We start from the raw sequence: 57,671 nt of genomic DNA on the forward strand, positions 1-57,671 counted from the left end.
CAGCTCGGTTTCCATGATGATGCCCAGACGCGGGCGCACATGGTCGAGAAAACGCCCCGCCGCCCATGGCAGATCGTAAGGCAGGTAGCAATGCTGGACGCGCGGCTCATCGGCGAACAGGGCGCGAATGCGTTCTGAGCCGGTGGGGGTCATGCAGGTGAGGGTGACCGGCAAGTCCGGATACGCCTTGAGCAAGGCGCGCACCATGGGCGCCGCGGCGATGCTCTCGCCGACCGAGACGGCATGCACCCATATGCCGCCCTGGCGCATGGCCGGCAGGTTGCGGGCAAAGCGCTCACCGATACGCTGGCCATAGGCCGGCGCCTTGCGCGCACGCAGGTACAGGCGCAGCGCAACCAGCGGCAGGCCCAGGTGAAACAGCAGGGTATAGAGTGATCTGTTCATGGCGGCGAAGTTTACCCGATCGCGCGCAGGTGCACTGCAAAGCGCTCGGCCAGCCATTGCGCGGCCGGGCCCAGCGGCTCGTCCCGGCGCCAGGCCAGTTCGACGACCAATGCCGGTGGCCGCCATTGAGTGGCCAGTTCGACCATGTGCGCCTGGTAGGTGGGGTACTGCACCACATGCCTCGGCAGCCAAGCCCAGCCCAGGCCACGCATCAGCAACTCGGCCATGGCGTAGAAGCTGTCGGCACGCCACACCTGCGGGCTGATGGCCTCACCGCCCGGGTAGCCGCTTTGCTGCGGGGTAATCAGCAACTGGCGATGACGGGCCAACTGCTGGCGGGTGACGTGCCGCTGGCGCGCCAGCGGGTGGTCGACCGCACATACCGTGACCATCTCCACACTGCCCAGGGTCCGCCGCTCAAGTGATGAGGGGATGCTTTCATGGTGAAAGAACAGGCCCAGGTCGGCACGCCGCTCCGCCAGTTTGCGGGCGACATCGCCTTGGGCCCCGCTGGCCAGTTGCACCTCCAGGTACGGATAACGGCGGGCCAGTTCGTCGAGGCTGTCGATGACCGGCTGGTAAGGCATCGCCTCGTCCTGGGCCACCCGCAGTAACGCTTCCTGCCCGCGCATCAAGGCCAGGGCGCGGCCGTCCAGTCGTTCGCACTGGCGCAACAGTTCGCGGGCATCCTCCAGCAATGCGTTGCCGTTTTCGGTCAATTTGGGCTGGCGCCCACTGCTGCGGTCGAACAGGCTTACGCCCAGGTCTGCTTCGAGCAGGGCGATGGCGCTGCTGATCGCCGACTGGGCACGACGCTGCTCTCGCGCTACGGCGGAAAACGACCGCAGTTCGGCCACGCGCACGAAGATGCGCAGTTGATCAAGGTTCCACTGTTCGGCCATCAACCTATCCCCATAAGCGATAGGTAATGACTTTACCGCATCCAGGTAACGTCTAGAATGCCCGACCAGTCACCGGAGAAACGTACCATGAACGCCTACACCTACCTTGCTATCGCCATCTGTGCCGAAGTCATCGCCACCGCTTCCATGAAGGCCGTGAAAGGCCTGAGCACACCGCTGCCGTTGCTGCTGATGGTGTGCGGCTATGCGATCGCGTTCTGGATGCTCACCTTGGTGGTGCGTAGCATTCCGGTGGGTATCGCCTATGCGGTGTGGTCCGGGCTGGGGATCGTGCTGATCAGCGTGGCAGCCCTGGTGATCTATGGGCAGAAGCTCGATGTACCGGCGATGCTGGGGATGGCGATGATCGTTGGCGGCGTGGTGGTGATTCAGCTGTTCTCGAAGACTGCCGGGCATTGATGATTGCCTGAGCGGGTGCGGGGCGGCAAAGCCTCCCTCGCAAAGCTCATGCCGGCTCGACCCTGTATACTTGCCAGCTGTCCCAGTCTTCGAGGTACCGCCATGCCAACCGCCATTTCCACTGACGTGCTGATCGTCGGCGCCGGGGTCGCAGGCCTGTGGCTGAATGCGCGCCTGCGCCGCCTAGGTTACTCGACCGTGCTGGTGGAACGTGCCAGCCTGGGCGGCGAGCAGACCATCAAGTCCCAGGGCATCATCCACGGCGGCACCAAGTACGCCCTGCACGGCGCCCTGACCGGAGCCTCGGAAGCCATTGCCGATATGCCACGCCGTTGGCGTGAGGCCCTGGCCGGCAACGGCGAGTTGGACCTCGGCCATACCCGCCTGCTTTCCGATGCCCACTATCTATGGTCACCTGGCACCCTGGCCGGCAACCTCACCAGTTTCTTCGCCAGCAAGGCTGTGCGCACCCGGGTCGAACAGGTCAAGGGCGAACAACTGCCGCTGGCGCTGCAAGACCGTGCCTTCAAGGGCAAGGTCTATCGCCTGGCGGAGCTGGTCATCGACGTGCCCAGCCTGTTGGCCAACCTGGCCGAACTGGCCGGCGACAGCGTGCTGGCCGGGGAACATATCGAACCCTTGCGCGAAGGCGACCAGCTGGTGGGCCTGCGCGTGGATGACCGCGACATTCGCGCCCAGCGCATCGTGCTCAGCGCTGGCGCGGGCACCGAAGCATTGCTGCACGCCCTGGGCCTGAACCAGCCGGCCATGCAGACCCGGCCGCTGCATATGGTCATGGCCAAAGGCGCCAACCTGAAACCCCTGTATGCCCACTGCCTGGGCGGTGGCACCAAACCCCGCGTGACCATCACCACGCACCCAGCGGCCGATGGCCAATGGGTCTGGTACCTCGGTGGCGACCTTGCCGAAGCCGACGGCGTTGCGCGCGAGCCAGCGGCACAGATCGCTGCAGCGCAAAAGGAAATCGCCAATCTGCTGCCGTGGGTCGACCAGAGCCTGGTCCGCTGGGCCACCCTGCGCGTTGACCGCGCCGAGCCTGCGCAATCCGGCCTGGTGCGCCCGGACAACGCCTTCCTCGCCGACCAGCAACGTCTGTTGGTGGGCTGGCCGACCAAACTGGCACTGGCGCCCGACTTCAGTGATCGCGTGCTGGCCACTCTGGAGCGCGACGGTATCCGCCCAGGTGCCCAGGCCGACCTCCACGACCTGCCGCGCCCGCCGCTCGCCGTGCCTGCCTGGGAGCAACTGCTGCCATGACCCTGCCAACCCTGCACGGCTTCCACCGCCCATTGGGCAGCACCGGCTTGACGGTATCCCCCCTGGGCCTGGGTACGGTCAAGCTTGGCCGCGACCAAGGCGTAAAATACCCCACCGGCTTCACCATCCCTGGCGATGATGAAGCCCGGCTGTTGCTGGCCCAAGCCCGTGAGCTGGGCATCAACCTGATCGACACCGCTCCGGCCTATGGTCGCAGCGAGGAACGCCTGGGCCCACTACTGCGCGGCCAGCGTGAGGAATGGGTGATCGTCAGCAAGGTCGGTGAGGAGTTCGAAGACGGCCACTCACGCTTCGACTTCAGTGCCGCCCACACGCGCCGCTCGGTCGAGCGCAGCCTGCGCCGCCTGGAAACAGACCGCATCGAACTGGTGCTGGTGCACTCCGATGGCAACGACCTGGAGATTCTCGAACAGCAGGAGGTCTACCAGACCCTCGCCGCGCTCAAGCAGGAAGGCAAGATTCTCGGCTTCGGCCTCTCCGGCAAGACCGCCGCCGGTGGCCTCAAAGCACTGGAGCAGGGCGACTGCGCCATGGTCACCTACAACCTCAACGAACAGGCAGAACGCCCGGTACTGGACTACGCTGCCGAACACGGCAAGGCCATCCTGGTAAAGAAGGCGCTGGCCAGCGGGCATATCTGTCTGGCCCCGGGGGTAGACCCGGTTCAGGCAAGCTTCGAGCTGCTGTTCGCCCACCCGGGCGTCAGCAGTGCTATCGTCGGCACCATCAATCCGCTGCACCTGGCCCACAACGTGGCCACCGTCGCCCGTATCCTGGGCCAGCATTGAGTGGCCCGGGCCAAGGGCCCGGAGACTGACCCGACGCAAGGAGGAGCCTCGTGGCGCGAACGCTGATCCGCAAGAACCCGAGCAACTTCAAGACACTGCCGCTGCATGTCGAGGCTACGCCCGAAGGGCTGAGCTACCAGAGTATCGGTATGCCGCTGAACTTTGCCCAAACCCAGCAGCGGCGCAAAGCCATCCAGTTGCCCGACGCGCAGCACTTCGTGGCTGAGCTAGCCAACCTGGGGGTTTCGGTACGCCTTACCCTGCACTGGCAGAACCGCGATTACTGGGTATTGGTGCGTCAGCGCCGACAAGACCGTGGCGATGTGGTGCTGAAACTGATTTCTGGCTACGTACCGGCGCAGGAGCTGAACCTCCCGCTGCACACCGCCGTGCAGGAAGTTGCTGAAGAATGCCTGCTGGAAACCCCGGAAGGCTGGCTGGGCGGGCGCTTCAACGATACCTGGCTACCGGCGCCCTACGCTGCCGCCCTGCACTACCGCGAAGCGCTGCCGTTCGTGCTGACACCGCAGTCTGGCGCTGCGCGGCCGGTGCATTGTGGCAACCTCACGCTGCTGGAGCGACCGCGGGCCTATGTGCATTTGCCCACTGCATCGCTGCAACTGATCTACGACATGCGACTGCAAGTACCAAGGGAAGCGAAAAAGCTGAGCCTGTTCCATGTCGATGAACGCCTGGAGGGCGATCAGTTGGTGGCACGGCTCAACCGTAAACGGCCGGACCTTTACCTGATGCCCTTGCAGGACGGCAAGCCATTGGCTGAGCTGTACACGTTGAAACAAGATGAACTGGTGCCGGCCAGTACCCGAGGGCTGTATCTGGCCGAAAGCTTCGCGCGCCAGGACGGCTGGCTGGTCAGCGAAGAGCGGATACGCTGGAAGGAATGGGTGAAGCAGCAGGGGTTGGTGGAGCGCAAGCCCGTACGGGCGTCGCACCTGCAACGGTTTGGCGACAAGGCGCGGGCACTGCTGAAGCGGGCACGTACCTCACTGCACAAATGACATCGGGGGCTGCCATGCAGCCCCCGCGGTCTCAGTGCTTGCGAATCTTTTCGACGATCGCCGTGGTCGAGCTGTTTTCGACCAGCCCCAGTACCTTCACAGTACCGCCATAGGCCTTGACGATATCGGCGCCAACCACCTGGTCGATACCATAGTCGCCACCCTTGACCAGTACATCCGGCTTGACCTGGCTTAGCAGGTTTTCCGGCGTACCTTCTGCAAAACTGATCACCCAATCCACCGCCCCCAACCCCGCCAACACGGCCATGCGCCGGTCAACGCTGTTGATCGGGCGGCCAGGGCCTTTCAGGCGGCTAACCGAAGCGTCGTCGTTGACCGCAACGATCAAGCGATCACCTTGCGCGCGCGCCTGCTCCAGATAGGTCACATGACCGGCATGCAGGATGTCGAAGCAACCATTGGTGAAGACGATCTTCTCGTTGTGCGCGCGCGCATCATCGATGGCCAGCAACAGTTGCTCCAGGCCCAGTACACCACGCTCAGAACCTTCTTCACGCTGGATCGCCCGGCGCAGCTCGGGGGCACTGATGGCGGCCGTACCCAGTTTGCCCACCACGATACCGGCGGCCAGGTTGGCCAAGGCCACTGCGTGGGGCAAGTCCTCACCCGCGGCGATGGCAGCGGCCAGGGTCGAAATGACGGTATCGCCGGCACCGGTAACATCGAACACTTCACGGGCACGGGCAGGCAGGTGCAAGGCCGGCTGGCCGGTGCGCAGCAAGGTCATGCCGTGCTCGCCACGGGTTACCAGCAACGCCCCCAGGTCGAGATCCAGCAGCAGTTGCAGGCCCTTGGCGACCAGCTCGGCCTCATCGGCGCAGCGGCCGACGATGGTCTCGAACTCGCTGAGGTTCGGGGTGATCAGGCTGGCACCCCGGTAAATGGAAAAATCCTTGCCCTTGGGGTCGGCCAGTACCGGAATGCCTTTGGCCCGTGCGGCCTGGATCAGGCTCTGGTGATTCTTCAGTGCGCCCTTGCCGTAGTCGGACAGGACCAGCACCTTGACCCCTTCGAGCAGTTTTTCGACTTCCGTGCCCAGCGACAGCGGGTCGGTAGCGAACGGCTCTTCGAAATCGATGCGCAGCAGTTGCTGGTGACGGCTCATGACCCGCAGCTTGACGATGGTCGGCTGGTGCGCGATGCGCTGGAACACCGAACGCACCCCCGCGGCCTGGAGGCTATTGGCCAGGCTGTCGGCGGCCTCGTCCTGACCGGTCACGCCGATCAGCGATGCAGGCGCGCCAAGGGCGGCGATGTTCAAGGCAACGTTGGCCGCGCCGCCGGGGCGATCCTCGATCTGATCGACCTTGACCACTGGCACTGGCGCTTCTGGCGAAATACGTGAAGTACCGCCATGCCAGTAGCGGTCGAGCATGACATCGCCGACCACCAATACCGGGGCTTGATCGAAACGCGGCATGGACAACTTCATGGGCAACCCATATGGAAATAATGAACAGGGGCAGGATATTAGCACAGGGTAAACGACGGCTTTACGGCCAGATCGGCCCCGGGAAAACTCCGGTGACAATCGGGGCCGTTACGGCCCCGATCCAGGTAACTCAGGTGATATCGGCCTTTGCCGGTTCTTCCAGGCCCATGGCATGCAAGCGGGCATAATAGCCATTGGCCGCCAACAGCTCGGCATGGGTGCCACGCTCCACCAGGCGGCCCTGATCCATCACCAGGATCTGGTCGGCCTTCTCGATGGTCGACAGGCGGTGGGCGATCACCAGCGTGGTGCGGCCTTGCATCACATGGTCCAGCGCCGCCTGGATATGCCGCTCGGACTCGGTATCAAGCGCCGAGGTCGCTTCATCGAGGATCAGCAACGGTGCGTTTTTCAGCAATGCCCGGGCAATCGCCAGGCGCTGGCGCTGGCCACCGGACAGCAGCACACCGTTCTCACCCACTTCGGTGTCGAAGCCTTTGGGCAGCTTGTCGACGAACTCCTTGGCATAGGCATCGGCGGCCGCAGCCTCGATGTCGGCGCGTGGGGCGCCGGCCAGGTCGCCATAGGCGATGTTGTTGGCCACTGTGTCGTTGAACAGGGTGACATGCTGGGTCACCTGGGAGACGTGTCGGCGCAGGTTGCGCAGGCGGTAGTCCTCGATCTCCACGCCATCGAGCAGAATCTGCCCCTTGTCGTGGTGGTAGAAGCGCGGAATCAGCCCGGCCAGGGTCGACTTGCCGCTGCCTGAGCGCCCGACCAGGGCGATCATCTGCCCCGGTTCGGCGACGAAGCTGATGTCGCTGAGCACCTCGCGGTCGGTACCTGGGTAGGTGAAGCTCAGGTTGCGCACCTCAAGGCGGCCCTCCACCCGCGCCTTCTCCACGGTACCGCTGTCGACCTCCGGCTGCTCGTCCAGCTGCTCGAAGATGCTCTCGGCGCCGGCCAGGCCTTTCTGGATGGTCGAACTGACTTCCGACAGCTGGCGAATCGGCTTGGGCAGCAAGCCAGCGGCGGTGATATAGGCCACCAGGTCACCAGCGGTGGAATCGCCGCGCATGAACAAAACCAGGAACATCAAGGCGGCCATGGCGCTGTAGATCACCAGCTGCAGCAATGGCGTGTACAAGGAGCCGGTCTTGGTCATGCGCAGCTGCTTGTCGGTATTGCTCTGGCTTGCGCGGCCGAAGCGCTGCTGCTCATAGGCCTCGCCACCGAAGCTGCGAACCACGCGGTAGCCCTGGATGGTTTCGGAGGCGACATGCGTCACGTCGCCCATGGCCACCTGGATCTTCTTGCTCTGCTTGCGGAATTTCTTGCTGGCAACGCTCACCATCACCGCGATCACCGGCAGGATGGCGACCATCACCAGGGTCAGGTGCCAGTTCATCCACAGCAGATAAGCGAACAGGAAGACCACCGTCAGGCCTTCACGGATGACCACTTTGATCGCGTCGGTGGCAGCACCGGTCACCATCGTCACGTTGAAGGTGATGCGAGAGATCAGGTGCCCGGAGTTGTGGTTATCGAAATAGCGGTTGGGCAGCACCAACAGCTTGTTGAACAACTCCACACGCAGGTCATGCACCAGGCACAGGGAAACCTTGGCCAGGAAATAGTTGCCGAGGAACGAGCCTAGCCCCTGCCAGGCGGCAATCAGGATAATCAGCAACGGCACTGCCTGCAGCAGCTGCAAGTCGCGCAGGTACGGTACGTTGGGGAACAGCACCGCCTGCGGGTTGCTCAGGCCATCGACGAAATACTTGAGGATCCCGGCCAGCATGGGCTGGGTCGAAGCAAAGATCACGAAACCGACGATGCTCAGCAGAAAAATGCCGGCATAGGGTTTCACGTAGCTCAGCAACCGGAAGTAGATCTTCAGGCTGGAGGTGTGCTCCGCTGGTAGCGGTGTTTCGGCCATCATCGAGCTCGCTGTTCAGGTTGAACCGGAAATTTTACCACAGGCGTCATTTTCGGCACGCCCCCAGGGCAACAACATGGCCAGGCCGACGATCAGCCAGCTGATGAACCACTCTGCCCGGGGTGTTGCCGTGAGGCTGGCGGCATCGAACTGCATGGCCAATGTGGAAAAAATCCACAGCCCAAGCAGGATCTTGCCCAAAAGCGTGCGGCGCGCACGGATGATTTCACCCAGGGTGAGCAGCCATATCGCAATCCACATCACCATCCCCGGCAGCCCCAGTTCTACCGCGACGTGGGTGAACATGTTGTGGGTGTGGTCGAACTGCAAGCCGGCCGCGTTCACCTTGTAGGGCGCCCCCAGCCCCAACCCCGTCCACGGGTGTTGGCCGATCATCTGCATCACCACTTCAAATATCTGCGGCCGGAATGAAGCACCGCGTGCGGTGATCACGTCGTAGATCACGCAAAAGGCGAGGCCTGTGGCAATGACCGCCGCAATTGCGATCATCCGGCTGTGCCGGTCGCGGAACCATACCGGTGCGAGCACCACGGTAAACAGCAAGGCCAGCACGGCACCCCGGCTCTGGCTGAGCACCACGAACGCGCCCAGGCAGGCCAATGCCGCCAGCCAGGCGAGTTGGGCAACGCGCTGGTGAGGCAACTGATAAAGCAAGAGCAGAACCGCCGCGCCCACCACGTAGGCACCCAGGATCGGGTGCGAAATCTCACCGATGCCCGCCAGCCGGTCGACCAGCGGGTTGCCCTGCAAGGCATAGAAATGGACGATCGACAGCAGTGCAGCAACGGCCAGTAGGCCGCTGCCCAGCTGCAGCAGGTGGCGGATGCGTGCGGGGCCGGCTTGTGCCAGCAAGGGGAACGCCAGCAGGAAGACCAGGATGTAGAGCAGGCGCTTGGCCTCGCGCCCCAGGTCCTCAGCCGAAGACCAGGCCAGACTGATGGCGCCCCACGCCAGCATCAGCATCACCGCCCCCCACAACACCGGCTGGCGACGCCAGGCCTCCACCAGTACGGCCCGCGCCGACCACGCCAGCACCAGGGTTGGCAGCCACAGGAAAGCTACCAGGCCTTGTTGATAGACCTTGTTGCTGGGCGCCAGGGCAATGGCGGCAATAAACCAGACCAGACCAAAACCCAACCAGACCCGAGCCCAGTTTTTTTCATACAACATCAGCTCTCCCCGACAATCAAAAGACACCAACGTGGTGCTACGGCATTATTTTCGGCATTATTGCCGGTCATTTTGCTCGCCAGACGACAAGGCTCAATTCATGCAATGCTCTCGGCTCACCCAGGTCGACTTCGATCAGCTGACACTTGGCGCCCAGGTACTTGAGGCAGACAGTCATGGCGCCAAAGTCTACCTGCTTGAAGATGGAAATATCCTGAAGGTTTTTCGTCGCAAGCGCCTGATTTCATCCGCGCTGCTCAAGCCCTACTCCCAGCGCTTCGTCGACAACGCTGCGCGCCTTGCGCAATTAGGCATCCCCACGCTTGAGGTGATCAGCCAGCACAAGCTGGAGCTGCCAGGCAGAACGGCCGTGCTGTATCGCCCCCTGCCGGGGCGCACACTGCTGCAGATGTCGCGTGAAGCCGGTTTCAGCTGGGCCACCTACCTACCCCGCCTGATCGAGCTGATCCGTCAGATGCACCGCAGTGGCATCTACTTCCGCTCGCTGCACCTGGGCAATGTGGTGGTAACCCCCGACCAGCGCCTGGGCCTGATCGATGTGGCCGACATGCGCTTCCTGCGCCCGCCCCTGTCGGCACGCATGGTGCGGCGTAACGTGCAACACATGGTGCGCTACATCGAGCGGGAGAACCTGGGCGACCGCTTCCCCCTTTCCGACTTCGAAGCGGCCTTGCTGGCGCGCTGAGCCTCAGCCGCGCAGCAGGTTGGCCGACCCGTCGCTGAATGCCTGCCAGGCCGCCTCCGGCGCCAGCGCCTGACGCTGCCGGGCGGCCAACGCCGCCGCGCTGAGGGCATCGCAGCGCTCGATCGCCTTGGCCCAGGCCTCTACGCTATCAATGGGCAGATAACAGCCGGCCTCTTCCAGTTGCTCACGGAATACCGGCAGATCGCTGCAGATGACCGGCACATCGGCCATGACCGCCTCTTGCACCACCAGCCCCAACCCTTCCGAACGCGAGGGCACCATGAACCAGTCGAACGCACGGTACAGGAGCTGCAAGTCGTCGTGATGGCCGCACAGGTGCACCCGGCCATTCAGCCCCAATGCGTTGATCCGGGCTTGTAGATTGGCGTGTAGCGGGCCGTCACCAATGATCGCCAGGTGTACATGCGGTTGCCCCGCCGCGCCCATGGCAAACGCTTCTACCAGCATCTCGAAGCCTTTGCTTTCGACCAGCCGGCCCACGGCACCCAACACTGTCGCGCCCCCCTGGGGCAAGGCCAAAACCTGCCGGGCACGCGCCTGACTCATCAACGGCGCGGCAAACGCGTGGGGATCCAGGGCCATGCGCAGCGTCTGCACTGGGCGGCCCAGGTCATGCTCCAGCGACCGGGCGAGCGTCTGTGAGACTGCAGCGATGCTCAGCCGGTCAGCGGGCAACGCGCACAGCAGGCGAACGTCGCTGGCATTGAGCCGTGTCTGCCCATGGAACAGCACCTTGGCCCGCACGCCGGGCACCTGTTGCAACATTGGCAGCACCAGGCGTGCCACGCCGACACCATCGAGCAGCACCACATCGGCCCGCGCCTCCAGCAGGGCCTTGCGCAGCCGCAAGCGCAACCACGGCCGCAGCAGGCGCCACAGGTGCCGCCCCTTGAGCGCGCGTTGCGGCATGTGCCATTCCCGCGTGGAGCCCAGCCCGTAGTACAGACCGCTGCCCAGCAGCAGCCAGTTGCTGATGCGCGCATCGGCACCTGCGTGAGACAGAACCTGGCGGTGAACCTTGTGGATGGACATGTACGGCGAACCACCCGCCCACATCATGTTGACGATGTTCATGGGGATAGCGCCCCTCTCCCGCGCAAGCCAGGTGGGACAGCGAATTCAGAGAACAAAAACAGCGATTCCCGTACCAATCAAAGCGCCTGCCACCAGTGCCACTGCCAGCTTCAGCCGGTCACGCTGGCGCCGCTTGACCTTGCGCTGCACCTCCTCCGGCACGGTCACATGGCTGCCAAAGCCGGTGTGCAGCACCGCATCGCCCTCAAGGGTGACAGCGCTGAGGTTCAACTCAGCGTAGCGCCGGGACAGCGCCTTTTCACCAGCATAGGCGGCAAATGGCGCACAGCGCTGATAATCGCTTAGCCGGCGCAGGCCGGGGTTGAGCGAGAACGCCTGCCACTCGGCTTTGTCGGACAGCAACGGATAGCACGGCACCCCGGCGATCAACCGGCGCTCGCCCAAATGGATGTAGGGGCTGTGGATCGCCAGGTCATGGGCGTGGCTGCGCAGCCAGACCTGCAGCAGGTCGGGGCTGGCTTCCAGAATGGCCTTGGAGTCTTCGACAAACGCCTGGCGGTAGAATCGCCAATCATCCTCGCAATGGAAGATGTAGGGCGTCTTGACCTGGCTGTAGGCCAGGTCGATCGACGCCAACTGCCCCAGCTTGGGCCGGTTGACGAACACCGTGCAGTGGGGCTTCCAGTGCTCCGGCACGGCCGCATGCACGGCATCCTCACCGGAGTCCTCGGTAATGAATACTTCACGTATGGGCGCAGTGTTATAGCGATCAAAACTCTCAAGGGTTTCCTTGAGCAGATCGAATCGGCCACAGCTGGTTACAACCAGCGTGACATCACTCTCTTGAGAAAAGCGCACCGGACTCCCTCCGCGTTACGACAATCGACTTTGCGTTCCCGGCCCGTGAAAACCAAAGTTCTTTAAAATTAAAAGCCAAGCTTGAGCCGCAACCGCTGCCACGGGGACAGAGGTGGGTGCGGCCTGAGCGCCGGGCGCATATGGTCGACGATGCTACGGCCTACTTCACCAAAGCTGAAACGGGAAACCGCCAAATGGCGCCCATTTTCGGCAATCTGCCGCGCCAGGGCCGGGTCGTCACGCAAAGTGCGCAGCTTCGCCTGCAGCGTCGGGATGGTGTCGTAGAGCACCACGTTGTGCATGTCCTGCAGGCCAAGGGCGCGGTTTTCCGCTTCGCCCTGGTCGAACGCCAGCAACACGCAGCCGCAGGCCATGGCCTCGAAATTCTTGATCATGTACTCGCCCATGCCGACATCGGCACTGACGAAGAAACGGATCCGGTTGAGCGTATTGCAGTAGTCCTCGCCGGATTTTGTACGGGTCACCACCAGGTGCTCTACCTGCCCCAGCTCGTCGAGCAGTGCCTTGCGGCCACTGTAGGCGACACTGTTGGTACTGCCGACGAAGGCCAGCTCGATATCGCGCTCGCGGCCCTGGTCGGTGAGTAACTGCTCGTCGTAGCCCTTGGGCACGAATACCGCGTCGAAGCCTTCCTGGCGCAGGCGCTCGCTGACCCTGTAACCGGAGCTGATCACCCGCGCCCACGGCAGTTGGCGGTAATGGGCGCTGAACTTACCGGTGTATTTGCAGGGGATGTAGTTCTGATAGGCGTCGTGCTCGAGGATGACCAGGTTCGGCACCGTACGGATGAACCCCACCTGGCGGATCTCTTGCTTGAAGCGCAGGAAGAACACGATGCGGTCATAACGCTCCACCTGCACCTCGCGCTTGAAGTAGCGACGCAGGTTGCGCTGGTCTTCGCTGGTCAGCCAGCGCAAGTCGCACTCACAATTGGCCGCGACGCCGTCGTACAGGCGATCGAGGATCGCCCGCTGTTCCTTCTGCACCAGAAATAGGACTTTCATTGCTTTCCTTGGGCGCTCTGCGCCATCGCGGTCAACCATGGCGCTGCTTACAGCTCACGTCGCCAGAACAGTTCATGCCGGCGCACGGCCTTGCGGAAAAACTCGTTTTCCCCATAAGGCGACGGCCGACGCCCGGCCAGCCAACGCTGCAACAGGCGACGCAGGCGGCGCTTGAACGGCGCCGGGGGTTGCAGGTCGTGCATCATGCCCAGGGCCATGGCCTTGTCGCGCTGGGTTGCCTGGTCCAGCACCAGCGTGCATGGCGCCCAGGCGTCTTCGGCGGCCTGTTGCGGTGGCAAGGCCACACCGTCGCCGCTGTCACCCATCGGCCAGCGGTCGTTGTCATGCAGGTGGTTGGCGTAGCACAGCAATGTTTGCGGCTGCCATGCCAGGCCCCGCAGGGCCTCCATGACCGCCGCCTGGGCACAGATGTGGTCCGGGTGCGGGTCGAGCTGCGGGTGCGGCATCACAAGGACTTGCGGCTTGGCCATTTCCAGCAGGGCGCGCAGGTCGGCCAGCAGGTTCTGCCAAGTCGGCGCGCCATCATGGTCGGCCGGCAACGGGAACGGGTTGAACTGGCGGAACGGGCGGATATCGGCCATGTCGGCCTCGCGCGAGGCTGCCGGCTGATCCGGCGCGGCCTGCATGGCGGGCAACTGCAGGCAGAAGTAGCCCAGTTGCACGCAACGCGCCTCCGGCACGCCCGCCCAACGCGGCACAGCGATGCTGTCCCAGGCGCGCAAGCGGCCCTTCAGGCGAGCAGCCTCGGCCTTGCCCAGCCCCATCTGCTGATAATGTTCGGCTTCGATCTCGCCAGCGGTCAAGGTAACAACCCAGGTTTCGTCGGCCTGGCTGTAAAGGCCATAAGCCGCCAGTTCGGCGTCATCGGCGTGGGGCGCGATCACCATCACCCGTCGGCGCTGCAGCTCGATGCCGGGGGACACCCACAGACGGGGCTCGCCCTGCAGCCGACAGTGCCGCCCACGCAGACGCAAGGTACCTGCCTGCAGCGGTTCTGCCAGCCCAGTGAGGTTGAGGAAACGAACCCCATCGACACCGCGCTCGAAGGTCTGCCGATCGCTGAGCCCGTCGCCCAGCAGCTCCACACGGGGATCGAGAAAACGCCCCAGACCTGCACTTTTCACCCGAACCTCGAGGATCAGGGTCTCGTCCCCGTGCAACACGGTGTCGGCCTTGAGCACCCCGCCACGCAGGGCAACAGCGGCCTCGCGGGTCTGCTCGCCGAAGCGATAGACATAATCTTCGCTTGGGGCATAGAACAGATGGTCAGCGAACCAGGCTTCGTGCGCGGCCCAAATCAGCGGCAGCAGCACAAGCGGCAGCCACCACCAGACAAAAACGCCCAGGGCGCCAAGTGCGACCAAGCCGGCCAGCAGGCCCAGCCGTTTGTTGCGCCGGTGGCGCTTGAGCAACTGCTGCTTGCGGCTCACGCCTGGAACACCGGCACAGGGTTGCACCAACGGTCTTTGTACTCGCGGTCGGCACGGCCGAACGAGAACCGCAGCGGCTTGTTGCGCGCCTGGGCATCTTCCCAGGCAGCCTGGGTGTTGAGGAAGCTGAGCACGCTGCCGGGGCTGAAGGCCTTGGTTTCGGGGTCGACGCCACCGTTGACGTATTCGACGCTGATCCATTGCGGCGCTTCGACGCGATAGACCAACTGGATGGCGATGGGTTTGTCGTCCAGCAACACTACCGAGCCGATCAGCAGTTCACGCAGGCGCTGCAGCACGTCGACCATGCGCTCGGCACCGGTGGCCGGGAACCCCCAGCGGCGCTGGAACAGGTCACAGTACATGGTGGCGACTTCAATGGCGCTGAAGTCGTTGATCGGGCGTACAACACCCCCCGCCTCCTCCAGCAGGCGCAACTCGCGGCGCTGGTTGTAGCGGAACTTCTTCGACAGGTCTTCGTGAGGGCGGGCCATGGCCAGTTGTTCAGCTTGCGCCTTCAGGCCAGTGAAACGCCCCTGGTTGAATTCGGACAGGTAGCGCCCAGCATGGCGCAGGGGCGCCGCCGCATCAGCGGCGGCCGGTAGGATGATTTCGGCATTGCCCAGATCGAACAGGCCTTTTTTGCCGGCCCGTTTGAGCACGTCCTTGGACAGCGCCAGGTGGCGCCCCCAGGTCGGGATGGCAGCCTTCAGCTCGCCGGCCTGATGCCAGCCCAGGTAGCGGACGGGAATCTGCGCCAGGTCGGCCAGTTGCTCGATAACCAGCGGATGTGTGGCCACGCTACCACCGAATCGTGCCCACGCCTCGGCGTAGGCCGCTGCATCGATCACTTGCCAGCCGCGCTCACGGAATGCCTGGATAGGGTTGAGCATCATGCCTGCGTCACCAGCGCGCGCACCTGCGGCAACTGCCAGAAGGCCTCACGCACCGCTTGGTCGGAAAAGCGTTCATGCAACCGCTGCAGCATGTGCGTGGCACAGGCCTCACGCTGCTGCTCGCCCAGCAAAGACATATGCTTCAACCCTTGCGCCAGTTGCGCGGCATCACCGAGCGGGAACAGCACGCCCACCCCCTCGACCACCTCGCGAGCGCCGCCACAGGCGGTGGCCAGCACGGGCACGCCCGCGACCATGGCTTCAAGCAGGACCATGCCGAACGGCTCATGGTCGGAGCTCAAGGCAAACACATCGAATGCCTGGAAATAGCGGCGGGCATCCGGCACCTGGCCAAGGAAGTCGACCTGTCCGGCGATGCCCAGTTCTGCAGCCAGCGCCTTGAGCGTGCCTTCTAGGCGCCCTTTGCCCAGGATCGCCAGGCGGGCGCCGGCAGGCAGTGCGGGCAGCGCCTCGGCAAAGCCACGCAGCAGTGTTGCCTGGTCCTTGTCCGGGTGGAGGCGGCCGACATTACCGACAACCCATGCCTGGGCATCCAGACCCAGGGCCTGGCGCGCCTCAGCGCGGGGCACCAGCGCGGCTTGCAGCGCCGGGATGTCGATACGGTTGTACAGGGTCTGGATACGTTCAGCCGGCCATTGGGCCAGGCAACGGCGCATGTCGTCACGCACTGCATCCGACACGCCGAGCAAACTCAAACGTTTGCTGAACAGGTTGGCGAACAGCCGCCGCCCCTTGCGCTGGTAATCACCAAACGCATGGTGCACGCCGATCACCGGCAGGCCGGTGGCCAGCAGGGTCACATAGATCGGCTTGAAACGGTGCGCGATGCAGAAGCTGAAATCACGTTCGCCGGCAATCCTTCGCAGGGCACGAATGGCGCCCAGCTTCAGGCCGCGCACCGCCTTGGAACTGAACTCGAGAAACAGCACCTCATCCGACGCACAGCCCGCCGCAACCTGCGGGTCGGCAGCGCCGGTCAGGAACACCGTAGTGACCTTGTAGCCGCTGCCCTGGAACAGGCTGGCATACTGACGGGCGCAGTCGAGGAACGGCCCGTCATAGCCGTGGCAGAACTGCAGGATGCGCGGTTCAGAGCGGCTGGTCATACGCGGCTGCGCCGTCCTTGACGACCAGGATGTCTTCCATGATCAGGTACTGCAGGTCCGAGCCGAAGAACATGTTCAGGGCATCGGTCGGCGAGCAGATCATCGGTTCACCACGGCGGTTCAGCGAGGTGTTCAGCGACACACCGTTGCCCGTCAGGTCTTCCAGCGCCTTCATCATGTCGTAGTAACGGGGGTTGTACTCGCGCTTGAGCACCTGGGCACGCGACGTACCGTCTTCGTGGACCACTTCCGGCACGCGGGTTTTCCACTCTTCTGCCACTTCGAAGGTGAAGGTCATGAATGGCGCCGGATGGTCGACCTTGATCATCTGCGGTGCAACGGTGTCGAGCATCGACGGGCAGAAGGGTCTCCAGCGCTCACGGAACTTGATCTGGTGGTTGATGCGGTCGGCCACGCCTTCAACGCTCGGGCAGCCGATGATGGAACGGCCACCCAGGGCGCGCGGGCCGAACTCCATGCGGCCCTGGAACCAGGCGACCGGGTTGCCATCGACCATGATCTTGGCGATCTGCTGGGGCATGTTCTCCAGCTTGCGCCATTTTGGCTGGTTCGGGTGGCGGGCGCAGGCGGCGATCACATCTTCGTTGGAGTACGACGGGCCGAGGTAGACGTGCTCCATCTTCTCGACCGGCACACCACGGGCGTGGGAAACGTAAGCGGCAGCCCCCACTGCGGTGCCGGCGTCGCCGGAGGCCGGCTGGACGAACAGCTCCTTCACGTCGGAACGGGCGATGATCTTCTGGTTGAGCTTCACGTTCAACGCGCAGCCGCCAGCGAAGGCCAGCTTGCCGGTTTCCCGCAGGGTGTCGCCCAGGTAGTGGTCGATCATCTGCAGGGCCAGCTTCTCGAACAGCGCCTGCATGCTGGCCGCATAGTGGATGTACGGCTCGTCGGCGATGTCGCCTTCACGCTTGGGGCCCAGCCATTCGATCAGCTTCGGCGAGAAGTAGAAGCCTTTGCCCTTCTCTTTATAGCGGCGCAGGCCAATGACGTTAGCGTATTCGGTGTTGATCACCAGCTCGCCGTTCTCGAAACTGGCCAGGCGCGAGAAGTCGTATTTGCTGGCATCGCCATACGGCGCCATGCCCATGACCTTGAACTCGCCGTCGAGCATCTCGAAACCGAGGAACTCGGTGATCGCACCATACAGCCCGCCGAGCGAGTCCGGGTCGAAGAATTCCTTGATCTTGTGGATCTTGCCGTTTTCGCCATAGCCGAAGAAAGTCGTGGCGTACTCGCCCTTGCCGTCGATGCCGAGGATCGCGGTTTTTTCCTTGAAGCCCGAGCAGTGGTAGGCGCTGGAGGCGTGGGCCAGGTGGTGCTCGACCGGCTCGATCTTGACCTTTTTCGGGTCGAAGCCCAGTTGCTCCAGGCACCAGACGATCTTCTTGCGGTAGCGCTTGTAGCGGCGGTTGCCCATCAGGATGGCGTCGAGGGCGCGGTCCGGGGCGTACCAGTAACGCTTGGCATAGTGCCAGCGGGCTTTGCCAAACAGGCTGATCGGGGCGAACGGGATGGCCACCACGTCGACGTCGGACGGTTTGATACCCGCCTGCTCCAGGCAGAACTTCGCCGATTCGTAAGGCATGCGGTTCTTCGCATGCTTGTCACGCACGAAGCGCTCTTCTTCGGCGGCGGCAATCAGTTTGCCGTCAATGTACAGGGCCGCGGAAGGGTCATGGCTAAGGGCGCCGGACAGGCCAAGAATCGTCAATGCCAAGGGATTAGCCTCTTCATTCGGTAGAGATGCGCCAGCGGCCTCGTGGGCGGGTGGCGGCTAAAGGGCGAGATTATAACGCAAACACGAAAGACACACCGCCCCCTTCTAGGCGCGGCCGTGCATCGCAAAAGGCGCGCGCCTACAGGGGCCTGCAGTGGGGAATCACTCGGCGATCAGCCAATCCATCCGGTAGCTGCCCGCAGTCTGTGCCAGCTCCTTGGCCAGCCAGGGCAGCAACTCCTTGAGCTCTTCTTCCAGCCCCCACGGCGGGTTGGCGATGGCAAGGCCCGAACCGTTGAGCCCCTGCGGGCTGTCCTGATGGTGCACATACAGCTCGACCCGCAGCAGCTTCGGCGCACCGGTGCTGGTCAGGTCCTGGTAGAAACGGGTCAGTGACCGCTGGTCCTTGATCGGGTACCAGATGGCCGCGACGGTCTGGCGCATGCGACCGATCGCCTCTTTCATCGAGCTGGTGCAACGCTTGAGTTCATCGGCCTGCTCGAAGGGCGGATCGATCAGCATGATGGCGCGTTTTTCCTGCACCGGCAGCAGCGCACGCGGCACGTGCCAACCCTCGCCCAGGTGGACCACTACGCGCGGGTCCTTCTTCATGTTCTCCTTGAGCAGCGGCCCGTCTTCGGGGTGCTTCTCATTGAGCAGTGCCCGGTCTTGCTGCCGCATCAAGCGACGAGCCAGCTCCGGCGACCCAGGGTAGTAGCGCAGCTCGCCATCGGCATTGAGGCGCTTGATGATGCGCAGGTAGTCGGCAGCCACGGCCGGTAGGTCATCACGGTTCCACAGGCGCGCGACACCTTCGAGGTATTCACCGGTACGGGTCGCCTGGTCGCCTTGCAGGTCATAAAGACCGAGGCCGGCATGGGTATCGATATAGGCGAACGGCTGTTCCTTGCGCGACATCAGGGCGATGAGGCGGGTCAGCACGATGTGCTTGAGAACGTCGGCGTGGTTGCCGGCGTGGAAGGCGTGACGATAATTCATGGCAACTCCTGCGGGGGTGGCAAGTTTACCTTGCCTTGCAGGCGGAGTCAGGCCTGGCTGTCGCCATCGCCGACAAGCCGGCGATGGCACCCCTTCAACCGTTATTACTTGTCAGCGTGATACGCCGCGTCTGCGGCCTCGAAACGTTGCACCATCGCCTGCGTCGGGCTGCCCAGCTTGCTCACCAGCACAATGGCGATGCTGGCAAGCAAGAAGCCCGGGATGATTTCGTACAGGCCCCAGGTGTCGATCTGCTTCCACAGAATCACGGTCACCGCACCCACCACGATACCGGCCAGCGCGCCGTTACGGGTCATGCCTTTCCACAGCACCGAAATCAGTACCACCGGACCAAAGGCAGCACCGAAGCCGGCCCAGGCATAGGCCACCAGGCCCAGCACGCGGTTTTCCGGGTTGGCGGCCATGGCGATGGCGATCAGGGCCACGGCCAGTACCATCAGGCGACCCACCCACACCAGTTCGACCTGGGAGGCGTTCTTGCGCAGGAAGGCTTTGTAGAAGTCTTCGGTCAGGGCACTGGAGCACACCAGCAGCTGACAGCTGAGGGTACTCATGACCGCCGCCAGGATGGCCGACAGCAACACACCGGCAATCCAAGGGTTGAACAGGATCTTGGCCAGCTCGATGAACACACGCTCGTGGTTCTCGGTAACCGGCCCCGCCAGTTCAGGGTTCGCGGAGAAGTAGGCGATGCCGAAGAAGCCCACGGCGCAGGTACCGGCCAGGCACAGGATCATCCAGGTCATGGAGATACGGCGGGCATTGGCGATCGACTTGACCGAATCGGCAGCCATGAAGCGCGCCAGGATGTGCGGCTGGCCGAAGTAGCCCAGGCCCCAGCCCATCAGCGAAATGATGCCGATGAAGGTAGCGCCCTTGAGCATGTCGAAGTTGGCCGGGTTTTGCGCCTCAATGGCCAGCAGGGTGGTGTCGAAGCCGCCCGTGGAGATCAGCACGATGACCGGAGTGAGAATCAGCGCGAAGATCATCAGCGTGGCCTGCACGGTATCGGTCCAGCTCACGGCCAGGAAACCACCGACGAAGGTGTAGGCGATGGTCGCGGCGGCACCGGCCCAAAGGGCGGTCTCGTAAGACATGCCGAAGGTGCTTTCGAACAGGCGGGCACCGGCGACGATGCCGGAAGCGCAATAGATGGTGAAGAACACCAGGATGACGATCGCCGAGATGATCCGCAGCAGGCCACTCTTGTCTTCGAAGCGGCTAGCGAAGTAGTCCGGCAGGGTCAGCGCATCGCCGTTGTGCTCGGTCTGCACGCGCAGGCGGCCAGCGACGAACAGCCAGTTCAGGTAGGCGCCGACGGTCAGGCCAATGGCGATCCAGGCTTCGGACAGGCCGGAGAAGTAGATGGCGCCCGGCAGGCCCATCAGCAGCCAGCCACTCATGTCGGAAGCGCCGGCGGAAAGCGCGGTAACCACGCTGCCCAGGCTACGGCCGCCGAGGATGTAGTCGGAAAGGTTCTTGGTGGAGCGATAAGCCGCGAAGCCGATCAGCACCATTGCCGCGATGTAGATCACAAAGGTGATCGTGATTGGATTGCCCATGCGTGTGCCCTGGCGTTTGTTTTTATCTCATGCGCAACCGCAGCGAGACGGTTGCACCCAGGCGGCGCATCCTATGCAACAACGCAAAGCGGGTGCAACCATTTTTCATTTGCAAGTTGCACCCGCTCATGCATTTTCAGTTAATGCCGCTTTTTTGCTCCCATTTGGAGCAAAAACCGGATTTTTCAGAATAAAACTCACCGAAAACGACGCATTTCGGGGCGCGACTCCGGGCGCCCGATGAGTTGCACCTTTTCCTCGATAAAATCGGGTTGCACCTGGTTGCACCCGAATTGTCCTACAGCTACTCTTGGCGCCAGCTTAGGCCACAGCCGTGGCCAATAACGAGGATAAGAAATGGCGACGACCACCCTTGGGGTCAAACTCGATGACCCGACCCGTGAGCGACTCAAAGCAGCTGCGCAGTCCATTGACCGCACGCCGCACTGGTTGATCAAGCAAGCGATCTTCAATTACCTGGAGAAGCTCGAGGGTGGTGCCACCCTGACCGAACTCAACGGTCACGCCAGCAGCCTTGCCGATGACGCCGGCGATGTACAACCAGAGCAGGTGCATCAGTGCTTCCTGGAGTTTGCCGAAAGCATTCTGCCGCAGTCGGTACTGCGCTCGGCCATCACTGCCGCCTATCGCCGCCCCGAGCAGGAAGTGGTGCCGATGCTGCTGGAGCAGGCGCGCCTGAGCGCACCATTGGCCGAGGCGACCAACAAGATGGCCGCCGGCATCGCCGAAAAGCTGCGCAACCAAAAGAGCGCAGGCGGACGCGCAGGCATCGTTCAGGGCCTGCTGCAGGAGTTCTCGCTGTCGTCGCAGGAAGGTGTGGCGCTGATGTGCCTGGCCGAAGCCCTGCTGCGCATCCCCGACAAAGGCACCCGTGATGCCCTGATCCGCGACAAGATCAGCAACGGCAACTGGCAGCCGCACCTGGGCAACAGCCCGTCGCTGTTCGTCAACGCCGCCACCTGGGGCCTGCTGCTGACCGGCAAGCTGGTTTCCACCCATAACGAATCCGGCCTTACCTCCTCGCTCACTCGCATCATCGGCAAGAGCGGCGAGCCGATGATCCGCAAGGGTGTCGACATGGCCATGCGCCTTATGGGCGAGCAGTTCGTCACCGGCGAGACCATCGCCGAAGCCCTGGCCAACGCCAGCCGCTTCGAATCCAAGGGCTTTCGCTACTCCTACGACATGCTCGGCGAGGCCGCACTGACCGAGCACGATGCGCAGAAGTACCTCGCCTCCTACGAGCAGGCCATCCACTCGATCGGCAAGGCGTCCCATGGCCGGGGCATCTATGAAGGCCCAGGTATCTCGATCAAGCTGTCGGCACTGCACCCGCGTTACAGCCGCGCCCAGTACGAGCGCGTGATGGAAGAGCTGTACCCGCGCCTGCTGTCGCTAACCCTGCTGGCCAAACAGTACGACATCGGCCTGAACATCGACGCCGAAGAGGCGGACCGCCTGGAGCTGTCGCTCGATCTGCTCGAGCGCCTGTGCTTCGAGCCTTCGCTGGCCGGCTGGAACGGTATCGGCTTTGTCATCCAGGCCTACCAGAAGCGCTGCCCGTACGTGATCGACTACGTCATCGACCTGGCCAAGCGCAGCCGCCACCGCCTGATGATCCGCCTGGTGAAAGGCGCCTACTGGGACAGCGAAATCAAGCGCGCCCAGGTCGAAGGCCTGGAAGGCTACCCGGTCTACACCCGCAAGGTGTACACCGACGTGTCCTACGTCGCCTGTGCACGCAAGCTGCTGGCCGTGCCAGAAGCCATCTATCCACAGTTTGCCACCCACAACGCCCATACCCTGTCAGCCATCTACCACATCGCTGGCCAGAACTACTACCCGGGTCAATACGAATTCCAGTGCCTGCACGGCATGGGTGAACCGCTGTACGAACAGGTCGTAGGCAAAGTCTCCGAAGGCAAGCTGAACCGCCCGTGCCGCGTGTACGCCCCGGTCGGCACCCACGAAACCCTGCTGGCCTACCTGGTCCGCCGACTGCTGGAAAACGGCGCCAATACTTCGTTCGTCAACCGCATCGCCGACCACTCCATCTCCATCCAGGAACTGGTCGCCGACCCGGTCGCCAGCATCGAACGCATGGGCACCCAGGAAGGCAGTATCGGCCTGCCGCACCCGCGCATCCCGCTGCCGCGCGAGCTGTATGGCAGCGAGCGGGCCAACTCGGCCGGTATCGACATGGCCAACGAACACCGCCTGGCGTCGCTGTCCTGTGCCATGCTGGCTACCGCGCACAACGACTGGAAGGCCACCCCGCTGCTGGCCTGCGCCGCCAGCGAGGCGGCTGCCGCGCCGGTTCTGAACCCAGCCGACCACCGCGACGTGGTCGGCCATGTGCAGGAAGCCACTGTTGCCGACGTCGACAATGCCATCCAGTGCGCACTCAACGCTGCTCCGATCTGGCAGGCCACCCCGCCGGCAGAACGCGCCGCGATTCTCGAGCGCACCGCCGACCTGATGGAAGCCGAAATTCAGCCACTGATGGGCCTGCTCATCCGCGAAGCCGGCAAAACCTTCGCCAACGCCATCGCCGAAGTGCGCGAGGCCGTAGACTTCCTGCGCTACTACGCGGTACAGGCGCGCAACGACTTCAGCAACGACGCCCACCGTCCGCTTGGCCCGGTCGTGTGCATCAGCCCGTGGAACTTCCCGCTGGCAATCTTCACCGGCCAGGTGGCCGCCGCGTTGGCGGCCGGCAACCCGGTACTGGCCAAGCCGGCTGAACAGACCCCGTTGATCGCAGCCCAAGCCGTGCGCCTGCTGCTCGAAGCCGGGATACCCGAAGGTGTGCTGCAACTGCTGCCAGGCCGCGGCGAAACCGTCGGTGCCGGCCTGGTTGGTGACGAGCGCGTCAAGGGCGTGATGTTCACCGGCTCCACCGAAGTCGCCCGGCTGCTGCAGCGCAACGTCGCTGGCCGCCTGGACAACCAGGGCCGGCCGATCCCGCTGATCGCCGAAACCGGCGGCCAGAACGCGATGATCGTCGATTCGTCGGCGTTGACCGAGCAAGTGGTGATCGACGTCGTGTCCTCGGCCTTCGACAGTGCCGGCCAGCGTTGCTCTGCCCTGCGCGTGCTGTGCCTGCAGGAAGACTCCGCCGATCGTGTGGTGGAAATGCTCAAGGGTGCCATGGCCGAAAGCCGCCTGGGCAACCCAGACCGCCTGGCCGTGGACATCGGCCCGGTCATCGACGCCGAAGCCAAGGCAGGTATCGAGAAGCACATCCAGGGCATGCGCGAGAAAGGCCGCTCGGTCTACCAGGTGGCCATTGCCGATGCTGCCGAGGTCAAGCGCGGCACCTTCGTCATGCCGACCCTGATCGAGCTGGACAGCTTCGACGAGCTCAAGCGCGAGATCTTCGGCCCGGTGCTGCACGTGGTGCGCTACAACCGCCGCAACCTCGACCAGCTGATCGAGCAGATCAACAATTCCGGCTACGGCCTGACCCTCGGTGTGCACACCCGGATCGACGAAACCATTGCCAAGGTGGTGGAAAACGCCAATGCCGGCAACATGTACGTCAACCGCAACATCGTCGGGGCAGTGGTCGGGGTGCAGCCATTCGGTGGTGAAGGCCTGTCCGGCACCGGCCCGAAAGCCGGCGGCCCGCTGTACCTGTACCGCCTGCTCTCGACCCGCCCGGCCGACGCCATTGGCCGGCACTTCCAGCAGCAGGATGGCGAAGGCAAGCCGGACCGCACCCTGCACGAACAGCTGATCAAGCCGCTGCACAGCCTCAAGGCCTGGGCCGAGAACAACCAGCAGGCCGAACTGGCGGCACTGTGCACCCAGTTTGCCGGCCAATCGCAGAGCGGCATCGCCCGTCTGCTGCCAGGCCCGACCGGCGAGCGCAACAGCTACACCATCCTGCCACGCGAGCATGTGCTGTGCCTGGCGGATAACGAGGCTGATCTGCTGGCGCAGTTCGCTGCTGTATTGGCAGTCGGCAGCTCGGCGGTGTGGGTGGACGGCGAACCTGGCAAGACCCTGCGCGGCCGCCTGCCGAAAGAGCTGCAGGCCAAGGTCAAGCTGGTGGCGGACTGGAACAAGGATGAAGTGGCGTTCGATGCCGTGATCCACCATGGCGATTCGGACCAGCTGCGCGGCGTGTGCCAGCAGGTGGCCAAGCGCGCTGGTGCGATCGTCGGTGTGCACGGGCTGTCCAGCGGCGATCATCAGATTGCGCTGGAGCGCTTGGTGATCGAACGGGCGGTGAGTGTGAACACTGCGGCGGCGGGCGGTAACGCCAGCCTGATGACCATTGGTTGAGGCTAGGGGTTGTTGAAGAAAAGGGAGAGCTTCGGCTCTCCTTTTTTATGGGTGGTTGTCTTGGGATATGTGGCGCCTGCGAAATCAATCGCCGCCCGCGCGGCGCACCGCGAGCGAAGCTCGCATGCCTGTGGGATGTGCGCGCGAATGCCTTGGCGCATACCTCGATATCACGAAGTACGGCAAAACCACCAGATGCTCCATCCCTTAATCACCTCTGAGGCAAGTAATCCCCCAAGCCATAGCCAACTATTGATTTCCGCCATGACCATGGGGACAAGCAAAACCACCGAAATCGACGGAACAACAAAAAAAATCCTTAACGGTATCTGTGCCGCCGCCAAAAACACTACCAATCTTTGATACTTGAAAAAACCAATACATGTCACAAGAATTGAGACTTGCAAAAACAACCCGACCCAAATTAAAGCGTCCGAGCCACCCCAATTCCGTACCACCTCAAGCCCACTGTTAACATCCGACCAAAAAGGGACTGCACCCCGAGCAATACTACGCACACAGTACAGGGCAATATAAAACGCATCCATGCTCGCCCATAGCAAGAACATAAGCTGGTGTTTATTTATTTTCGTGAGCATCAATATGCCCCCTTTCGATATTCATATTCCTCGCAAGGAACAGCTGGACGCCAGCGCCAAGATTTCCCCGTAATTGCCCACTCATCATCAGCTTCCACGTAGTTTTGCGTTATCCGATTGCCCCAAAGGCAGACTGCAATCCCTCCGAAAATCGCACAGCCCAGGCAAGGTCATATTATTCTGCAATGCTTTTTCAACTACTGCACGAGCAAAAAACGGATCTTCAATATTTTCCAGGTCTTCTTTCCAAACGTCGCGCCACTCGCAAATCCTGTCCATAGAACACCTCCACAGATTTATCTCACTTTCCATCCTTGCTGTTGCAGAAGCGTTCCGTATAGCGCGTAGGAATATTCCTGTTGCGCTTACCAAGGAGATCTCGAGCAACAGCTGGCCACAGGTTCCTCATCAACCCGTCTATGCCTTTCTGAACAGGAGAATCTGTGGCTGAACATCATCTGAATCAATGATGGTGGCCATCCCCAAAAGGCCAACCTTAGACTCGGCCCAAGCCCGCCCCAGGAGCGCCCCCATGCCCGAGACCCTGCTCAGCCCCCGCAACCTCGCCTTTGAACTGTACGAAGTCCTCGACGCCGAGGCCCTGACCCAGCGCCCGCGCTTCGCCGAACACAGCCGTGAAACCTTCGACGCGGCACTGACCACGGCCCGCACCATCGCCGAGAAGTACTTCGCCCCGCACAACCGCAAGGCCGACGAGAACGAGCCGCGCTATGTGGACGGTCGCGCGGAGCTGATTGCCGAGGTCAAACCGGCGGTCGATGCCTTTCTCGAAGCCGGCTTTCTCAACGCCAACCGCGACTTCGAGGTGGGCGGCATGCAACTGCCCAGCCTGGTCTCACAAGCCTGCTTCGCCCACTTCCAAGCCGCCAACGCTGGCACCACGGCCTACCCGTTCCTGACCATGGGCGCGGCCAACCTGATCGAGAGCTTCGGCACCGAGAAACAGAAGCGTCTGTTCCTGCAGCCGATGATCGAAGGCCGCTTCTTTGGCACCATGGCCCTGACCGAACCCCATGCAGGCTCGTCGCTGGCCGACATCCGCACTCGCGCAGAACCCGCGGGCGACGGTAGCTACCGGCTCAAAGGCAACAAGATCTTCATTTCCGGCGGCGATCATGAGCTGTCGGAAAACATCGTGCACATGGTGCTGGCCAAGCTGCCCGACGCACCGCCCGGGGTGAAGGGCATTTCACTGTTCATCGTGCCCAAATACCACGTCAACCCGGACGGCAGCTGTGGCCCGCGCAACGATGTGCTGCTGGCGGGCCTGTTCCACAAGATGGGCTGGCGCGGCACCACCTCTACCGCCCTGAACTTCGGCGACAACGGCCAGTGCGTCGGCTACCTGGTGGGTCAGCCGCACCAGGGCCTGGCCTGCATGTTCCAGATGATGAACGAGGCGCGTATCGGCGTAGGTATGGGGGCGGTGATGCTCGGTTACGCCGGCTACCTGTATTCCCTGGAATATGCACGCCAGCGGCCGCAGGGCCGGCTGCCTGACAACAAGGACCCGCACAGCCCGGCAGTGCCGATCATTGGCCACGCTGACGTGAAGCGCATGCTGCTGGCGCAGAAAGCCTACGTAGAAGGTGCCTTCGACCTGGGGCTTTACGCCGCGCGACTGTTCGACGACACCCAGACCGCCGCCGACGAAAGCACCCGCGAACAGGCGCAGCAGTTGCTCGACCTGCTGACCCCGATCGTCAAATCCTGGCCTTCGGCATACTGCCTGAAGGCCAACGAGCTGGCGATTCAGATCCTCGGTGGCCACGGCTACACCCGCGAGTACCCGGTGGAGCAGTACTACCGCGACAACCGCCTGAACCCGATCCACGAGGGTACCGAGGGCATCCAGTCGCTGGACTTGCTCGGTCGCAAGCTGGCGCAGCACAACGGCGCCGGCCTCAAGCGACTGATCCGCCTGATCGCCACTACCGGGGAGCGCGCCAGCCACCACCCCAACCTCGACCCGCTGCGCCAGCCACTGGAGCAACTGGTCAACCGCCTGCAAAGCGTCACCCTGGCCCTGCTTGGCGACCTGGCCCAGGGCAAGGTTGCCGGCGCCCTGGCCAACTCGGCCCTGTACCTCAAGGCCTTCGGCCACAGCGTGATTGCTTGGCGCTGGCTGGAACAGGCGATCCATGCCGAGCTTGGCCTGCTCAAGGGCAACGCCGCAGACCGTGACTTCTACCTGGGCAAGCTGCAGGCGGCGCGTTATTTCCTGACCTGGGAAGTACCGGGCTGCCATAATGAGCTGGCATTGCTCCAGGCACGTGACGACACCTGCCTCGCCATGCAAGAGGGGTGGTTCTAGGGGGAGCCGCCACTGACTTGGAGGTTCCCACATGTTCGATTCCAGCGCCTTGCTGCGCCAGCGTTTCAACGCGCTGCGCAGCACGGCCGAGATGTTTTCCCTGCGCCATGTGAAGCAGTCGCACCAGGCGCTTTCGGTCAGGCGCAACGTAACCGAACCGCCGTTCTTCAGCCAGGACGAAGGCGCCATGCTCACGGTGCGCGTGCAGGGCGTGGAAGCCTACGCTGCCACCGCTGACCTGTCCCAGGCAGGCCTGCAGCGAGCCCTGGAACAGGCCGAAGGCTTGGCCCGGCAGATCGCTGCCAGAAGCCTGCTCGACCTGCACGAACAACCCGTGACCAGCGCCCGCCACGACCACGTTTCGCCCAACTTCGACCAGCCCTTGCCCACGCTCGCCGACTGCCTGGGCCTGCTTGCCGCCGAATCGGCAAGCGTGCCAAAGGACAGCCGGCTGGTGGACTGGCAGGCCAGCCTCGGCCAGAGCCTGGTCGAGCAGACCTACCTGAACAGCGCCGGGGCCGAGCTGCGTCACGCCCAGCGCTTTCTGTTCCCAGGCCTGAGCGTGACCGCCAGCGACGGCCGGGACAGCCAGAGCCGAAGCCTGGGCCGGGACAACTTCGGCCAACAGGGCGGTTTCGAAATCGTCGAACGTTGCGGCCTGGTCGGCGCTGCCCGCCGTGTCGCCGACCAAGCGATGCAACTGCTGCTGGCGCCCAACACCCCCAGCGGTGCGCGCGACTTGCTGCTGATGCCTGACCAGATGATGCTGCAGATCCACGAGTCCATCGGCCACCCGCTGGAGATGGACCGCATCCTCGGCGACGAGCGCAACTACGCTGGCACCAGCTTCGTCAAAGCGAGCGACTTCGGCCATTTGCAGTACGGCTCGCCACTGCTCAATGTGACGTTCGACCCAACCATCGGCGAAGAGCTGGCCAGTTACAGCTTCGATGATGATGGCACCCAGGCGAGCAAGCAGTTCCTCATCCGTGATGGCCTGCTGCTGCGCCCGCTGGGCGGTGCCCTGTCGCAGTTCCGCTCCGGCCTGGATGGTGTCGCCAACAGTCGGGCCTGCAGCTGGAACCGTGCACCGATCGACCGTATGGCCAACCTCAACATCGAGCCGGGCGATCAATCGCTGGAGCAACTGATCCAGGGTATCGAGCACGGCATCCTGATGCGTACCAACCGCTCCTGGTCCATCGACGATGCACGCAACAAGTTCCAGTTCGGCTGCGAGTGGGGCCAATTGATCGAGAACGGCGAGCTCAAAGGTGTCGTCAAGAATCCCAACTACCGTGGCATCTCCGCGCAGTTCTGGCGCAACCTGTCGGCAGTCGGCGACCGCAGTACCTTCCAGGTGCTGGGCACGCCCAACTGCGGCAAGGGCGAACCCAATCAAGTGGTGCGGGTCGGCCACGCCTCGCCGGCCTGTGTGTTTCGCCAAATCGATGTATTCGGAGGAGACGCCTGATGAAGCACGCTTTCGAAGCCTTGGTTGCGGCGGTGCGCGCCGCCCTGCAAGCGGGCGAGCAGTTCACCCTGGGCTACAGCGCAGAACAGTCGCAATTCGTGCGTTTCAACCACGCCAAGGTGCGCCAGGCCGGTGAAGTGAGCCAGGCCAGCGCACAGCTGCGGCTGGCGCGCGATGGGCGCCAGGCGGAACAGCAGGTGACCTTGAGTGGTGACGTGCAACTGGATGGCCAACGCCTGAGCGATGCGCTTGAGCAACTGCGCCAGACAATGCCGCTGCTGGCCCTCGACCCTTACCTGCGCCTGGACGAAAGTGCCTGGCACAGCCACAGCCTACAGGACCACTCCCTGCCCGAACTGGGCGAAGTACTGGCCCTGCTCGACCGTGAAGCGGGCGACCTGGACCTGGTCGGGATCTACGCCGCCGGCCCGATCTGTCGGGGTTTCGCCAGTTCGTTCGGGGCCTTTGGCTGGCACCAGGCCAACAGTTTCAACTTCGACTGGAGCCTGTTCCACGAAAATGGCCAGGCGGTGAAGGCCAACTATGCCGGCCAGCTGTGGAGCGCCGACGACTTCATCGCACGCTTGCGCCAGGCACGGGAGCAACTGGGTTTCCTCGGCCGCCCGGCAGTCACCCTCAAACCCGGCAGCTACCGCGCCTATCTGGCGCCTGCGGCCATGGACGAAATCGCCAGCATGCTGTGCTGGGGCGGTTTTTCCGCGCAGGCCCTCGCCACCGGCAACAGCGCCTTGCAACGCCTGTATAACGGCGATGCACGGTTAAGCCCGCTGGTGAGTTTCACCGAGCAGGTCAACGGCTCGCTGAGCCCGGCGTTTTCCGATGAAGGCGCACCACGCCTGGATGTGCCGTTGATCCAGCAAGGCGAGGCGCAGCAACGGTTGATCTGCGCCCGCAGTGCGGCCGAATTCGAGCTGCTGGCCAATGGCGCGGACAGCTACGAGTCGCCCTGTGCGCTGAGCGTGGCAGCGGGAAACCTGGCCAGCGCACAGGTTCTTGAGCGGCTCGGCACTGGTCTTTACATCAGCAACCTGTGGTACCTGAACTACTCTGACCTGCCGGCAGCGCGCATGACCGGGCTGACCCGGTTCGCGACCTTCTGGGTGGAAAACGGGCAGATCCAAGGGCCAGTGAGCACCATGCGCTTCGATGACAGCCTGTACAGTTTGCTGGGCAGCCAGCTGGAGGACCTGACCCAGGAGCGCGAGATGATCTTGTCGACCAGTACCTATGGCCAGCGCAGTACCGGATCGAGCCATTTGCCCGGGGCACTGGTCAAAGGTCTGACCCTGACATTGTGATTGGCATTACCGGCCCTTTCGCGGGGCAAGCCCGCTCCCACAGGGATCTCACCACATCAAAGGGCAGTGGAGATCCTGTGGGAGCGGGCTTGCCCCGCGAAGAGGCCGGCACAGACAAAAGAGGACGTCATGCCTGTGCGCACCCCGCTGGACCCTGTCACCGCCCGCTGGATCCCGTGGGTGGTGGCCATCGCCTTCTTCATGCAGTCCCTGGACGGCACCATCCTCAACACCGCCCTGCCGGCCATGGCCCGCTCGCTAGAAGAAGATCCGCTGCGCATGCAGGGCGTGATCATCGCCTACATGCTCACAGTGGCCCTGCTGATTCCCGCCTCGGGATGGATTGCTGATCGCTTCGGCACCAAGCGCATCTTCTTCAGCGCGATCTTGCTGTTCAGTTTCGGCTCACTCCTGTGCGCCGCGGCCAACAGCCTCGGTTTCCTGATCTTCGCCCGCGTCGTGCAGGGCCTGGGCGGCGCACTGATGCTGCCGGTCGGGCGCCTGGTGGTGCTGCGCGCCTACCCGCGTACCGAGCTGGTCCGGATCATGAGCTTCATCACCATCCCTGGGCTGCTTGGGCCGCTGCTTGGCCCGACGCTGGGTGGCTGGCTGGTCGAGATCCTCACTTGGCACTGGATCTTCCTGCTCAACCTGCCCGTGGGCGCGCTGGGCTGCTACGCCGTGTGGAAGTTCATCCCTGACCTGCGCGGCACCGAGCGCACCACCTTCGATGGCCCCGGCTTCATCCTGTTCGGGGCAGCGATGGTGCTGATCACCATCGCCATGGAAGGCCTGGGCGAGCTGCACCTGCCGCACTTGCGGGTCATGCTGCTGCTGTTTGCCGGCATGGCCTGCCTGGCCGCGTACTGGCTACGCGCCGGCCGCGACCCCGAGCCCCTGTTCTCACCCAGCCTGTTCCGCGTGCGCACCTTCGCCATCGGCATCCTCGGCAACCTGTTCGCGCGCTTGGGCAGTGGTGCCCTGCCCTTTCTGGTACCGCTGCTGTTGCAGGTGGCGCTGGGCTACTCGCCAGCCCAGGCGGGCATGAGCATGATTCCGCTGGCGGCAGCGGCGATGGTCGCCAAGTCGATTGCCCGGCCTCTGATCGAGCGGCTCGGCTACCGCATCATCCTCACCGGCAACACGCTGCTGCTGGGCTTGCTGTTGGCCAGCCTGGGCCTGGTCAACGAGCAGACCCCATATGCCGTGCTGCTGGTGCAACTGGCGCTGCTGGGTGCGGTGAACTCCCTGCAGTTCACCGCCATGAACACAGTGACCTTGATCGACCTCGACGACGCCAGCGCCAGCAGCGGCAACAGCCTGCTGTCGGTGGTCGCGCAGCTGTCGCTGAGCCTGGGCGTGGCGTGTGCTGGTGCACTGCTCGGCGGCTTCACCGCGGCCGGTAATGCCGATGGAGTGGAAACCACCCTGGGCGCATTCCAGCTGACCTTCGTCACCATCGGCGTCATGGCCATGCTGGCGGCGGCGATCTTCCTGCAACTGGCTCCGACGGACGGAAGGCGTGCCCGTCGTCCGGAACCGCACATGGAGTCGTAGGGCGAATGGCCATGAGGCTGGTAGACTATGCGGCATTTTTCGCTTCGCACCGCAGGCCCGCCTCGTGACCACCGAATCCACCGCTTTTGCCACTCTGCCGCTGTCCGCCGCCATGCTGGCCAACCTGGACGCCCTGGGCTACGCCTCGATGACGCCCATCCAGGCCCAGAGCCTGCCCGTCATCCTCAAGGGACAGGACCTGATTGCCCAGGCCAAGACCGGTAGCGGCAAGACCGCGGCCTTCGGCATCGGCCTGCTCAACCCGCTCAACCCGCGCTACTTCGGCTGCCAGGCGCTGGTCCTGTGCCCGACCCGCGAGCTTGCCGACCAGGTCGCCAAGGAACTGCGCCGCCTGGCGCGCGCCGAGGACAACATCAAGATCCTCACCCTGTGCGGCGGCGTTTCGCTCGGCCCGCAGATCGCCTCGCTGGAACACGGTGCGCACATCATCGTCGGCACTCCAGGCCGCATCCAGCAACACCTGGACAAGGGCACCCTGGTGCTCGACGGGCTCAATACCCTGGTACTGGATGAAGCCGACCGCATGCTCGACATGGGCTTCTTCGACGCCATCGCCAGCATCATCGGTAAAACCCCTTCGCGCCGCCAGACCCTGCTGTTCTCAGCCACCTACCCGGCTGGCATCGAGCAACTGGCCGCTGACTTCATGCGCAAGCCGCAGCAGGTCAAGGTCCAGAGCCTGCACGCCGACAACCAGATCGAGCAGCGTTTCATCGAGATCGATCCGCAGCAGCGCCTCGAAGCCGTGACTCGCGTGCTCGGCCACTACCGCCCGCAGTCCTGTGTGGCGTTCTGCTTCACCAAGCAGCAGTGCGAAGACGTGGTCGCCCACCTGACCGCCAAGGGCATCGTCGCCCAGGCTCTGCATGGCGATCTCGAGCAGCGCGACCGCGACCAGGTGCTGACCCTGTTCGCCAACCGCAGCAGCTCGGTGCTGGTGGCTACCGACGTGGCGGCCCGCGGCCTGGATATCGATGGCCTGGACATGGTCATCAACGTCGAGCTGGCCCGGGATGCCGAAATCCATGTGCATCGCGTTGGCCGTACTGGCCGCGCTGGCGAGAAAGGCATTGCCATCAGCCTCGTGGCGCCGGCTGAAGGCCATCGCGCCCAGGCCATCGAGGCACTGCAGAAAAGCCCGTTGCGCTGGGACCAGCTGGACAGTCTGAAAAACAAAGGTGGCGAGCCCCTGCTGCCAGTGATGACGACCTTGTGCATCGCGGCTGGGCGCAAGGACAAACTGCGCCCGGGTGACATCCTTGGCGCCCTCACCGGTGATGCGGGCATCCCTGGCAAGCAGGTGGGCAAGATCGCCATCTTCGACTTCCAGGCATTCGTGGCCGTGGAGCGGGCGCTGGCAAAGCAGGCCATGCAGCGTCTGAACAACGGCAAGATCAAGGGGCGCGCCCTTAAAGTCCGAATTATCTAAATACTCTTGGGGCTGCTTTGCAGCCCATTCGCGGGGCAAGCCCGCTCCCACACGTTATTCACCGCCTGCCCTGCGGCCCCTGATAGCAAGAGGTTTCCCCGTGCACACCACCGACGTGATCATCCTCGGCGCCGGCGCTGCCGGCCTGATGTGCGCCCAGCTCAGCGCCCGCCGTGGCCGCCGGGTGCTGCTGCTCGACCACGCCAACAAGCCAGGCAAGAAGATCCTCATGTCCGGCGGCGGGCGCTGCAACTTCACCAATATGTATACCGAGCCGGCCAACTTCCTCTCGCAGAACGCGCACTTCTGCAAGTCAGCCCTGGCCCGCTACACCCAGTGGGACTTCATCGAGCTGGTCGCCAAGCACGGCGTGCCGTACCACGAGAAAAAACTTGGTCAGCTGTTCTGTGACAACAAGGCCAGCGACATCCTCAACATGCTGCTGGCCGAATGCGACGCCGCCGGTGCCCAACTGCGCATGGAAACCCGCATCGAGCAGATCGAGAAAACCGAAGACGGCTACTGGTTGCAGACCAGCGCCGGCCCGTTCGCCTGCCAGTCGCTGGTGATCGCCACCGGTGGCCTGTCGATCCCGACCTTGGGCGCGACGGGGTTTGGCTACCAAGTGGCCCGGCAGTTCGGTCACACCCTGCTGCCAACCCGCGCCGGACTGGTGCCGTTCACCATCACCGAGCCCCAACTCAAGGCATTGTGCACCGAGCTGTCGGGCACCTCGCTGGACTGCACCGCCAGTTGCAAGGGCACCAGCTTCCGGGAAAACCTGCTGTTCACCCACCGCGGCCTGAGCGGGCCGGCGATCTTACAGATTTCGTCGTTCTGGGAGGCCGGCGACACCGTCGAGATCAACCTGCTGCCCGACCGTGATGCACTGGCCTGGCTGCAGCAACAGCAAAGCGAGCGCGCCAACGCTGAACTCAAGACCGTGCTGGGTGAAGTGTTCACTCGCAAGCTGGCCAACCTGCTGGCCGAGCAGTGGTTCGAGTCCAGGCCTATGAAGCAATACACCCCCGCAGAGCTGACGCGCATCGCCGAGCAACTGGCAGCCTGGCAGGTGGTACCGGCCGGCACCGAAGGCTACCGCACCGCAGAAGTGACGTTAGGCGGCGTGGATACCCGCGAAGTGTCGTCCAAGACCATGGAATCCTTGAAAAGCCCTGGGCTGTACTTCATTGGCGAGGTCCTGGACGTCACCGGCCACCTGGGCGGGTTCAATTTCCAGTGGGCCTGGGCATCGGCCAACGCTGCGGCGCAGTTCGTGTAGAGTAGAATCCATTCAGCAGCACGGAACGCTTCTTGCTGGTCCGTGCGGCAATGCATTCATTCGATTACTGCCAGCAGGCCATCATGTCATCGAGCTCGTTCCGCCATTCATTGCGTCGCCTGTGGGGCCAAGACAAGTTCAGCTACGCCATCCGCGTCACCATCGCCCTCACCGGCAGCATGGCCTGGTGCTGGTACCAGAACGAGATGAGCCTGCTCATCCCGCTGTTCCTCGGCATTATCGCCAGCGCCCTGGCCGAGACCGATGATGGCTGGCAAGGCCGCCTCAGCGCGCTGTTCGTCACCCTCGTGTGCTTCGCCATCGCCGCGCTGTCGGTGGAGCTGCTGTTCCCTTACCCCTGGGTCTTCGCCCTGTCCCTGGCCCTGGCGGCGTTCTCCCTGACCATGCTCGGCGCCTTGGGCGAACGCTACGGCGCGATCGCCTCGGCCACGCTGATCCTTTCGGTCTACACCATGATCGGCGTGGACCAGCGAGGCGGCGAAGTCACCGACTTCTGGCACGAACCCTTGCTGCTGGTGGCCGGCGCCACTTGGTACGGGCTGCTGTCGGTGTTGTGGCAGGCGCTGTTTTCCAACCAGCCGGTGCAGCAGAGCCTGGCCAGGCTGTTTTTCGAGTTGGGCACTTACCTCAAGCTCAAGGCCAGCCTGTTCGAACCGATCCGCACCCTGGATATCGAGGCCCGTCGCCTGGAGCTCGCCCAGCAAAATGGCAGGGTGGTGGCCGCGCTCAATGCCGCCAAGGAAATCATCCTGCACCGGGTCGGCAACAGCCAGCCCAACTCCAAGGTCAGCCGCTACCTCAAGCTGTACTTCCTGGCCCAGGACATCCACGAACGGGTCAGCGCCTCGCACTACCCCTACAATGCCCTGACCGAGGCCTTCTTCCACAGCGACGTGATGTTCCGCTGCCAGCGCCTGCTGCGCAAACAGGGTTCGTCCTGCCAGGAGCTGGCGCGCTCGATACGCCTGCGCCAGCCGTTTGTCCTGGCCACCGGCTTCGCTGAGGCCCTGGAAGACCTCAATGCCTCGCTGGAGCACCTGCGTATCCAGAGCAACCCGGCCTGGCGCGGCCTGTTGCGCTCGCTACGCGCCCTGGCCGCCAACCTCGCGACGCTGGACCGCCTGCTCGGTGCCGCCAGCAACCCGGACAGCCTGGCCGACGCCAGCGACAGCAGCCTGCTCGACCGTTCGCCGCGCAACCTCAAGGATGTCTGGAAGCGCCTGCGCACCCAGCTCACCCCCACCTCGCTGCTGTTCCGCCATGCGCTGCGCCTGTCGCTGGCGCTGTCGGTGGGCTACGGCATGGTGCACCTGATCCACCCGACTCAAGGCTACTGGATCATCCTTACCACGCTGTTCGTCTGCCAGCCCAACTACGGCGCCACCCGGCGCAAGCTGGTGCAGCGGATTTTCGGCACGGCCATCGGCCTGACGGTCGGCTGGGCACTGTTCGACCTGTTCCCCAACCCGCTTATCCAGTCGGCGTTCGCGGTGGTGGCCGGGGTGGTGTTCTTCGTCAACCGCACCACCCGCTATACCCTGGCCACGGCGGCAATCACGCTGATGGTGCTGTTCTGCTTCAACCAGATCGGCGATGGCTATGGCCTGTTCCTGCCGCGGCTGTTCGATACCCTGGTAGGTAGCCTGATCGCCATCCTGGCGGTATTCCTGTTCTTGCCCGACTGGCAGGGGCGGCGGCTGAACAAGGTTCTGGCCAACACCCTGGCCTGCGCCAGCGAGTACCTGCGCCAGATCATGCAACAGTATGCCCACGGCAAGCGTGATGACCTGGCCTACCGGCTGGCCCGACGCAACGCGCACAACGCCGACGCCGCGCTATCCACTACGCTGGCCAACATGCTCATGGAGCCAGGGCACTTCCGTAAGGAAGCCGACGTGGGCTTCCGCTTCCTGGTGTTGTCGCACACCTTGCTCAGCTATCTCTCAGGGCTGGGGGCACACCGGGACACGGCACTGCCAGCCGAAGTGCATGAACAGTTGATCGAGGGTGCCGGGCAGACACTGGCTGCCAGCCTTGATGAAATCGCCAACGGCTTGGCCGCGCGGCTGCCGGTGGCGATCCACAGTGACGCCGAAGAAGCCCTGGCCGCTGCCCTGGAGCAGATGCCTGAGGAGCTGGATGAGCACCAGCGCTTGGTACAGACCCAGTTGGCGCTGATCTGCAGGCAGTTAGGGCCACTGCGGACATTGGCTGGGCATTTGATCAAAGAGCCGGCGCCGGCCTGAGACACTGCGTTGCTGCACGGGCATTTGGCGGGCAACGACGCTCAGAAGCCATGCTGACGCAGTAGCCGTTGATAGCTGCCGTCTGCCTTCATGGCCGCGATGCTGCGCTCGAACCGCTCGACGATCTGCTGATGTTCCGGGTGCTTGAGGCTCACCATGATGTGCAAGGTGTTTTCACTCAGGGGTGGCTCGACCAACACCACCGCCTCGCGCACCTGCTCGGGCTCGCGCTGCAGGTTGTAAAGCGCCACGTATTCATCCTCCACCGCCAGGTTCACCCGGCCTGCCGCCAGCATGCGTACTGCCGACGAAAAGTTGCGCACCGGCACCTTGTGCAGGCGGTTGTCGCCATCGAACTCAGGGGAGTAGGCGTAATCCCGCACCACGGCAATGCTGTAGGGATACAAGTCCGACTGGCGCCTGTAGCGCACCGTGTCGCCCTTGCGCTGCAGCAGGCGAATGCGGTTACTCAGGTAGGCGTTGGAAAACTGACCGATGCTGGCCCGCGAATCGTTGTACCAGGCGTTGATCAGCACGTCGTAGCGCCCTTTGCTCACGCCCTGCAGCGCCCGTGCCCAGGGCGCCTCTTCGAAGACACTCGTGTAGCCGGCGCGCGCCAGCGCCGTGGTGACGATGCTGGTTGCCAGGCCGCCGCCCGGCATACTGACATCGGTGAACGGTGGCCAGCTGTCTGCTACCAACCGCAGCCTGTCGCGCCCAGGGGCGGGCGTTGCCAGCATCATTGCCAGTAAACCCAGTACACAAAGCACTGGCCGCATGCTCGAGTCCTTCTGCGATGGAGTGCGCACACTGTGAAGTGGTCTTGTCTGCAACTGCCGATGAGATTACACAAAGCGCTTGTGCAGGGCAGCGGCCAATAGTGTCATTTAGCCTCTATTTTGGCCGAGGCGCCTACCTCATGCGATGATCGACGTCCCATTCAAGGAGTTCACCCATGTCCATCGACTGGCTATGCAAACACCACACCGACCTCAGCAAGGACCAGCTCTACGCCATTTTGCAATTGCGCACCGAGGTCTTCGTGGTCGAGCAGCGCTGCGCGTACCAGGAAGTGGATGGCCAGGACTTGAAGGGCGATACCCTGCATCTGATGGCCTGGCAGGATGACAAGCTGGTGGCTTACCTGCGCCTGCTCGACCCGCAATCCCAAGGGGGTGAGGTGGTCATCGGGCGCGTGGTGACCTCACCCGCGGCGCGCGGGCTGAAGCTGGGGCACCCGTTGCTGCTCAAAGGGCTGGAAGCTGCGCAACATTGCTGGCCGGGGGTGCCAGTTTACTTGTCGGCGCAGGCGCATCTGCAAGGGTTCTATGCCCGTCATGGGTTTGAAGTGGTGGGTGAGCAATACCTGGAAGACGACATTGCGCACATTGGAATGCGTAAGGGCTGAGCGCGCCGGGAGCGCGTTGCGCCCCTTTCGCGACACCCGATTGTTCACGGATACCCCAGTACTTCCCGGATCCGCCGCAGATTCTGGATGATCCACTGCTTGTCGATAGCGCCCCAGTCATGGATGCGATAATGCCCGGCATGGTTACGCGCACCTTCCTGTTGCTCGAACTCGCAGACGATGTCCAGGTCTGCCAAGGCGGCAATGGTGTCCTGCGCCGTGCGCCGTGGCATGCCGGTGGCCTCCATCAACGCGGGCACGCTGGTGGCAGTCTGGCTGTCGATCAGCCAGGCCACATACAGGCGGCGATAGAAACTGCTCTTGGTCTTGCTCACATCCATGCTGCTTGGTCCTTACAGATTACCTGGCAGCTCCCGATAGGTCAGGTACACGCGCAGGTCGAATTCCAGTTGGTGGTAGTCCGGCTCCATGTGCTGGCAGAGCTGGTAGAACGCTTTGTTGTGATCGCGCTCACGCAGGTGTGCCAGTTCGTGCACCACGATCATGCGTAGAAACTGCGGCGCCGCGTCCTTGAACAATGACGCGATGCGGATTTCCTTCTTCGCCTTGAGGTTGCCACCCTGCACCCGCGACACCGCAGTGTTGAGCCCCAGTGCTCGGTGCGTGAGGTCCAGGCGGTTGTCGAACAGCACCTTGTCCAGGCTTGGCGCACTGCGCAGGTATTGCTGGCGCAGCGCCTGGGCATAGCTGTACAGCGCCTTGTCGCTCTGCACGTCATGTCGCCCGGGGTATCGACGCTGCAGATAGTCGCCCAGGCGGTCGCTGTCGATCATCTGGCGCACCTGTTCCTGCAGATGCGGCGGGTAGGCTTGCAAATAGCGTAATACGGTCATGGCACGGCGGTCGGCGTAACAAAAGCCGATTCTAGCCAATCACGGACGCGGCCAGGAAAAAAATGCCGGAAAGCCGCTGGCGTCGGCAGCGGTCATCGGGTGGGCGACCAGAAACCCCTGCACATAGGTACACCCATTGGCCTTGAGCCAGGCCGCCTGAGCCTGGGTCTCCACCCCCTCGGCGATGACCGTTATGCCATAGGCCTCACACAGGCCCATGACACTGCGCACCAACGCAGCGTCCGCCGCCGAGCTGGGCAGGCGCGCCACCAGGTGCCGGTCCAGCTTCAAGGTGTCGATCGGCAGGTCGCGCAGCATGCGTAGCGAGCAGTCGCCAGCGCCAAAATCGTCCAGCGCTACGCGCACACCCAGCGCACGCAGGCGGTGGACCTGCTTGATCGCCGCGTCGATGTTGTACATCAGCGACGTCTCTGCCACTTCGACCTCCAGTTGCGCCGGGTCGAGCTGGTAGTCATGAATCACCCGCTGCAGCTCCTCGGCCAGGCCAGGCAGGGTGAATTGCGCACGGCTCAGGCTGATGGCGACTACCAGGGATGGGGGAAAGCGCTGCCGCCAGGCCTGGCGCTGCGCCGCACTCTGGCGATAGATCCAGCCGGCCAGGCGATTGATCAGCCGTGCCTCCTCCAGCAACGGAATGAACAACCCTGGGGGCACATCACCGACGCTGGGGTGCTGCCAGCGCAGCAACGCCTCAAAGCCCCGCAGTTGCCCGTCGGCAATGCCGACCTGGGGTTGATAGACCAGGCTGAAGTCGTTGGCCGCGACAGCATTGCGTACGCTGTCTTCGAGCATCAAGCGCGAACGCGCCCGGCCGTTGAGCTCCTGATCATAGAAACGGTATTGCTGGCGCCCGGCTTGTTTGGCGGCATACATGGCCGCATCAGCCGCTCGCAGCATGCCTTCGACCGTGGCGCCGCAGTCCGGGTAGGTGGCAATACCAATGCTGACGCCCAGGCAGATATCCAGGCCCTCCACCTGTTGCTGGACAGACACGCGCTCGAGCAACTGCTCGGCAAAGCGCCCGGCTTGCTCAGGGTAAGGCAGGCTGTCGAACAGTGCGGTGAACTCGTCACCGCCCATGCGTGCAAGCAACGCCTCATTGCCAAGGCAGTCCTTGATCTGTTCGGCCACCCATCGCAACACGCGGTCACCCGCCTCGTGACCCAACGAGTCGTTGATCCGTTTGAACCCGTCCAGGTCCATGTACATCAAGGCCTGGGCCTTGTCCGAGCGTTCGTTGCGCAGCAGCACGCCTTCTGCTGCCTGATAGAAACCGCGCCGGTTCAGCAAGCCGGTAAGAGGGTCGGTCACCGCCTGGTATTCGAGCTGCTGGTGCAGGTTGCGCACCACCGACATGTCCAGCACGGTCACCACCATGGCCTTCTGATCGGCGGGCAGAGGCGCGCAGGACAGTGCCACCGGCACCAGATGGCCGCCCTTGGTGCGTAGATGAGCATCGTGTACCCGGAAGATTCGCCGCCCGAGGTACGCCTGATAAAAGTCGGATTCGTTCCACAGGGTTGCGTTGGGCAGTTGCACCAGCTCGAGCAGATCAACGCCCTGCAGCAACTCGACCGGCGCTTCCAGTAGCCGTGAGATGGCTGGGTTGGCAAAGCTGATGGTACCGCACGCGTCGACCACCAGGATGCCTTCGGCGGCATTCTCCAGGATCGAGGCATTGAAGGCCCTGGCAGCCTCAAGCTCGCCAGTGAGTTGCTGCAGCATGCGCCGGTTACGCTGCTGATCCAGCTGGGCTTGCACCTTGGGCTTGAGGATGTGCGGATCGAAAGGCTTGAACAGGTAGTCCACCGCGCCACTGGCATACCCCTTCAGCACGGCGGCGTCTGACTGTTCGTTGGCAGTGAGAAAGATGATCGGGGTCAGCCGTGTACGTTGGCTGCCGCGCATCAGCCGGGCGACCTCGAAGCCATCCATTTCGGGCATCTGTACGTCCAGCAGGACCAGGTCGACATCGTGTGCGAGCAAAGCGGCCAAGGCTTCCTTCCCAGAGCTGGCCGTTAGCACCTGCCAATTTTCGCGCGCCAGCAAGGCGCGCATACTAATGAGGTTTTCGGGGTAATCGTCTACCACCAAAAGAACCGAGTGGCCATCTGGTGGTTGAGGGTAAGCGCCATCCATGCTGCTTCTCTTGTGTGACCAACTTCAACTTGCAGGTGAATCCGATTAACACTCTAGACTCGAGGTTGCAACACGCAATGCAATCAGAACGCTATCAATGGATTAATCCAGGATAGTCGACCAGCGGTCGTGTACTGTTCCGGCGGCCATAAAAAAACCCGCATTTCTGCGGGTTTTCAGGGCTGCCAGTGGCTCAGTTGACCTTGGCGGCCAGCTCACCTTTCAGGTAACGCTGGAACATGCCTTCCAGGGAGATCGGCTTGATCTTCGAGGCATTGCCGGCGGTGCCGAAGGCTTCGTAACGGGCGATGCACACGTCACGCATGGCTTTTACGGTTTCACCGAAGAACTTGCGCGGGTCGAACTCGCTCGGGTTCTGCGCCATCAGGCGGCGCATGGCGCCGGTGGAGGCCAGGCGCAGGTCGGTGTCGATGTTGACCTTACGCACGCCGTGCTTGATGCCTTCGACGATTTCTTCAACCGGTACGCCGTAGGTCTCTTTGATGTCACCGCCGTACTGGTTGATGATCGCCAGCCACTCTTGTGGTACCGAGGAAGAACCGTGCATCACCAGGTGGGTGTTGGGGATACGCTTGTGGATTTCCTTGATGCGGTCGATTGCCAGCACGTCACCGGTAGGCGGCTTGGTGAACTTGTAGGCACCGTGGCTGGTACCGATGGCAATGGCCAGGGCGTCGACCTGGGTCTTCTTGACGAAGTCGGCGGCTTCTTCCGGGTCGGTCAGCATCTGGCTGTGGTCCAGCACGCCTTCGGCGCCGATACCGTCTTCTTCACCGGCCATGCCGGTTTCCAGGGAACCCAGGCAGCCCAGTTCGCCTTCCACCGATACGCCACAGGCGTGCGCCATGGCAACGGTCTGTTGGGTAACGCGGACGTTGTACTCGTAGTCGGTCGGGGTCTTGCCGTCTTCGCCCAGCGAGCCGTCCATCATCACCGAGCTGAAGCCCAGCTGAATGGAGCGCTGGCAGACGTCAGGGCTGGTGCCGTGGTCCTGGTGCATGCACACCGGGATGTGCGGGAATTCTTCGATGGCGGCCAGGATCAGGTGGCGCAGGAACGGCGCACCAGCGTATTTGCGGGCGCCGGCCGAGGCCTGGACGATCACTGGGGAGTCGGTCTTGTCGGCCGCTTCCATGATGGCGCGCATCTGCTCGAGGTTGTTGACGTTGAAAGCCGGAACGCCGTAACCGAACTCGGCGGCGTGGTCCAGCATCTGGCGCATGCTAATGAGTGCCATTGTGTATCTCTCTCCCGACAAGCGTCGTTTGTTTCGTGCAAGCCTGCCGCAGGGGCGGTTGCTGTTCAAGTAGTGTGGGCCACCAGCGCGGCCCGGCCAGTCACGGTGCCTTGCAGCCCCGCCCAATCAGATCGTTGGTTGCCACCCAGTACACCAGGCCTTCATCGCCCTTGGTATGGAAGGCCAGCACGCTGTCGCTGTACATCGCGCCCGAGGCGCTCGGCTCCGCCTTGAGCCGGTAGACCTGGTCACCGCCCCCCAGGCGCACGTCGACCGAGTCCTGTTGCGCGTCAGCGAAGCGCCAGAGCACTTCGGCCTGGCTGTCACAGACCCAGCGGGTCCAGTTGTCTGCAGGGGCGGGTTGCGCCGGCTGCAGCAGCGAGCATCCTGCCAGTGTCGCCAGGGCCATCGCGGCCATCAGCGCTTTCATTAAATTACTCCGATAGGGGCTGCTTTGCAGCCCATCGCCGGCAAGCCGGCTCCAAGTACGGCCCCAGTGCTCAAGACCACAAATCAACCGCTTGGTTGCCAAACCGCCGATCAAGGGCAGCCTGGCGCCAGGCGCTGGTGCTCTTCGTCATACTTTTCAAGGCCGACCGGGCCCAGGCGCTTGTTGATTACCGGCACGGTCTCGGCCTGCCACTCGGACTGGTAGCACCCGCCCTTGGGCGGGTGTGCCGGGTCGGCGTCCGAGGACCGGCTGCTGGAGCAGGCGCCCAGCAAGACGGCCAGGATCATCACAGGCAATTGCTTGACCATCAGGTCGCTCCCTTTGCCAGGCGCCGCCATTGTCAGGCTTTTGCCCGCTCTTCCAGGATCGCCACGGCAGGCAGTACCTTGCCCTCGACGAACTCGAGGAATGCACCGCCACCGGTAGAAATGTAGGAGATATCAGCGCCGACGCCATACTTGTCGATGGCGGCCAGGGTGTCGCCACCACCGGCGATGGAGAATGCGGCGCTGCCAGCGATGGCTTCGGCCAGCACCTTGGTGCCGTTGCCGAACTGGTCGAACTCGAACACGCCAACCGGGCCGTTCCACAGGATCGTCTTCGACGCCTGCAGCAACTGGGCGAAGTGGGCTGCGGTTTGTGGGCCAATATCAAGAATCATGTCGTCAGCGGCAACGTCGGCGATAGCCTTGACGGTGGCTTCGGCGCTTTCGGCAAACTCCTTGGCAACCACGACGTCCACAGGCAGCGGCACGCTGACTTTGGCAGCGATGGCTTTGGCCGTATCAACCAGGTCCGGCTCGTACAGCGACTTGCCGACCGGATGGCCGGCAGCGGCCAGGAAGGTGTTAGCGATGCCACCCCCGACGATCAGTTGATCGCAAACCGCGCTCAGGCTGTTCAGCACGTCCAGCTTGGTGGAAACCTTGGAACCGGCAACGATGGCGGCCATTGGCTTGGCCGGGGCTTTCAGGGCCTTGCCCAGGGCGTCCAGCTCGGCGGCCAGCAGCGGGCCAGCAGCAGCTACCTTGGCGAACTTGGCAACACCGTGGGTAGAACCTTCAGCGCGGTGGGCAGTGCCGAACGCGTCCATCACGAAGACGTCGCACAGCGCGGCGTACTTGTGCGCCAGCTCGTCAGCGTTCTTCTTTTCGCCTTTGTTGAAGCGCACGTTCTCGAACAGCACCAGGTCACCGGCCTTGACCTCGACCCCGTCGAGGTAATCGGCGACCAGCGGCACGTCGCGGCCCAGGGCCTTGCTGAGGTAGTCGGCAACCGGCTTGAGGCTGTTCTCGGCCGAGAACTCACCTTCGGTCGGGCGGCCCAGGTGCGAGCAGACCATTACCGCCGCGCCCTTCTCCAGGGCCAGCTTGATGGTCGGCAGCGCAGCCAGGATGCGCGCGTCGCTCGCTACCACACCGTCCTTCACAGGCACGTTGAGGTCTTCGCGGATCAGTACGCGCTTACCTTGCAGGTCGAGGTCGGTCATCTTCAACACGGTCATGAATGCAGTCCTTCAGGGCTGTTTGGTGCGGGTGGAGTGGACGACGTGCAGATAATGTTCGGCGACGTCGAGCATACGGTTGGCAAACCCCCATTCGTTGTCGAACCAGGCCAGCAGGTTCACCAGGCGAGGGCCTGAGACGCGGGTCTGGCTGGCATCGACGATCGCCGAATGCGGGTCATGGTTGAAATCACAGCTGGCATGGGGCAGCTCGGTATAGGCCAGCAAGCCTTTCAGCGGGCCGTCCAGCGCCGCCTCGCGCAGTACCCGGTTGACCTCGGCTGCGCTGGTGTCGCGGGCGGTCTGCAGGGTGATGTCCAGGCACGAGACGTTAACGGTCGGCACACGTACCGCTTTGGCCTGGATTCGCCCTGCAAGTTCCGGCAGCAGGCGTTCGATGCCGCGGGCCAGGCCGGTGGACACCGGGATCACTGACTGGAACGCCGAGCGCGTGCGGCGCAGGTCTTCGTGGTGGTAGGCATCGATCACCGGCTGGTCGTTCATTGCCGAGTGAATAGTGGTGATCTGCACGTATTCGATGCCGAACGCCTGGTCCAGCACCCGCAGCAGCGGTACGCCGCAGTTGGTGGTGCAGGAGGCGTTGGACACCAGCAGCTCGGTGCCACTCAGGCGATCCTGGTTGATGCCGTAGACCACCGTGGCATCCACATCGGCTTCGCTGGCCATGGGTTGGGAGAACAATACCCGTGGCGCACCGGCATCGAGAAAGCGCTGGCCGTCGGCGCGGGTGTGGTAGGCGCCGGAGCACTCCAGCACCAGGTCGATGTCCAGGGCCGCCCAGTCGACGCCCTCGGGGGTGGCACTGCGCAAGACCTTCACGCAGTCGCCATTGATATGCAGACAATCGCCGTCGACCCGCACTTCGCCCGGAAAGCGGCCGTGGGTGGAGTCGAAGCGTGTCAGGTATTCCACGCTGGCCTGATCGGCCAGGTCGTTCAATGCAACGATCTCGAAACCAGCCTTGGCCCCCCGCTCGAACAATGCGCGCAGGACACAGCGGCCGATGCGGCCATAACCGTTGAGTGCAACTTTGTAGGGACGCGGGTGGGGCATAGGTAGCTCTTGAACTCCGGCGGTTGAACGGGGCCGCCGTGCGGCCCATTCGCGGCACAAGGCCGCTCCCACAGGGTACTGCGGCGTATGCAGATCCTGTGGGAGCGGCCTTGCGCCGCGAATGAGGGCCTGCGGCCCTCACTTTGCCTGTATCAGTCTTCCAGCAGCTCTTCGGCGGTGCCCAGGATGTTCTCCAGGGTGAAGCCGAACTCCTCGAACAGTGCGCTGGCTGGAGCCGATTCACCGTAGGTGGTCATGCCGATGATACGGCCTTCCAGGCCGACGTACTTGTACCAGAAGTCGGCGTGGGCGGCTTCGATGGCGATACGCGCACCAACTTCCAGCGGCAGTACGGACTGCTTGTAGGCCGCGTCCTGGGCATCGAACACGCTGGTGCTCGGCATCGACACGACGCGGACCTTGCGGCCCTGCTCGGTCAGTTTGTCGAACGCCTGAACGGCCAGGCCCACTTCGGAACCGGTAGCGATCAGAATCAACTCAGGCTCGCCGGCGCAGTCCTTGAGCACGTAACCACCACGGGAAATGTCGGCGATCTGGGCAGCGCTACGGTCCTGGTGCTGCAGGTTCTGGCGCGAGAAGATCAGCGCCGAAGGGCCGTCCTTGCGCTCCAGGGCGTGCTTCCAGGACACGGCCGATTCGACCGCGTCGGCTGGGCGCCAGGTGTCCAGGTTCGGCGTGCTGCGCAGGCTGGCCAACTGCTCGATCGGCTGGTGAGTCGGGCCGTCTTCGCCCAGGCCGATGGAGTCGTGGGTGTAGACGTGGATGACCCGCTGCTTCATCAGCGCGGACATGCGCACGGCGTTACGGGCGTACTCCATGAACATCAGGAAAGTGGCGCCGTAGGGCACCAGGCCGCCGTGCAGGGCAACACCGTTCATGATTGCGGTCATGCCGAACTCGCGCACGCCGTAATACATGTAGTTGCCGCTGGCATCTTCATGGCTGACGCCCTTGCAACCTTTCCACAGGGTCAGGTTGGAACCGGCCAGGTCAGCCGAGCCGCCCAGCAGCTCAGGCAGCAGAGGGCCGAAGGCATTCAGGGTGTTCTGGCTGGCCTTGCGGCTGGCGATGGTTTCACCCTTGGCGGCGACTTCAGCGATGTAGGCAGCGGCTTTTTCCGAGAAGTCTGCCGGCAGTTCGCCGTTCAGGCGGCGCTTGAGTTCGCCGGCCAGCTCAGGGAAGGCAGCAGCATAGGCGTCGAAACGCTTGTTCCACTCGGCTTCGGCCTTGGCGCCTGCATCCTTGGCGTTCCACTCGGCATAGATGTCGGCAGGCACTTCGAACGGGCCGTGGTTCCAGTTCAGTTCCTTGCGGGCCAGGGCGATCTCGTCGTTACCCAGTGGCGCGCCGTGGCAGTCTTCCTTGCCCTGCTTGTTCGGCGAACCGAAGCCAATGATGGTCTTGCAGCAGATCAGGGTCGGCTGCTCGCTCTTGCGAGCGGTGTCGATGGCCATCTTGATTTCATCGGCATCGTGACCGTTGACGTTGCGGATGACTTGCCAGTTGTACGCTTCGAAACGCTTGGGCGTGTCGTCGGTGAACCAGCCTTCCACTTCGCCGTCGATGGAGATGCCATTGTCGTCGTAGAAGGCGACCAGCTTGCCCAGGCCCAGGGTACCGGCCAGCGAGGCGACTTCGTGGGAAATGCCTTCCATCATGCAGCCATCGCCCAGGAACACGTAGGTGTTGTGGTCGACGACGTTGTGGCCTTCACGGTTGAACTGGGCGCCCAGCACTTTCTCGGCCAGGGCGAAGCCCACAGCGTTGGCCAGGCCCTGACCCAGCGGGCCGGTAGTGGTTTCGACGCCCGGGGTGTAGCCGAACTCCGGGTGGCCCGGCGTGCGGCTGTGCAGCTGACGGAAGGCCTTGAGGTCGTCGATGGTGACGTCGTAACCGGTCAGGTGCAGCAACGAATAGATCAGCATCGAGCCGTGGCCGTTGGACAGCACGAAGCGGTCACGATCGGCGAAGTTCGGGTTGCTCGGGTTGTGCTTCAGATAATCGCGCCAAAGCACTTCGGCGATATCCGCCATGCCCATGGGGGCACCTGGGTGGCCGCTGTTGGCCTTTTGCACGGCATCCATGCTGAGTGCACGAATGGCGTTGGCACGTTCACGACGGCTGGGCATCGCTTATCTCCTGGGGCTTGAATAGGTGGTGTTACGAAAAAGGCGCCCATTTTCCCCCACTGGGGAGCTGGGGGCAAACATTTAAGCTGCTGGCGGCACGCTTTAAGTTGCCAGACGAAGCCGATCTGCGCGCCAAGCCCCTCTATTACTGCAGCCTTGAGCTTATGGCTCGCAGCTCATCGCCAATATCAAAACTTTTTGATATTGGCCTTGCTAGGGCAACGATGCCTGTCTAGACTGCCGCCTCATGAACCTTCGCGCGCAACCCATTCCCCAGCAAAGCGACACCCTGGCCGCCCTGTGCAAAGCCAGTGGCGATGAATTGCGCCTGAATGTATTGCGTGCCCTGGCCAGCGATTCGTTCGGCGTATTGGAGCTGGCGCAGATTTTCGGCATCGGCCAATCGGGCATGAGCCATCACCTCAAGGTGCTGGCCCAGGCCGAACTGGTGGCCACCCGCCGCGAAGGCAACGCGATCTTCTACCGCCGCGCCCTGCCTGACAGCCAGCGCCTGGGCGGGCGCCTGCACACGGCGCTGCTCGAAGAGGTCGACGACCTGAGCCTGCCGCACGACGTCCAGGCCCGCATCGCCCAGGTGCAGCAACGCCGCGCTGCCACCAGCCAGGACTTCTTCCTGCGGGTGGAAGAAAAATTCCGCGCCCAGCAAGACCTGATCGCCGGCTTGCCGCAGTACCGCGAAAGCCTGCTGGCGCTGCTCGACACATTGAATTTCGACCCGACCGCCAGCGCACTGGAAGTCGGCCCCGGTGACGGCGGCTTTCTGCCCGACCTGGCCCGGCGCTTTGCCACCGTGACCGCCTTGGACAACAGCCCGACCATGCTCGAGCTGGCGCGCCAGGTGTGCGAACGCGAACGCCTGGGTAACGTAAACCTGCAGTTGGCCGATGCACTGGGTGCAACGGATGTGGAAGCCGACTGCGTTGTGCTGAACATGGTGCTGCACCATTTCAGCGACCCGGCCCTGGCCCTGCGCCTGCTGGCCAAACGGGTGAAGGCAGGCGGCAGCCTGCTGGTCACCGAACTGTGCAGCCATGACCAGGGCTGGGCGCGGGAAGCCTGCGGCGACCTTTGGCTTGGTTTTGAACAGGACGACCTGGCCCGTTGGGCCAACGCTGCCGGGCTGGCCCCGGGGGACAGCCTCTACGTAGGCTTGCGTAACGGTTTCCAGATACAGGTCCGCCATTTTCAGCGGACGACTGGCGACACACACCATCGGTAAATTTTAGGAACCCGTCGAGATGAGCGAATACTCCCTTTTCACCTCCGAGTCCGTGTCCGAAGGGCATCCGGACAAGATCGCCGACCAGATTTCGGACGCGGTCCTTGATGCCATCATCACCCAGGACAAATACGCCCGTGTGGCGTGCGAAACCCTGGTCAAGACCGGTGTCGCCATCATCGCCGGCGAGGTCACCACCTCGGCCTGGGTTGACCTGGAAGACCTGGTGCGCAAGGTCATCATCGACATCGGCTACAACAGCTCCGACGTTGGCTTCGACGGTGCCACCTGCGCCGTCATGAACATCATCGGCAAGCAATCGGTGGACATTGCCCAAGGTGTCGACCGCTCCAAGCCGGAAGACCAGGGTGCCGGCGACCAGGGCCTGATGTTCGGCTACGCCAGCAACGAAACCGACGTCCTGATGCCAGCGCCGATCTGCTTCTCGCACCGTCTGGTCGAACGCCAGGCCGAAGCCCGCAAGTCCAAGCTGCTGCCATGGCTGCGCCCGGACGCCAAGTCCCAGGTCACCTGCCGCTACGAGAACGGCAAGGTCGTCGGCATCGACGCGGTGGTCCTGTCGACCCAGCACAACCCTGAGGTCTCGCAAAAAGACCTGCAGGAAGCGGTGATGGAGCTGATCGTCAAGCACACCCTGCCGGCCGAGCTGCTGCACAAGGACACCCAGTACCACATCAACCCGACCGGCAACTTCATCATCGGCGGCCCAGTGGGCGACTGCGGCCTGACCGGTCGCAAGATCATCGTCGACTCCTACGGCGGCATGGCCCGCCACGGTGGTGGCGCGTTCTCCGGCAAGGACCCGTCCAAGGTCGACCGTTCCGCCGCGTATGCCGGGCGCTATGTGGCCAAGAACATCGTGGCCGCCGGCCTGGCCGAGCGTTGCGAGATCCAGGTGTCCTACGCCATCGGCGTAGCCCAGCCAACCTCCATCTCGATCAACACCTTCGGCACCGGCAAGGTTTCCGACGACAAGATCATCCAGCTGGTGCGCGAGTGCTTCGACCTGCGCCCGTACGCCATCACCAAGATGCTCGACCTGCTCCACCCGATGTATCAGGAAACCGCTGCCTACGGTCACTTCGGCCGCACCCCGCAGCAGAAGACGGTCGGCGACGACACCTTCACCACCTTCACCTGGGAGCGCACCGACCGCGCCCAGTCGCTGCGTGACGCTGCCGGCCTGTAATTGCCCTACAGCGGTAAACGAAAGCCCCTGCCGAGTGATCGGCAGGGGCTTTTTTGTGACATATCGGCTGACAACTGCACACCGTACCCGCAGGCAACATTGCCTAGGCTGAGGCTTCCACCCGCCATGCAAGGATGCTGGCCATGCCGCTGCTATTGCTCGTTGCCCTGTTGTTCCACGTTCATACCACTCAGGCCTCCGACTGCCCGGCCTGGTCGGCCGCCCGGGCCACCACGGAGGTCGCCAGATTGCGCGAAACCCTTGGCCAATGGGACGACTACTATCACCGCCTGGGTCAAACGCGGGTGGCTGACGAGCTTTACGACCAGAGTCGTCAGCACCTGCAACAGTTGCAGCGGTGCTTTGCGCTCGCAGGCGAACAGAACCCGCTGGCCAGCGCCCGCGGGCCGGTCGCCCATCCGATCCCCCACACGGGCGTCGACAAGCTGTCGGGTGCCCAGGCCGTAGCTCGCTGGATGGCCGGTAAAAGCGGCCTTTGGCTGCAACCGAAGGTCGACGGCGTGGCAGCCACGCTGATCTACCGCCAAGGCCGGCTGGTGCAACTGCTCAGCCGCGGGGACGGTGCTCACGGGCATGATTGGAGCCGCCACATACCGGCCCTGGGCACCGTCAACCGGCAGCTATCGCAGCCGTTGGACCTGGTTGTACAAGGCGAGCTGTATCTGCGCCTTGAAAACCATGTGCAAGCCCAGGATGGCAGCGCCAACGCCCGCAGTACCGTGGCCGGCTTGCTGGCGCGCAAGCAACTGGGCAGCGAGCAAGGCGCAGCGATCGGCCTGTTCGTCTGGGACTGGCCGCAGGGGCCGGACAACCAGGCCGAGCGCCTGGCTCAGTTGGCGACGCTGGGCTTCCCAGACAGCCAGCGCTACAGCACCGCCATCAACACCCCAGATGAAGCCGCGCACTGGCGTTTGCACTGGTACCGCTCGCCACTGCCGTTCGCCACCGATGGGGTGATTCTGCGCCAGGACAGCCGCCCGGCGGCCGAGCGCTGGCAGCCCCATGCGCCCTACTGGATCGCGGCGTGGAAATACCCCTTTGCCCAGGCGCTGGCACAGGTGCGTGATGTACGTTTCGTCATTGGCCGCACCGGCAGGGTCACGCCACTGCTCAAGCTGTACCCGGTGGCCCTGGATGACCGCCGGATCAGCCAGGTCAGCCTCGGCTCCTTGGCCCGCTGGCAGGCGCTCGACATTCGTCCCGGCGACCACGTGGCAATCAGCCTTGCCGGGCTGACCATCCCGCGCTTCGAGCAGGTGGTTCACCGCGCCAGCGAGCGCCAGCCAGTAGCCGCCCCCGAACCCGGCCGCTATGGGCCACATAGTTGCTGGCAGGCAAGTGACGGCTGCGAAGAGCAATTTGTCGCCCGCCTGGTATGGCTTAGCGGCAAGCACGGGCTGGCCATGCCTGGCACCGGCCCCGCTACCTGGCGGCGGCTGGTACAAGCCGGGCTGGTCACATCGATGACGGACTGGTTGGCACTTGATACCCGGCAATTGGTGACCCTGCCGGGCATCAGCGACACAAGCGCCAGGCGTCTGCAGCGCAGCTTCCAACTGGCCCGCACCCGGCCGTTCGGCCATTGGCTGAAAGGGCTCGGCGTACCCGCACCCGGCAACGTGCCACCGGATGAACACTGGCTGACGCTTGCTGGCCGGTCCGTCAGCGACTGGCAGACTCTGCCCGGCATCGGTGAAACACGCGCCAGGCAGCTTGCGAGTTTTTTCGCCAGTGCTGAGGTGCAACGCCTTGCCACCCAGTTGGCAAGCAGCGGGGTCGACGGCTTCCAGATGGCCGATACCCCCCACTTGCAACAGATCACGCCCTGAACGCGTACAAGGCAATGCTGAATCTCGGCCAGAAAAATCCATCAAGGGTTTCTAATTCGGCAAAACCAAGGCAGGATTTCCCCAATTTTTGCTGCCCCGCCCCGTTCAGGAGGCTTTTTCATGAAACGCATTACCACGCTGTTCCTGCTGGCAACCCTAGGCCTGTCGACCCAGGCCATTCACGCCGCCGAAGAAGAACCTGGCCTCACCGGTTGCGCCGCCAAGCGTCAGGCCATCAGCGCACAGATCGACCAGGCCAAAGCCAACGCCAACAGTGACCAACAGGCGGGCCTGGAAAAAGCCCTTGCCGAAGTCGAGGCGCACTGCACCGACGCGAGCCTGCGCAAAGAGCGGGAGCAGAAAGTGCTGGAAGCGCGTCATGAGGTCAACCAACGCACCAAGGACCTGGACAAAGCCATGAAGAAAGGCGACTCGGAGCGCATCAACAAGCGCAAAGACAAGCTTGCCGAAGCGAAAAAGGAACTGCAGGAAGCCGTCGACGATCTAGAACGGTGACAGCGACTAGGCGCAGGTTGCTTGTAGGATTTTTCTGAAATTAGCCGCTAGAGATTTCACCCAGTCGTAAGGAAAGGGCAATATCGCAGCGCTTACTGCCATATGCCCCTACAAGGAGGCACCCATGAAACTTCTTTCTTACTTCGCGTTGCTGGCCATTTTCAGCGTCAGCGCCACTGCTGGGGCGGCTCAGCCCACACCAGGGCTGACCGGTTGCGCTGCCAAGCGCAGCGCCATTGAACACCAGCTTGAATACGCCAAGGCTCACAACAACGCGGGCCAAATCAGCGGCCTGGAGAGGGCCCTGAAGGAAAATAAAGAGCACTGCACCGATGAAGGCCTGAAACAGGAGCGCGAGCAGAAAGTGCGCAAGGCCGAAGCCGAGGTGCAGGAGCGCGAAGCAGACCTGAAAGAGGCGCAGGCCAAAGGCGACCAGAGCAAGATTGCCAAGCGCGAGAAGAAACTGGCCGAAGCCAAGGCAGAGCTTGAGCACGCCAAAGCCGAACTGACCCAATAAACACAGCGCTCGACACACAGCCAACCAGCGGCCTGCAGCCGCTGGTTGGCGCCGTCAGTGGTTGCGAAACTCCGTGTGGCAGGCCTTGCAGGCTGCCTCGACCTTGTCCATCGGTGCCTTGAGCGTCGCGACGTCCAACGGTTGCTTGCGCGTGACCGCCAGCAATTCACCTGTCACCCCCTCCAACTGTTGGGCCAACTCATGAAAGCGCGCCTGGCGCTCCCAGACTTCAGGGCGCGCACTGCTTTGACCCTCGTCCCTGATCTGCGGGAAATGCTGCCAAGGTGCATGAGCCAGGCCATCGAGCCTCTGCGCTTGCTCCGCGAATTTCGCCCCGTCGAACGGCAAACGCCCACGCAGCATGCCGCCCATGTCTTCGCTGGTATTGAGCATCTGTTTGAAGATCGCCTTGCGCTGGCCCAAAGGTGAGTTAGGATCGACACGGTCGCAGGCCACCAGGGACAGGCTGACCAGCAGCACGGCTGTGAAACATTTGAACATCACGGTCACATTGGCAGAGGGAAAGGGCCAACAGTATCCTCGCCTGCTCGACAAAGACCAATACCCTTACGAACACTATGGGCAGCCACCCGCCGCTGCCCTCCAAGGATTCAGCCATGAAATCTGCTCTGCGCCATCTCGCCTGGGCGCTACCAGCCCTGGCCTTGCTGGCCGGCTGCAACGGCGGCGAAAACGCCAAGCCCGAACCCCGTGCTATTGCCACTTATGCCCCAGCGGCCTGGGACGACCTGCCCAGTGTCAGCGACAGCGACCTGCTGGCAGGTTTCAACGCCTGGCGCGTTGGCTGTGAAAAGCTCAGGCGTGATCCGGTATGGGCCGCCACCTGCGAAGCGGCGATGCCGATCGCGCAGGATGCGGCCCAGGTACGCACGTTCCTGCAGCAACAACTGCAGGTCTACGGCCTGCGCGCCTCCGACAACAATGCCAATGGCCTGATCACTGGTTACTACGAACCGGTCTACCCCGGCAGCCTGAAACGCACCGAGGCGGCGCACGTGCCCGTGTATGGCATCCCGCAAGACATGATCGTGGTCGACCTGGCAAGCCTCTACCCCGAGCTCAAGGGCAAGCGCCTGCGCGGACGCCTTGAAGGCCGCGTGCTCAAGCCCTACGACACGGCCGAAGTCATCTACCGTGACGGCGCCAAGGCACCGGTACTGGCCTGGCTGACCGATCCGATGGACCTGCAATTCCTGCAGATCCAGGGCTCCGGCCGGGTTCAACTGGAAGATGGCCGGCAACTGCGCCTGGGCTATGCCGACCAGAACGGTCACCCGTATCGGCCCATCGGCCGCTGGCTGATCGAACAGGGCCAATTGCAGAAGGAAGACGTGAGCATGGGTGCCATCCATGCCTGGGCGCAGGCCAACCCCCAGCGGGTACCTGAACTGCTGGCGAGCAACCCCAGCTATGTGTTCTTCAGCACCCGACCAGACAGCAACGAAGGCCCGCGCGGCTCGCTCAACGTGCCCCTTACCGCCGGTTACAGCGTTGCCATCGACCGCAAGGTGATCCCACTGGGCAGCCTGCTGTGGCTGTCCACCACACGCCCCGACGGCTCGCCGGTGATTCGCCCGGTGGGTGCCCAGGACACGGGGGGTGCAATTACCGGAGAAGTGCGAGCGGACCTGTTCTGGGGCACCGGGCCTGAGGCCGGTGAACTGGCAGGCAACATGAAGCAGCAGGGGCAGATCTGGATGCTCTGGCCTAAAGGCAAGCCGCTGCCGGAAGTGCCGAAAGTTCTGTGACACGGAGCTGAATGCTTCGCAGGCGCCCCCGCTCCCACAACTCGATGGTCCAGCAGGGACCTGGTGGGAGCCGGCGTTGCTGCCAAGCCGGCCCCCACAAGTCGGGTTATCAGATCGAAACCACAAAGAACGACACGATCAGTGCCAAACCGGCAAACCACACCACCGAGCGCAACGCCGCCCAATCGGCCAGATAGCAAATGATGTAGAGCAAACGGCTGGTGATGTACAACACCCCCAGCACGTCCTGCGTCACTTGCTCGGCGTTACCGACGATATCGGCGACCAGCACTGCCGCGGCAAATGCCGGGAACGCCTCATAGCTGTTCTGCTGCGCAGCATGCGCGCGGCGTGGCAGCCCTGAAAGGGTGTCCAGAAACGCGCGCGGATCATGATTGTCCTTCAGGCCGAAACGGCCACTGCTCACCTTGGCGATCAAGGCACACAGCGGCGGCAAGACCAACGCGATCAGGATGCACCACAGGGCAACGGTCATGGACAGGGTTCCTCGTTCGATCAATGTTCGGGTTAGAGCTTCATCACCAGCATGCCTGCCAGCACAAGCCCGCAAGCTAGGAGTCTGGGTCCGCCAAAAGGTTCTTTGAGGTAACGCATGCCCAGCAACACCACCAGAATCACGCTAAGTTCGCGCAAGGCCGCCGCCTCGGCCACCGAGCCCAGGTGCATGGCCCATAGCACCAGCGCATAACTGAACAGCACGCAGAACCCTACCGCCAGGCCCAGGCGCCATTGGGCGCGCCAGAACAACACGAAGGGTGCACGCCGCACCACACTGGCCAGAACCGGAAATGGCCAGGCACTGAGCAAGGTCAGCCACACCAGGTAATCCCAGGGCTTACCCCACAGCCGCACTGCCTGCCCGTCGAACCAGGTGTAGCAGCCGATGCAAAGGCCGATCAGCGCCACCACCGGCAGCATTGACCAAGGCAAACGGTCTCCGCCGCCACCTTGCCACAGCAGGCAAGCCATACCGCAAGGGATCAACAGGATGCCGATGATCTGCTGCTGGCTCAGCGTCTCGCCGGCGAACGCCAGGGTCAGCCCCAGCACCACCAACGGCGACAGGCCGCGCATCAGAGGATAGACCAGCCCCAGATCACCGACTCGGTAGGCCTGGATCAGCAGGAACCGGTACAACTGCTCGGCCAGCGCCGAGGCCAGCAGCCAAGGCCAGATTTCAGCCGGAGGGACATCGACGAAGCCCACGGCGAGTACCGCGAAGGCCAACGCCACCGTGTCCATGCTGGCGATCACCAGCACGCGTTCGCCACTGAATTTGATCAGGGTGTTCCAGGTCGCATGCAGCAGGGCGGCGACCAGTACCAAGGAAGTTGCCAACACGCGTTCAGGTCCTTGTCACGTTTCCAGCGGTGACTATATAGCCTTCCAAGGGTGGCGCGGCAGCTGCAAATGGCAGGCGTTCCTGAACGTTTCCGACATTATCGGTCAAATGCTGTGTCCCGAACCCCTCGCCAGGTCATCAAAGAACTGCCCGAGCCATTCGGGTACGACTTGGAAGCCACTGTTACAGGATTCGGGATGCTTGAATTAGTTGCCGCGTTTATCTGCCTCACTACCCTCCTCACCTATGTCAATTACCGTTTCATCGGCCTGCCACCTGCCATTGGCGTGATGGTCACGGCGCTGCTGTTTTCCCTCATCTTGCAGGGCTTGAGCCTGATCGGCTTCCCCGGACTGGAGGAGCGCGTCGAAGGGCTGATGAACCAGATCGATTTCAATGACCTGCTGATGCACTGGATGCTGGCGTTTCTGCTGTTCGCCGGCGCACTGCACGTCAACCTCACCGACTTGCGCAGCTATCGTTGGCCGATCGGCCTGCTGGCAACCCTGGGGGTGCTGATTGCAACCGTGGTGATCGGCTACCTGTCGCATTGGGTGTTCGCGCTGTTCGGCTGGCATGTACCGTTGATCTACTGCCTGTTGTTCGGTGCGCTGATTTCGCCCACCGACCCAATCGCCGTGCTCGGCGCGCTGCGTACCGCCAACGCCTCCAAGCCGCTGAAGACCACCATCGTAGGTGAATCGCTGTTCAACGACGGCACTGCGGTCGTGGTGTTCACCGTGCTGCTGGGCATCGTGCAGTTGGGTGAAACGCCCAGCATCACCGACACGGCGATCCTGTTCGCCCATGAAGCCATCGGCGGCGTGGTGTTCGGTGGCGTGATCGGCTATGCCACTTACCGCATGATCAAGAGCGTCGAGCAATACCAGGTCGA

The 57,671-nt window shown here is 63.2% G+C and carries 51 protein-coding genes (2 of these 51 only partly in view); 22 read left to right on the plus strand and 29 right to left on the minus strand.

The features are described 5' to 3' along the window. Positions 1 to 405: the 5' end (the start) of a lipid IV(A) 3-deoxy-D-manno-octulosonic acid transferase gene (gene waaA / locus APH34_RS05970; RefSeq protein WP_054900383.1), read on the minus strand. Its footprint begins 867 nt before the window's first position; the window shows 405 of its 1,272 coding nt (coding positions 1-405); its start codon is at positions 403 to 405; the stop codon falls past the left edge of the window. An 11-nt stretch (positions 406 to 416) separates the two neighbouring features. Next, positions 417 to 1,307 (minus strand): LysR family transcriptional regulator, encoded by an 891-nt coding sequence (locus tag APH34_RS05975; RefSeq protein WP_054900260.1) that lies wholly within the window; start codon positions 1,305 to 1,307, stop codon positions 417 to 419. A gap of 87 nt (positions 1,308 to 1,394) precedes the next feature. On the opposite strand from APH34_RS05975, the gene APH34_RS05980 reads away from it, so the two are divergent. The 4 genes from APH34_RS05980 to APH34_RS05995 all read left to right on the plus strand — a co-directional run bounded on the left by APH34_RS05980 (position 1,395) and on the right by APH34_RS05995 (position 4,833). Continuing rightward, positions 1,395 to 1,727 carry a multidrug efflux SMR transporter gene (locus APH34_RS05980; protein ID WP_054900261.1) on the plus strand — a complete coding sequence of 111 codons (333 nt, stop codon included), beginning with the start codon at positions 1,395 to 1,397 and terminating at the stop codon, positions 1,725 to 1,727. Between the two features lie 102 nt (positions 1,728 to 1,829). After that, positions 1,830 to 3,005 carry an FAD-binding oxidoreductase gene (locus tag APH34_RS05985; protein ID WP_054900262.1) on the plus strand — a complete coding sequence of 392 codons (1,176 nt, stop codon included), beginning with the start codon at positions 1,830 to 1,832 and terminating at the stop codon, positions 3,003 to 3,005. After that, entirely contained in the window at positions 3,002 to 3,814 is an 813-nt protein-coding gene (locus APH34_RS05990) for an aldo/keto reductase (RefSeq protein WP_054900263.1), read from the plus strand. The genes APH34_RS05985 and APH34_RS05990 overlap by 4 nt, the downstream gene beginning before the upstream one ends. Before the next feature lie 50 nt (positions 3,815 to 3,864). Next, the gene (locus APH34_RS05995; protein WP_054900264.1) at positions 3,865 to 4,833 is read left to right on the plus strand and encodes a hypothetical protein; all 969 of its coding nucleotides are present in this window, start codon (positions 3,865 to 3,867) and stop codon (positions 4,831 to 4,833) included. 31 nt (positions 4,834 to 4,864) lie between these two features. Here APH34_RS05995 and hldE read toward each other — a convergent pair whose 3' ends face one another. From hldE to APH34_RS06010, 3 genes are all read right to left on the minus strand, one after another. Continuing rightward, complete coding sequence (gene hldE / locus APH34_RS06000; RefSeq protein WP_054900265.1) at positions 4,865 to 6,286, minus strand: bifunctional D-glycero-beta-D-manno-heptose-7-phosphate kinase/D-glycero-beta-D-manno-heptose 1-phosphate adenylyltransferase HldE; 1,422 nt, start codon at positions 6,284 to 6,286, stop codon at positions 4,865 to 4,867. Between the two features lie 130 nt (positions 6,287 to 6,416). Further along, positions 6,417 to 8,225: a lipid A export permease/ATP-binding protein MsbA gene (gene msbA, locus APH34_RS06005; protein WP_054900384.1), complete on the minus strand. Its 1,809-nt coding sequence runs from the start codon at positions 8,223 to 8,225 to the stop codon at positions 6,417 to 6,419. Between the two features lie 15 nt (positions 8,226 to 8,240). Beyond that, positions 8,241 to 9,416, minus strand: a complete 1,176-nt coding sequence (locus APH34_RS06010) for an O-antigen ligase (protein WP_054900266.1) — start codon at positions 9,414 to 9,416, stop codon at positions 8,241 to 8,243. A 100-nt stretch (positions 9,417 to 9,516) separates the two neighbouring features. Between APH34_RS06010 and APH34_RS06015 the strand changes: the two genes are divergently transcribed. Then, complete coding sequence (locus APH34_RS06015; RefSeq protein WP_054900267.1) at positions 9,517 to 10,122, plus strand: hypothetical protein; 606 nt, start codon at positions 9,517 to 9,519, stop codon at positions 10,120 to 10,122. A gap of 3 nt (positions 10,123 to 10,125) precedes the next feature. Here APH34_RS06015 and APH34_RS06020 read toward each other — a convergent pair whose 3' ends face one another. The 9 genes from APH34_RS06020 to putP all read right to left on the minus strand — a co-directional run bounded on the left by APH34_RS06020 (position 10,126) and on the right by putP (position 20,858). Next, the gene (locus APH34_RS06020; RefSeq protein ID WP_054900268.1) at positions 10,126 to 11,217 is read right to left on the minus strand and encodes a glycosyltransferase; all 1,092 of its coding nucleotides are present in this window, start codon (positions 11,215 to 11,217) and stop codon (positions 10,126 to 10,128) included. Between the two features lie 45 nt (positions 11,218 to 11,262). Beyond that, positions 11,263 to 12,036, minus strand: coding sequence for a hypothetical protein (locus APH34_RS06025; protein ID WP_054900269.1), 774 nt, complete (start codon positions 12,034 to 12,036; stop codon positions 11,263 to 11,265). Between the two features lie 68 nt (positions 12,037 to 12,104). Next, complete coding sequence (locus APH34_RS06030) at positions 12,105 to 13,061, minus strand: glycosyltransferase (protein ID WP_054900270.1); 957 nt, start codon at positions 13,059 to 13,061, stop codon at positions 12,105 to 12,107. A gap of 47 nt (positions 13,062 to 13,108) precedes the next feature. Beyond that, positions 13,109 to 14,512: a PIG-L deacetylase family protein gene (locus APH34_RS06035; RefSeq protein WP_054900271.1), complete on the minus strand. Its 1,404-nt coding sequence runs from the start codon at positions 14,510 to 14,512 to the stop codon at positions 13,109 to 13,111. Beyond that, on the minus strand, positions 14,509 to 15,405 hold the full coding sequence (locus APH34_RS06040; protein WP_054900385.1) for an antimicrobial resistance protein Mig-14: 897 nt from the start codon (positions 15,403 to 15,405) through the stop codon (positions 14,509 to 14,511). Before APH34_RS06040 ends, APH34_RS06035 begins: the two co-directional genes overlap by 4 nt. Next, positions 15,405 to 16,535, minus strand: a complete 1,131-nt coding sequence (locus APH34_RS06045) for a glycosyltransferase (RefSeq protein WP_054900272.1) — start codon at positions 16,533 to 16,535, stop codon at positions 15,405 to 15,407. Before APH34_RS06045 ends, APH34_RS06040 begins: the two co-directional genes overlap by 1 nt. After that, entirely contained in the window at positions 16,519 to 18,276 is a 1,758-nt protein-coding gene (locus APH34_RS06050) for a carbamoyltransferase (RefSeq protein ID WP_054900273.1), read from the minus strand. The genes APH34_RS06045 and APH34_RS06050 overlap by 17 nt, the downstream gene beginning before the upstream one ends. Before the next feature lie 162 nt (positions 18,277 to 18,438). Beyond that, positions 18,439 to 19,275, minus strand: a complete 837-nt coding sequence (locus tag APH34_RS06055) for a 23S rRNA (adenine(2030)-N(6))-methyltransferase RlmJ (RefSeq protein WP_054900274.1) — start codon at positions 19,273 to 19,275, stop codon at positions 18,439 to 18,441. Positions 19,276 to 19,379: 104 nt separating this feature from the next. Next, positions 19,380 to 20,858 carry a sodium/proline symporter PutP gene (putP, locus tag APH34_RS06060; protein WP_054900275.1) on the minus strand — a complete coding sequence of 493 codons (1,479 nt, stop codon included), beginning with the start codon at positions 20,856 to 20,858 and terminating at the stop codon, positions 19,380 to 19,382. Here putP and APH34_RS29195 point away from each other — a divergent pair. After that, positions 20,857 to 21,102, plus strand: coding sequence for a hypothetical protein (locus APH34_RS29195; protein WP_156358066.1), 246 nt, complete (start codon positions 20,857 to 20,859; stop codon positions 21,100 to 21,102). The two genes, putP and APH34_RS29195, sit on opposite strands and share 2 nt — an antisense overlap. Positions 21,103 to 21,215: 113 nt before the next feature. Beyond that, complete coding sequence (gene putA, locus APH34_RS06065; protein ID WP_054900276.1) at positions 21,216 to 25,169, plus strand: trifunctional transcriptional regulator/proline dehydrogenase/L-glutamate gamma-semialdehyde dehydrogenase; 3,954 nt, start codon at positions 21,216 to 21,218, stop codon at positions 25,167 to 25,169. A gap of 170 nt (positions 25,170 to 25,339) precedes the next feature. Here the strand turns inward: putA and APH34_RS06070 are convergent, their stop codons facing one another. Continuing rightward, the gene (locus tag APH34_RS06070; protein ID WP_256215533.1) at positions 25,340 to 25,768 is read right to left on the minus strand and encodes a hypothetical protein; all 429 of its coding nucleotides are present in this window, start codon (positions 25,766 to 25,768) and stop codon (positions 25,340 to 25,342) included. Between the two features lie 87 nt (positions 25,769 to 25,855). Beyond that, complete coding sequence (locus APH34_RS29200; protein ID WP_156358067.1) at positions 25,856 to 26,047, minus strand: hypothetical protein; 192 nt, start codon at positions 26,045 to 26,047, stop codon at positions 25,856 to 25,858. Between the two features lie 253 nt (positions 26,048 to 26,300). Here APH34_RS29200 and APH34_RS06075 point away from each other — a divergent pair, with 253 nt between their 5' ends. The 7 genes from APH34_RS06075 to yccS all read left to right on the plus strand — a co-directional run bounded on the left by APH34_RS06075 (position 26,301) and on the right by yccS (position 37,452). Then, positions 26,301 to 28,103, plus strand: coding sequence for an acyl-CoA dehydrogenase (locus APH34_RS06075; RefSeq protein ID WP_054900278.1), 1,803 nt, complete (start codon positions 26,301 to 26,303; stop codon positions 28,101 to 28,103). A gap of 31 nt (positions 28,104 to 28,134) precedes the next feature. Further along, positions 28,135 to 29,577, plus strand: coding sequence for a TldD/PmbA family protein (locus APH34_RS06080; RefSeq protein WP_054900279.1), 1,443 nt, complete (start codon positions 28,135 to 28,137; stop codon positions 29,575 to 29,577). After that, positions 29,577 to 30,896: a TldD/PmbA family protein gene (locus APH34_RS06085; RefSeq protein WP_054900280.1), complete on the plus strand. Its 1,320-nt coding sequence runs from the start codon at positions 29,577 to 29,579 to the stop codon at positions 30,894 to 30,896. The genes APH34_RS06080 and APH34_RS06085 overlap by 1 nt, the downstream gene beginning before the upstream one ends. Before the next feature lie 129 nt (positions 30,897 to 31,025). Beyond that, the gene (mdtD, locus tag APH34_RS06090; RefSeq protein WP_054900281.1) at positions 31,026 to 32,453 is read left to right on the plus strand and encodes a multidrug transporter subunit MdtD; all 1,428 of its coding nucleotides are present in this window, start codon (positions 31,026 to 31,028) and stop codon (positions 32,451 to 32,453) included. A 112-nt stretch (positions 32,454 to 32,565) separates the two neighbouring features. After that, a complete protein-coding gene (gene dbpA / locus APH34_RS06095) occupies positions 32,566 to 33,903 on the plus strand; it encodes an ATP-dependent RNA helicase DbpA (protein WP_232963978.1) in 1,338 nt (445 codons plus the stop codon). A gap of 100 nt (positions 33,904 to 34,003) precedes the next feature. Then, complete coding sequence (locus tag APH34_RS06100; protein WP_054900283.1) at positions 34,004 to 35,185, plus strand: NAD(P)/FAD-dependent oxidoreductase; 1,182 nt, start codon at positions 34,004 to 34,006, stop codon at positions 35,183 to 35,185. 83 nt (positions 35,186 to 35,268) lie between these two features. Further along, positions 35,269 to 37,452: a YccS family putative transporter gene (gene yccS / locus APH34_RS06105; RefSeq protein ID WP_054900386.1), complete on the plus strand. Its 2,184-nt coding sequence runs from the start codon at positions 35,269 to 35,271 to the stop codon at positions 37,450 to 37,452. Between the two features lie 41 nt (positions 37,453 to 37,493). On the opposite strand, the gene APH34_RS06110 is transcribed toward yccS, so the two are convergent. Beyond that, positions 37,494 to 38,231 carry an ABC transporter substrate-binding protein gene (locus APH34_RS06110; RefSeq protein ID WP_054900284.1) on the minus strand — a complete coding sequence of 246 codons (738 nt, stop codon included), beginning with the start codon at positions 38,229 to 38,231 and terminating at the stop codon, positions 37,494 to 37,496. Between the two features lie 176 nt (positions 38,232 to 38,407). Between APH34_RS06110 and APH34_RS06115 the strand changes: the two genes are divergently transcribed. Continuing rightward, complete coding sequence (locus tag APH34_RS06115) at positions 38,408 to 38,860, plus strand: GNAT family N-acetyltransferase (RefSeq protein WP_054900285.1); 453 nt, start codon at positions 38,408 to 38,410, stop codon at positions 38,858 to 38,860. A gap of 44 nt (positions 38,861 to 38,904) precedes the next feature. Here APH34_RS06115 and APH34_RS06120 read toward each other — a convergent pair whose 3' ends face one another. The 9 genes from APH34_RS06120 to tkt all read right to left on the minus strand — a co-directional run bounded on the left by APH34_RS06120 (position 38,905) and on the right by tkt (position 48,311). Further along, positions 38,905 to 39,201, minus strand: a complete 297-nt coding sequence (locus APH34_RS06120; RefSeq protein ID WP_054900286.1) for a helix-turn-helix domain-containing protein — start codon at positions 39,199 to 39,201, stop codon at positions 38,905 to 38,907. A gap of 12 nt (positions 39,202 to 39,213) precedes the next feature. Continuing rightward, positions 39,214 to 39,714, minus strand: a complete 501-nt coding sequence (locus APH34_RS06125) for a M48 family metallopeptidase (RefSeq protein WP_054900287.1) — start codon at positions 39,712 to 39,714, stop codon at positions 39,214 to 39,216. Between the two features lie 39 nt (positions 39,715 to 39,753). Further along, entirely contained in the window at positions 39,754 to 41,874 is a 2,121-nt protein-coding gene (locus APH34_RS06130) for a bifunctional diguanylate cyclase/phosphodiesterase (protein WP_054900288.1), read from the minus strand. 193 nt (positions 41,875 to 42,067) lie between these two features. Further along, positions 42,068 to 43,132: a class II fructose-bisphosphate aldolase gene (gene fba / locus APH34_RS06135; RefSeq protein WP_008093958.1), complete on the minus strand. Its 1,065-nt coding sequence runs from the start codon at positions 43,130 to 43,132 to the stop codon at positions 42,068 to 42,070. Between the two features lie 100 nt (positions 43,133 to 43,232). After that, entirely contained in the window at positions 43,233 to 43,562 is a 330-nt protein-coding gene (locus APH34_RS06140) for an MliC family protein (protein ID WP_054900289.1), read from the minus strand. Between the two features lie 110 nt (positions 43,563 to 43,672). Then, positions 43,673 to 43,891: a hypothetical protein gene (locus APH34_RS06145; RefSeq protein ID WP_054900387.1), complete on the minus strand. Its 219-nt coding sequence runs from the start codon at positions 43,889 to 43,891 to the stop codon at positions 43,673 to 43,675. 32 nt (positions 43,892 to 43,923) lie between these two features. Continuing rightward, positions 43,924 to 45,087 (minus strand): phosphoglycerate kinase, encoded by a 1,164-nt coding sequence (locus APH34_RS06150; protein WP_054900290.1) that lies wholly within the window; start codon positions 45,085 to 45,087, stop codon positions 43,924 to 43,926. 12 nt (positions 45,088 to 45,099) lie between these two features. Further along, positions 45,100 to 46,161, minus strand: coding sequence for an erythrose-4-phosphate dehydrogenase (gene epd / locus APH34_RS06155; protein WP_054900291.1), 1,062 nt, complete (start codon positions 46,159 to 46,161; stop codon positions 45,100 to 45,102). A 152-nt stretch (positions 46,162 to 46,313) separates the two neighbouring features. After that, on the minus strand, positions 46,314 to 48,311 hold the full coding sequence (gene tkt, locus APH34_RS06160; protein WP_054900292.1) for a transketolase: 1,998 nt from the start codon (positions 48,309 to 48,311) through the stop codon (positions 46,314 to 46,316). 247 nt (positions 48,312 to 48,558) lie between these two features. Here tkt and APH34_RS06165 point away from each other — a divergent pair, with 247 nt between their 5' ends. The 5 genes from APH34_RS06165 (at position 48,559) to APH34_RS06185 (ending at position 53,644) form a co-directional block, all read left to right on the plus strand. Further along, complete coding sequence (locus tag APH34_RS06165) at positions 48,559 to 49,551, plus strand: metalloregulator ArsR/SmtB family transcription factor (RefSeq protein WP_054900293.1); 993 nt, start codon at positions 48,559 to 48,561, stop codon at positions 49,549 to 49,551. 19 nt (positions 49,552 to 49,570) lie between these two features. Continuing rightward, on the plus strand, positions 49,571 to 50,761 hold the full coding sequence (metK, locus tag APH34_RS06170) for a methionine adenosyltransferase (protein ID WP_054900294.1): 1,191 nt from the start codon (positions 49,571 to 49,573) through the stop codon (positions 50,759 to 50,761). Positions 50,762 to 50,904: 143 nt separating this feature from the next. Next, positions 50,905 to 52,611 (plus strand): NAD-dependent DNA ligase LigB, encoded by a 1,707-nt coding sequence (gene ligB / locus APH34_RS06175; RefSeq protein ID WP_054900295.1) that lies wholly within the window; start codon positions 50,905 to 50,907, stop codon positions 52,609 to 52,611. A gap of 120 nt (positions 52,612 to 52,731) precedes the next feature. Next, positions 52,732 to 53,127 (plus strand): DUF1090 domain-containing protein, encoded by a 396-nt coding sequence (locus APH34_RS06180; RefSeq protein ID WP_054900296.1) that lies wholly within the window; start codon positions 52,732 to 52,734, stop codon positions 53,125 to 53,127. 124 nt (positions 53,128 to 53,251) lie between these two features. Continuing rightward, complete coding sequence (locus APH34_RS06185) at positions 53,252 to 53,644, plus strand: DUF1090 domain-containing protein (RefSeq protein ID WP_054900297.1); 393 nt, start codon at positions 53,252 to 53,254, stop codon at positions 53,642 to 53,644. A 54-nt stretch (positions 53,645 to 53,698) separates the two neighbouring features. Here the strand turns inward: APH34_RS06185 and APH34_RS06190 are convergent, their stop codons facing one another. Further along, complete coding sequence (locus APH34_RS06190) at positions 53,699 to 54,145, minus strand: cytochrome c (protein ID WP_054900298.1); 447 nt, start codon at positions 54,143 to 54,145, stop codon at positions 53,699 to 53,701. Positions 54,146 to 54,261: 116 nt separating this feature from the next. Here APH34_RS06190 and APH34_RS06195 point away from each other — a divergent pair, with 116 nt between their 5' ends. Further along, positions 54,262 to 55,413, plus strand: coding sequence for a murein transglycosylase A (locus APH34_RS06195; protein ID WP_054900299.1), 1,152 nt, complete (start codon positions 54,262 to 54,264; stop codon positions 55,411 to 55,413). 109 nt (positions 55,414 to 55,522) lie between these two features. Here APH34_RS06195 and APH34_RS06200 read toward each other — a convergent pair whose 3' ends face one another. Together APH34_RS06200 and APH34_RS06205 are read right to left on the minus strand one after the other, a co-directional pair. Continuing rightward, positions 55,523 to 55,909: an MAPEG family protein gene (locus tag APH34_RS06200; protein ID WP_054900300.1), complete on the minus strand. Its 387-nt coding sequence runs from the start codon at positions 55,907 to 55,909 to the stop codon at positions 55,523 to 55,525. A 32-nt stretch (positions 55,910 to 55,941) separates the two neighbouring features. Then, on the minus strand, positions 55,942 to 56,775 hold the full coding sequence (locus APH34_RS06205; protein ID WP_054900301.1) for an EamA family transporter: 834 nt from the start codon (positions 56,773 to 56,775) through the stop codon (positions 55,942 to 55,944). 198 nt (positions 56,776 to 56,973) lie between these two features. Here APH34_RS06205 and APH34_RS06210 point away from each other — a divergent pair, with 198 nt between their 5' ends. Continuing rightward, positions 56,974 to 57,671: the 5' portion of a sodium:proton antiporter gene (locus APH34_RS06210; protein WP_054900302.1), read on the plus strand. 535 nt of this gene lie beyond the right edge of the window; only the first 698 of its 1,233 coding nucleotides appear in the window; it begins with the start codon at positions 56,974 to 56,976; the stop codon falls past the right edge of the window.

This window comes from Pseudomonas sp. NBRC 111131, assembly GCF_001320525.1.
Taxonomy (GTDB): domain Bacteria; phylum Pseudomonadota; class Gammaproteobacteria; order Pseudomonadales; family Pseudomonadaceae; genus Aquipseudomonas; species Aquipseudomonas ceruminis.

Coding starts and splice junctions, on each gene's coding strand:
- APH34_RS05975 (WP_054900260.1), bottom strand. CDS start 1,307: ATGGCCGAACAGTGGAACCTTGATCAACTGCGCATCTTCGTGCGCGTG.
- APH34_RS05980 (WP_054900261.1), top strand. CDS start 1,395: ATGAACGCCTACACCTACCTTGCTATCGCCATCTGTGCCGAAGTCATC.
- APH34_RS05985 (WP_054900262.1), top strand. CDS start 1,830: ATGCCAACCGCCATTTCCACTGACGTGCTGATCGTCGGCGCCGGGGTC.
- APH34_RS05990 (WP_054900263.1), top strand. CDS start 3,002: ATGACCCTGCCAACCCTGCACGGCTTCCACCGCCCATTGGGCAGCACC.
- hldE (WP_054900265.1), bottom strand. CDS start 6,286: ATGAAGTTGTCCATGCCGCGTTTCGATCAAGCCCCGGTATTGGTGGTC.
- msbA (WP_054900384.1), bottom strand. CDS start 8,225: ATGGCCGAAACACCGCTACCAGCGGAGCACACCTCCAGCCTGAAGATC.
- APH34_RS06010 (WP_054900266.1), bottom strand. CDS start 9,416: ATGTTGTATGAAAAAAACTGGGCTCGGGTCTGGTTGGGTTTTGGTCTG.
- APH34_RS06015 (WP_054900267.1), top strand. CDS start 9,517: ATGCAATGCTCTCGGCTCACCCAGGTCGACTTCGATCAGCTGACACTT.
- APH34_RS06020 (WP_054900268.1), bottom strand. CDS start 11,217: ATGAACATCGTCAACATGATGTGGGCGGGTGGTTCGCCGTACATGTCC.
- APH34_RS06030 (WP_054900270.1), bottom strand. CDS start 13,061: ATGAAAGTCCTATTTCTGGTGCAGAAGGAACAGCGGGCGATCCTCGAT.
- APH34_RS06040 (WP_054900385.1), bottom strand. CDS start 15,405: ATGCTCAACCCTATCCAGGCATTCCGTGAGCGCGGCTGGCAAGTGATC.
- APH34_RS06045 (WP_054900272.1), bottom strand. CDS start 16,535: ATGACCAGCCGCTCTGAACCGCGCATCCTGCAGTTCTGCCACGGCTAT.
- APH34_RS06055 (WP_054900274.1), bottom strand. CDS start 19,275: ATGAATTATCGTCACGCCTTCCACGCCGGCAACCACGCCGACGTTCTC.
- APH34_RS29195 (WP_156358066.1), top strand. CDS start 20,857: ATGCGTGTGCCCTGGCGTTTGTTTTTATCTCATGCGCAACCGCAGCGA.
- putP (WP_054900275.1), bottom strand. CDS start 20,858: ATGGGCAATCCAATCACGATCACCTTTGTGATCTACATCGCGGCAATG.
- putA (WP_054900276.1), top strand. CDS start 21,216: ATGGCGACGACCACCCTTGGGGTCAAACTCGATGACCCGACCCGTGAG.
- APH34_RS06070 (WP_256215533.1), bottom strand. CDS start 25,768: ATGCTCACGAAAATAAATAAACACCAGCTTATGTTCTTGCTATGGGCG.
- APH34_RS29200 (WP_156358067.1), bottom strand. CDS start 26,047: ATGGACAGGATTTGCGAGTGGCGCGACGTTTGGAAAGAAGACCTGGAA.
- APH34_RS06075 (WP_054900278.1), top strand. CDS start 26,301: ATGCCCGAGACCCTGCTCAGCCCCCGCAACCTCGCCTTTGAACTGTAC.
- APH34_RS06080 (WP_054900279.1), top strand. CDS start 28,135: ATGTTCGATTCCAGCGCCTTGCTGCGCCAGCGTTTCAACGCGCTGCGC.
- APH34_RS06085 (WP_054900280.1), top strand. CDS start 29,577: ATGAAGCACGCTTTCGAAGCCTTGGTTGCGGCGGTGCGCGCCGCCCTG.
- mdtD (WP_054900281.1), top strand. CDS start 31,026: ATGCCTGTGCGCACCCCGCTGGACCCTGTCACCGCCCGCTGGATCCCG.
- dbpA (WP_232963978.1), top strand. CDS start 32,566: ATGCTGGCCAACCTGGACGCCCTGGGCTACGCCTCGATGACGCCCATC.
- yccS (WP_054900386.1), top strand. CDS start 35,269: ATGTCATCGAGCTCGTTCCGCCATTCATTGCGTCGCCTGTGGGGCCAA.
- APH34_RS06110 (WP_054900284.1), bottom strand. CDS start 38,231: ATGCGGCCAGTGCTTTGTGTACTGGGTTTACTGGCAATGATGCTGGCA.
- APH34_RS06115 (WP_054900285.1), top strand. CDS start 38,408: ATGTCCATCGACTGGCTATGCAAACACCACACCGACCTCAGCAAGGAC.
- APH34_RS06120 (WP_054900286.1), bottom strand. CDS start 39,201: ATGGATGTGAGCAAGACCAAGAGCAGTTTCTATCGCCGCCTGTATGTG.
- APH34_RS06125 (WP_054900287.1), bottom strand. CDS start 39,714: ATGACCGTATTACGCTATTTGCAAGCCTACCCGCCGCATCTGCAGGAA.
- APH34_RS06130 (WP_054900288.1), bottom strand. CDS start 41,874: ATGGATGGCGCTTACCCTCAACCACCAGATGGCCACTCGGTTCTTTTG.
- fba (WP_008093958.1), bottom strand. CDS start 43,132: ATGGCACTCATTAGCATGCGCCAGATGCTGGACCACGCCGCCGAGTTC.
- APH34_RS06140 (WP_054900289.1), bottom strand. CDS start 43,562: ATGAAAGCGCTGATGGCCGCGATGGCCCTGGCGACACTGGCAGGATGC.
- APH34_RS06145 (WP_054900387.1), bottom strand. CDS start 43,891: ATGGTCAAGCAATTGCCTGTGATGATCCTGGCCGTCTTGCTGGGCGCC.
- APH34_RS06150 (WP_054900290.1), bottom strand. CDS start 45,087: ATGACCGTGTTGAAGATGACCGACCTCGACCTGCAAGGTAAGCGCGTA.
- epd (WP_054900291.1), bottom strand. CDS start 46,161: ATGCCCCACCCGCGTCCCTACAAAGTTGCACTCAACGGTTATGGCCGC.
- tkt (WP_054900292.1), bottom strand. CDS start 48,311: ATGCCCAGCCGTCGTGAACGTGCCAACGCCATTCGTGCACTCAGCATG.
- APH34_RS06165 (WP_054900293.1), top strand. CDS start 48,559: ATGAACCTTCGCGCGCAACCCATTCCCCAGCAAAGCGACACCCTGGCC.
- metK (WP_054900294.1), top strand. CDS start 49,571: ATGAGCGAATACTCCCTTTTCACCTCCGAGTCCGTGTCCGAAGGGCAT.
- ligB (WP_054900295.1), top strand. CDS start 50,905: ATGCCGCTGCTATTGCTCGTTGCCCTGTTGTTCCACGTTCATACCACT.
- APH34_RS06180 (WP_054900296.1), top strand. CDS start 52,732: ATGAAACGCATTACCACGCTGTTCCTGCTGGCAACCCTAGGCCTGTCG.
- APH34_RS06185 (WP_054900297.1), top strand. CDS start 53,252: ATGAAACTTCTTTCTTACTTCGCGTTGCTGGCCATTTTCAGCGTCAGC.
- APH34_RS06190 (WP_054900298.1), bottom strand. CDS start 54,145: ATGTTCAAATGTTTCACAGCCGTGCTGCTGGTCAGCCTGTCCCTGGTG.
- APH34_RS06195 (WP_054900299.1), top strand. CDS start 54,262: ATGAAATCTGCTCTGCGCCATCTCGCCTGGGCGCTACCAGCCCTGGCC.
- APH34_RS06200 (WP_054900300.1), bottom strand. CDS start 55,909: ATGACCGTTGCCCTGTGGTGCATCCTGATCGCGTTGGTCTTGCCGCCG.